The sequence below is a fragment of the Novosphingobium aerophilum genome (assembly GCF_014230305.1).
GTDB lineage: Bacteria > Pseudomonadota > Alphaproteobacteria > Sphingomonadales > Sphingomonadaceae > Novosphingobium > Novosphingobium aerophilum.
In genome coordinates this window covers 1-56,212 of sequence record NZ_JACLAU010000012.1, presented here as the reverse complement: position 1 = coordinate 56,212, position 56,212 = coordinate 1, and the positions used below count along the sequence as shown (strand labels likewise).

The following is a 56,212-nucleotide window of genomic DNA, read 5'->3' as shown; positions in this document are numbered from 1 at the left end:
GTACCGCCGCGGGCTGGTGGCCGTGGTGGCCGGGGCCATGCCGGGTGCGGCGCGGCTCGCCAGCCTGGCGGCCCAGGGCGCCGCGGCCGGCTATGTCCGGCTGATCCGGTCCCCGTCCGACGCCGCGGGTGGCACCGTGACTGCGGGGGAGAGCGCTCCTGATATCGTGCCCGGCGGCTTCGCTCTGCTGGGGGATGGGCGGACCGGGGCCGTGCTGGTCGGACCCGGGCTCGGCCGCGATGATCAGGCCCGGCAACGGCTGGTGGCCGCGCTGAGCCACAGTCATCCCGCCGTGATCGATGCCGATGCCCTGATGCTGCTGCAGCCGCAGGATCTGGTCGGCTATCCCGCCCCGTTGCTGCTGACCCCGCACGAAGGCGAACTGGTCGCGCTGGAACGGGCCTGGGCCCAGCCAGGCCAGGGCACCCGGCTGGACCGCGCCCGGGCGCTGGCGCAGGCGACCGGTACCGTGGTGATCGCCAAGGGCCCGGATACGGTGATCGCCGCGCCCGATGGCCGGACCGCTTTCGCCCCGCGCGCCTCGTCGTGGCTGTCGGTGGCGGGGACGGGCGACGTGCTGGCGGGAATCGCCGCCGCGCGGCTGGCCAGCCATCGCGATCCCTTCGCGGCCGCCGGAGAGGCCGTCTGGCTGCATGGCGAGGCTGCGCGGCTTGCCGGCCCGGCCTTTTCCGCCAGCCAGCTTGCCGCCACGGTGCGAAGCGCCTACGCGGCCTGCCTGTGAGCGCACCCGACACCAGCCAGCCCGAAGAGATCCTGCGCATCGCCGCCAAGGGCGATGGCGTGACCGCGTCCGGGCGCTATGCCTGGGGCGCCGCGCCGGGGGATCTGCTGCTGCCCGATGGCACGCTGCAGCCGGGGCCGCATCATGTCGCGCCGGTCTGCCGCCATTTCGGCCGATGCGGCGGGTGCCAGCTCCAGCAGCTCGACGAGGAGAGCCTGGCCGCCTTCGTCGAGGCGCGGGTGGCCAATGCCTCGGCCAGCCAGGAGCTGGGGGCGGAACGGATCACCCCGCCGCACCTCTCGCCCCCGGGATCGCGTCGCCGCGCCGCGCTGCGGGCCGAAAGCTCGTCCGGCCGGGTGGTCATCGGCTATCGCGAGGCGGGCTCGCACCGGCTGGTGGAGCTGGCCGAATGTCCGGTGCTGGTGCCCGAATTCGTGGCCCTGCTGCCCGATCTGCGCAAGCTGCTGATCCGCATCGGCCAGTCGGCCGCCGCCGGCGCCAAGGGCCGCAAGGGCCGGGCGCCCGGCAAGGGCAGCGCTCCGGGCAAGATGGCTGCCGACGTCGAACTGACCCTGACCGAGCAGGGGATCGACCTGGGGATCAAGGGCCTGACCACCGAGGGCCTGGCGATCACCGAGGTCATGCTCGACTTCGCCCGGCTGCATGGCCTGGCGCGGCTGACGCTGGACCAGGGCTATGGCCCGGACATGATCTGGGAGCCCGAGCCGGTCACGGTCAATCTGTCGGGGGTCAGCGTGCCCCTGCCGCCGGGCAGTTTCCTGCAGGCGACGCGGGACGGGGAGGATGCCCTGGTCGGCGCGGCGCGCGAATGGCTGGGCGGTCTGCCCGCGATCGCCGACCTGTTCGCCGGGCTGGGCACCTTCGCCTTCGCCCTGGCGGGGGAGGGGAGCAAGGTGCTCGCGGCCGAGGCGGCACGCGACGCGCATCTGGCTTGCAAGACCGCCGCAGCGGTCCAACAACGCCCGGTCCACGCGCTGCACCGCGATCTGTTCCGCAATCCGTTGCTGGCGGACGAGCTCAACCGCTTCGCCGGGGTCGTGCTCGACCCTCCGCGCGCCGGTGCCCGTGACCAGGTCGAGCGGCTGGCCGACAGCACGGTGGGGCGGATCGTCTATATCAGTTGCAACCCGTCAAGCTGGGCCCGCGATGCCGCCCTGCTGATCGCGGGGGGATACCGCCTGGCCGAGGTGCGGCCGGTGGGGCAGTTCCGCTGGTCGACCCATGTCGAGCTGGCGAGCCTGTTCCTGCGCGACTGACCGGTCAGGCGACTGCCCGCGCGGCCAGGATCACCAGCGCCGAGAGCACCCCGTTGGACAAGGTGTAAAGCACCCAGCGGACCACCACCCGGTTGTAGATCATCTGCACCAGCGAATGGGCCAGGCGCAGCGCGACATAGGCCCAGGCGAGGGCCACCGCGCCGCCTTCGCCACCATGCCCGCTGACCGCCAGGACCAGGGCAATGGCATAGAATACGGTGGGCGATTCGTGCAGGTGGGCGAAGTTGTGCGCCTTCCACTGCACCCGTTCGGGCAGGATCGTGTCCAGATCGCGGCCGGTCCCGCCGACCGTGACCGTGCTGTCGATCCCCGAGCGTTGCATCGCCGGAATGCGCACGGCGTACATCCACAGCCAGACCACCATGGTCCAGGCGGCCAGGGCGACCACGGGTTGCAGGATCGCGGTTGCGGTCATGTCGGCGGTCCTTTCAGAGCGTGGCGATCAGCGCGCGGACGGCCAGGGCCATCAGCACCACGCTGGATGCCAGGAAGATCATGAAGCGCACCGGCACCCGGTTGACCAGCGACTGGTAGAGCGAATGGACGATGCGCAGTCCGGTATAGGCCCAGGCGAGCCGCACGTCGGTGGGGCCGGCCCCGGCCAGGGCCAGGATCACCACCACGGCATAGAACAGCGTCGGCTGCTCCATCAGGTGCGCGTAATTGTGGCTTTTCCACATGACCTGCGGCGGCAGCACCTTTTCCAGATCCTGCCCGCGCCCGCCGGGCCGCGCCTTGCCGAGATCGATCCCGGCATTGGCGAAGGCGGCGAAGCGCGATCGCGCCATCCACATCATCATCACCAGCGACCACGCCACCAGCACGGCGGCGGGCGCGAGCATGGCCTTGTTCATCGGCGCGTCTCCCCTGTCCGGCGCGCAGGACTGGCGCAGATCGGGCCGCTTGGCAACCGACTGGCTCGATCGGCCATCCGGGCCTGCCTATGCGGGAAGGGGCCAAGGTGGGCCTTGGTCTTGCAACATCCTTGCCCTAGAGGCGTTCGCCAGCAGCGGCGCCCGATGGCGCGCCCGAACGGTATCGATGGGAGTGCACATGGCGAAAGTTCTGGTGATCGGCGCGGGCGGGGTGAGCTCGGTCTGTGTCCACAAGATGGCGATGAATCCGGGCATTTTCAGTGACATTCACCTGGCCAGCCGGACCCTGGCGAAGTGCGATGCGATCGCCGTCTCGGTGAAGGAGCGCACCGGCGTCGATATCGCGACCTATCAGGTCGATGCCGAGGACGTGCCGGCGCTGACCGCGCTGATCCGTCAGATCGGGCCGAAGCTGGTGGTCAACCTGGCGCTGCCGTACCAGGATCTGCCGATCATGGACGCCTGCCTGGAGGCCGGGGTCGATTACCTCGACACTGCCAATTACGAGCCCAAGGACGAGGCCAAGTTCGAATACAAGTGGCAGTGGGCCTATCAGGACAAGTTCCGCGAGAAGGGCCTGATGGCGCTGCTCGGCTCGGGCTTCGATCCGGGGGTGACCAGCGTCTTCGCGATGTGGCTGAAGAAGCACAAGCTGAAGACCATCCGCCTGCTCGACATCCTGGATTGCAATGGCGGCGATCACGGCCAGGCCTTCGCCACCAACTTCAACCCGGAAATCAACATCCGCGAAGTCACCGCCCCGGCGCGCCACTGGGCGGGCGGCGAATGGGTCGAGACCCCGGCGATGAGCATCCGCCAGTCCTTCGAGTTCGAGGGCGTCGGCCCCAAGAACATGTACCTGATGTACCACGAGGAGCTGGAAAGCCTGGCGAAGTTCCTGCCCGAGCTGGAGCGCGGGCGCTTCTGGATGACCTTCGGCGATGCCTATATCACGCACCTGACCGTGCTGCAGAACGTGGGCATGACCCGGATCGATCCGGTGATGTACAACGGGCAGGAGATCATCCCGCTGCAGTTCCTCGCCGCCGTCCTGCCCAAGCCCGAAACGCTGGGCCCGACCACCAAGGGCAAGACCAACATCGGCGACATCGCCACCGGTGAGGCGCTCGACGGATCGGGCGAGAAGACCTTCTACATCTACAACATCTGCGATCACGAGGACGCCTTCCACGAGACCGGCAACCAGGCGATCAGCTATACCACCGGCGTCCCGGCGATGATCGGCGCGGCGATGATGCTGACCGGCGCCTGGCGCGGCGAGGGCGTGTTCAACATGGAGCAGATGGACCCCGATCCGTTCATGGCCATGCTCAACACGCAGGGCCTGCCGTGGCAGGTGAAGGAACTGGCGGGGCCGGTCGAGTTTTGAGGGAGAGCCGATCCTCCCTGTTCTCGTCCGCAGGACGCAAACGGCGAGGTGGCAGCCGCTGCAAGCGGTTGACGGAGGGGCCAAATCCGGCGTTGCCAGGGCCCCTCCACCCCCGCGGCTGACGCGGCGGCGGTCCCCCTCCGCATGTGTGCTGCGCCCACATGGGGAGGATCTGAATCGCAACGACGTTGCGAGGATGACATGGACCCCGATCCTGGCGGGGACGGCGCCGAAGTTCGGGGGGAACGGGCGGCTTGCGCGTGGCCTTCGACAGGCTCAGGCTGAGCGGATGTTGTTGTCCATTGGAAGCAGACATCCATTCAGGTCGTATCACCATCATCCGCTCAGGCTGAGCTTGTCGAAGCCGATGCGAACACTTGGGATCTTGGAAAGACATGGAAACCAGAGCCGGCGATCCGGGCGCCTTCGCCCGCTTTGACCTTCACCGCGTCGACAGCCCGGCCTTCGTGGTCGATGCCGCGAAGCTGCGGGCCAACCTGGCGGTCCTCGCCGATATCCGCGACCGTGCCGAGATCAAGGTGCTGGCCGCGCTCAAGGCCTTTTCGATGTGGCGGGTCGCGCCGATCGTGGGGGAATACCTTGATGGCGTCTGCACCTCGGGCCTGTGGGAGGCGCGGCTGGCCGAGGCGCATTACCGGGGCGAAATCGCCACGTATTGCGCCGCTTACAAGGCCGAGGACCTGCCCGAGATCTGCCGCATTTCGGACCATGTGATCTTCAATTCGCCCGATCAGATCGCCCGGTTCCGCCCGCTGCTGGACGCGCAGGACGGCACCTTCGACATCGGCCTGCGGATCAACCCGCTCCATGCCGAGGGCGAGGTGCCGCGCTATGATCCCTGCGCGCCGCACAGCCGGCTGGGCTTCCCGGTCGACCAGTTGCGGCCCGAGCATCTGGACGGCGTCACCGGTCTGCATTTCCACACCCTGTGCGAACAGGACTTCGCCCCGCTGCAGCGGACCTGGGAGGCCCTGAAGCCGCGCATCGAACCCTTCCTGGGCCAGCTCAAGTGGCTCAATTTCGGGGGTGGGCACCACGTCACCCGGGCGGATTACCAGCGCGAGGACCTGATCGCCTTCCTGCGCCAGGTGAAGATCGAGACCGGCTGTGAGCTTTACCTCGAGCCGGGCGAGGCGGTGGCGCTCGACGCCGGCATCCTGATCGGCACGGTGCTCGACACGCAATGGAACGGCATGCCCGTGGCGATCGTGGACATTTCGGCCACGTGCCACATGCCCGACGTGATCGAGGCCCCCTATCGCCCCGCCATGCTGGGCGAACGCGATGCCGAGGCGAGCGGGGCAGACCCGGTGCGGCTGGGCGGCCCATCCTGCCTGGCCGGCGACGTGATCGGCGACTATGTCCTGCCGTTTCCCCCCGAACCGGGGACGCGCTTCGCCTTCCTGGACCAGGCGCACTACTCGATGGTCAAGACCACCACGTTCAACGGGGTGCCGCTGCCCTCGATCTGGCTGTGGGACAGCCAGACCGATGCGCTGGAATGCGTCAAGCGGTTCGACTGGGAAAGCTTCCGCGACCGGTTGAGCTGAGCCGGTTGGCCCGGCCAGTCGGTTTCGCCGCAGTCGATTCGCGGATTCGCTGACCAAGCCCGGTCCGACCCCGCCGGAACGCGCCTGAATCCCGTCGCCTGAATGTCATATTTCCGCGCAAATCCAACGATTATCCTGCACTTTCAGGCCATGTTTCAGATTTGTGAAAACGTGGTCCCATTTTCACTTGCAGTTCACCGGCACCCCCCTATATCCGGCCGCTCGCTGCCCCATGGGGACTTCCAAACCGCAAGGCAGCTTTGTGTTGTTAACTGGCCGCAAGGCCTATTGGGGGTCCCTTGAGTTGCACAGCTATCCCGACGCATCGGCTGTAGTCCGCGCCCTCGCGCCTGACGAACCCGTTATCGTGAACCGTCCGCAGGCCGCGGCGCGTGCTGCCCGCTTCTTCGTCGAAGCGTTTCCGGGCAAGTCGCTCTATGCGGTCAAGGCCAATCCCTCGCCCGACCTGCTGAAGGTCCTGTGGGACAGCGGGGTGACGCATTACGACGTCGCCTCGATCGCCGAGGTGCGGCTGGTGCGCGCCACTCTGCCCGAGGCGACGCTGTGCTTCATGCACCCGGTCAAGACGGCCAGTGCCATTGCCGAGGCCTACAAGGTTCACGGTGTGCGCACCTTCAGCCTCGACACCCAGGAAGAGCTCGACAAGATCGTCGCGGCGACCGCCGATGACGCCGGCGAGGCCGCGACCGATCTGGCGCTGTGCGTGCGGCTGCGCGTCTCGTCGGAGTATTCCGAGCTGAGCCTGGCGTCCAAGTTCGGGATCGACCTGGCCGATGCCGGGCCGCTGCTGCAGGCGACCCGCCAGGTGGCGGACAGCCTGGGGATCTGCTTCCACGTCGGCAGCCAGGCGATGACCCCCTTCGCCTACGTCCAGGCGCTTGAGCGGGTGCGCGCCGCGATCGTCGATGCGGCCGTGACCATCGACATCGTCGATGTCGGGGGCGGCTTCCCGTCGATCTACCCGGGCATGGAGCCGCCGCCGCTGGAGGATTACTTCGGCGCGATCCACCGCGCCGCCGAATCGCTGCCGGTGTCCTATTCGTCGGAGCTGTGGTGCGAACCCGGCCGGGCTCTGTGCGCCGAATACAATTCGGTGGTGGTCAAGGTGGAGAAGCGCCGCGGCGACGAGCTCTACATCAATGACGGCGCCTATGGCACGCTGTTCGATGCGGCCCACATCGGCTGGCGCTTCCCGGTGAAGTGCCTGAACGCCGATCGCGCCGGGGGCGAGGCCGAGTTCGCCTTCTATGGCCCGACCTGTGACGATGGCGACTTCATGAAGGGCCCCTTCCTGCTGCCGGCCGACATCGCTGCGGGCGATTACATCGAGATCGGCATGCTGGGCGCCTATGGCGCGGCGATGAAGACCCGTTTCAACGGCTTCGGCGAGGGCGAGATCGTGCTGGCCGGCGACGAGCCGATGGCCAGCCAGTACCGCGGCGACCGGCGCGATCCGCGCATGTCGGACAACGTGGTGTCGCTGCGCTGACCTGATCGTTCTGTGGGATTGAAAGGGCTCGTCCGCAGGGGCGGGCCCTTTTCATTTGTGCCATGTTTGCTGTCCAAATCCGCTTCGTCATGCTGAACTCGTTTCAGCATCCATCTCTGCTGTCGCGCGGAGCATGATGATGTCGCGGGCGAGGTTCCCCGCGGCTTGGACGGACCTGCAAAGGGGGCGTCATGGATGCTGAAACACGTTCAGCATGACGGCCCAGGTTTGTGGCGGGCGAGGGCCGAACCCCCTAACGATCCGCGAACATGAAGGGGGCCACGCTGCGGCGCTGGTCGTCGGCCAGCAGGTCGCGCCCGCGGGGCGGGACGGCGCGGGCCTCGCAATCGGCGCGTTGGCACAGGCCGCAGTTCACGCCGATCGGGGTGGCGGTCACGGCGGCGGGGTCGATTCCACGGGCATAGGCCAGCTTGTCGGCCTGGTCGGCGGCGCAGACCAGCGCGACCGAGCGGACCACCGCCGCGGCGCCGAAATGGCGCGGCTCGCCGCCCACGGTGCGCGCCAGGGTGAAGAAACGCCGCCCGTCGGGCAGCTCGAGCCACTGGGTGACCAGTTGGCCGGGGGTGCGGAAGGTGTCATGGACCCGCCACAGCGGGCAGGAGCCTCCGTGCGGGGCATAGGGAAAGCCCGCCCCATCCAGCAGCTTGGACACGTTTCCGGCCGCGTCGAGCCGGACCATGAAGAACGGGATGCCCTCGTGCCCGGGCCGGGCCAGGGTGGTCAGCCGGTGGGCGACCTGTTCGAAGCTGGCCCCGAACACCCCGCCCAGCGCCGCCACGTCGTAGCCCCGGCTTTCCGCCGCGCGCAGAAACCGGTCATAGGGCATGACCAGCGCGGCGGCGGCATAGGCCGCGAGGTTGCGGCGGGCGAGGGCAACCGCGGACTTGTCGGGCAGGTCGGCCGCGCGCGCCAGTTGGACGATTTCGTCGCGCATGGTGGTCCAGGCGATGTGCAGCGCGAGCTGGAACTTGCGGGCCGAGGTGTCGAGCGAATCGTCGATCAGCACCTGATCGTTGTGGCGGTCGTAGCGGCGCACCGATTCCACCATCACCTCGGGCGGCATGAAGCGGACCCGCACGCCCTTGCGCTTGCGCAGCCATTCGGCGGCCGCGCCATGCTCGGCGATTTCCACCGCGAGCTCCTCGGCGCGGCTGTCCAGGGTGGGGAAGTGGTTGCGATTGTTTGAGAAAAACTCCTGCACGGCGCGCACCGGATCGGGGGTGCCACCCTCCGCCGCCGCCGCACCCAGGCGCCGGTCGGCCAGGATCTGCTGTTCGCGCGCATAGGCCCCGTGCAGTCGCAGGATCGCCTCGGCCACGCCCGGGAACGAGGTGGCGAGATCGGCGATCTCGAGCGCGGGCAGGTCGATCCCCTCCAGCAGGGGATCGCGCATCACCTCGGCGATCCGCTTGGCATAGTTGTCGGCATCCTCGGTGGCGAGCTCGGCCATGTCGAGCTGGTAAGTCCGCGCGAGCCGGATCAGCAGCTCGGCGGTGACAGGCCGCTGGTTGCGCTCGAGCAGGGCGATGTAGCTGGGCGAGATGTCCAGGTCCGTCGCCATGGCCTGCTGGGTCAGGCCCAGTTCGCGGCGCAGGCGGCGCAGGCGGGGGCCAAGGTAGAGGGGGCGGGACTGGCTCATGAGGGTCTTGTGCGCCGCTTGTGGTTAACGCCTGCACAACACATAGCTGTAAAGTTGTACGGATCAATACAACTTTACAAAGAAGAGCTGTAAAGTTTCACAAACGCACGGAAATCGGGCTGTTCGGAGGGGGGAGCGGGGCCTAGCTGGGGCCTGTCGCCACCAGACCCCCCTGCAAGGACAACGAATCGTGACCTACTCCCAGACCATCGCCGAGGCGCGCAGCGCGATCACTCCCAACGCTCCCACCTGGAGCGGGATCGAGGCCGAGAACGTCGCCCGCATGCGGCTGCAGAACCGGTTCCGCACGGGGCTCGACATCGCGCGCTACACCGCGAAGATCATGCGCCAGGACATGGCCGCCTACGATGCCGATCCGGCACAGTACACGCAGTCGCTGGGCTGCTGGCACGGGTTCATCGGGCAGCAGAAGCTCATCTCGATCAAGAAGCACTTCGGCTCGACCAAGGGGCGCTACCTGTACCTGTCGGGCTGGATGGTTGCCGCGCTGCGCAGCGAATTCGGCCCGCTGCCCGACCAGTCGATGCACGAGAAGACCTCGGTCCCGGCACTGATCGAAGAGCTGTACACCTTCCTGCGCCAGGCCGACGCGCGGGAGCTGGGCGGCCTGTTCCGCGAGCTCGACAAGGCCCGTGAGGCCGGGGATGCGGTCAACCAGCATCGCCTGCTGGGCAAGATCGACGCGTTCCAGACCCACGTCGTGCCGATCATCGCCGATATCGACGCCGGCTTCGGCAATGCCGAGGCGACCTATCTGCTCGCCAAGAAGTTCATCGAGGCCGGGGCCTGCTGCATCCAGATCGAGAACCAGGTCTCGGACGAGAAGCAGTGCGGCCACCAGGACGGCAAGGTTACCGTCCCGCACGAGGACTTCATCGCCAAGATTCGCGCCGTCCGCTATGCCTTCATGGAGCTGGGCGTGGACGATGGCGTGATCGTCGCCCGCACCGACTCGCTCGGCGCCGGCCTGACCAAGCAGATCGCCTATGTCCGCGAAGCGGGTGACATCGGCGACCAGTACAACAGCTTCCTCGACTGCGAGGAGGTCGATCTGACCGCGATCGGCCATGGCGATGTGATCATCAGCCGCGACGGCAAGCTGCTGCGGCCCAAGCGGCTGCCCAGCAACCTCTACCAGTTCCGCCCCGGAACCGGCGAGGACCGCTGCGTGCTGGACTGCATCCACGCCTTGCAGAACGGCGCGGACCTGCTCTGGATCGAGACCGAGAAGCCGCACATCGGCCAGATCGGCGGCATGGTGAAGCGCATCCGCGAGGTGATCCCGGGGGCCAAGCTGGTCTACAACAACTCGCCCAGCTTCAACTGGACGCTGAACTTCCGCCAGCAGGTGTTCGACGCCTGGGCCGAGGCGGGCCGGGATGTCTCCGCCTATGACCGGGCGCGGCTGATGAGCGTCGACTATGACGCCACCGAGCTGGCGGCCGAGGCCGACGAGCGGATCCGCACCTTCCAGCGTGACGCCGCGCGTGAGGCGGGGATCTTCCACCACCTCATCACCCTGCCGACCTATCACACCGCGGCGCTCAGCACCGACAACCTGGCGCGTGAGTACTTCGGCGAACAGGGCATGCTGGGCTACGTCAAGAACGTCCAGCGTGAGGAAATCCGCCAGGGCATCGCCTGCGTGAAGCACCAGAACATGGCCGGATCGGACATCGGCGATGATCACAAGGAATACTTCGCCGGCGAAGCGGCCCTCAAGGCCGGTGGCGCCCACAACACGATGAACCAGTTCGCGGCCTGATGCCGGCCGCCTGACCATGAGCAAACCCTCCCCCGCTGATCGGGGGAGGGACCTGAAGAGGAGAAGGACCATGAGTGAACCGACCCGGGCCCGTGCGGTCCTGTCCACCGAGGATTTCAAGCTGATCCGCGAGGCCGTGCTGTTCTATCTGCGCGCGCACGAGGACGTGCCGGAATCGATCAAGTTCTCGAACCTGTACCACCGTCTCGGCAGCGCCGCCGGGCGCTGATCCCGCCACAGTTCCTGGGGAGGAACGGCCGGCCCGTCGCGCAACCGCGCGGCGGGCCGGTTGCCGTGGGGGGGACGTGCCGACACCCGCCCGATCAAGCCGTGAAAAAAAGGACGCGGGGCACGAAGGGTTTTTCCGGCAGCGGCGTCTGGGGAACAGTGCACTGGTGCAGTGCGCGTGACCGATCAGGAGGCGACGATGAAGGCAATCAGGATGTCCGCACTGGGTTTGGGTCTGGCCGCCGCGGTGGTGCTGGCTCCGGCGATGGCCGCAGCGGCCGAGGGCACGGCGGAAGGCCGGGGCTGGGCGACCGGCAGCGGCGAAGGCAGCGGGCGCGGCGTGGCCGTCGGTCGCGGTACGGTGAGCGGGACCGGGACGGTGTTCTATCGCGGGGCGGACGGTTCGATCCAGCGCCAGCGCGGCACCGGCACGGTGTCCGGTCGCGGCGTGGCCGTGGGCCGGGGCACGTTCAGCGGCCGGGGCGGCGTGGCCGGGCGTGGCGGCGTGAGCGGCACGGGCCGCGCGCGCGGGCTCTGACCAAGGCTTGCATGATCGCCGGGGGATGGGAATGATGCCGCCCCAGCCTCCGGTGATTGGCCCTGTCCGTGTGATCCCTGCTTGATCCGATCGATCGCCCCCGCATTCGCCCTGCGCCCGACCGGCCTTGCCGGGACGGACGAGGGCGCCTTGCTGGCGCGGATCGCCCGGCGCGATGCCGCGGCCTTCCGGCTGGTGGTCGAACGGTACGGCGCGATCCCCCACCGGATCGCGGCGCGGATGCTGGGCAGTCCGGCCGATGCCGAGGACATCGCGCAGGAAGCCCTGTTGCGGCTCTGGCGCCTGGGCGATCAGGCGGGCACGGTCCGCTCGGTGCCGGGCTGGTTGCAGGCGGTCGCCACCAACCTCTGCCTGGACCGGTTGCGCCAGCGCAGCCGCCGGAGCGAGACGGATGACCTGGCGGAGGATCTGGCGGATGGGACCCCGGGCGCGGACGTGCTGGTCATGCAGGGCCAGGCGGCCCATTCCGCCCGGCAGGCGATCGCGCGGCTGCCGGACCGGCAGCGGGCCGCGATCGTGCTGACCTATTACGAGGAACTGTCCAACGCGGCGGCGGCCGACATGCTGGGCATGACCATCAAGGCATTCGAATCGCTGCTGTTCCGAGCCCGCTCCGCCCTGCGGCAGGAACTGTCGGGCATGCGGCAGGACGAACCGGAAGGGAGCGATCATGGCCATGGCTGATCCGCGCGAAGGCTTCACGGCCGAGGAACGCGCGCTGCTGGACAGCTTTGCCGTGCCCGCGCCCTCGGCGGAGTGGATGGATCGGGTCATGGCGGGGGTGAGCGGCGAAGCCGTGCCCCCTCTGCCACCGCGGCGCGCACCGGGTCGCGCGCCGCGGTGGCGGCAGGGCCTTTATGGGGCAGTGATCCTTTCGGGCACGGTCATGGTCACGGCTGCCGCAGCGGAGCGGGGCGTGTTCGGGCCCGCCGCGCAGCAGCAGGTTCAGGCCGTGGTGGCCGCAGCGCTGGCGCCGGTGGCCGGTGATCGCCCGTCCATCGCCCGACCGGCCCGCGCGCGCCCCGTGGCCGCCCCACCGGCCGCGCCGGAACCCGTCGCGGTTCCCTCCGCCGCACCCGGGCCGGAGCGGATCGCCCCGGTGATCGCGCGACTGCAGGCCAACCCGCAGACGGCGGCCAAGGTCAACCGCTACCTTGAACGGCGTGCCCGCCGGCAGGAGGCGCGCGGCGAGGCGCCCACGCCCCCGGACCTGGCCGAACTGGCCCGCCAGTACCGCCGCCTGCCCGAAGCCCGCAAACAGCGCCTGCGCCAGCAATTCCGGACCCTGCCGGCGGAGGATCAGGCGGAAATCCGCGCGATCCTCCGCGAATACCGCGCGGCCCGGCGCCAGCGAGGGTCGCAGGCCGGAAACCCGGCGACGGGGCCCGATGCGATCCCGATCATCGACCCGCCAACTGCGACAATCTATGACTGACCCGCGCTCATGGCGCGGCTTTCTGAGCCGTCCAACTCCACCCGTCGCCCCGCTCGGTCTATGATCACCCCATAGCGCCGCTCCGCCTCCAGCGAGCGATAGGCCAGGCCGCCGGTCTCGGGGCTCTCCCACTCCGGAATGGTCATCGGCTCCCCCGATGGCGACAGCCAGGCGCCCTCGCGCGGGAAGGCGGTGAAGCAGGGCACCCGCGCCGCGCGCCATGCCGCCAGCGCCGCCACATGGTCTTCCAGCGCGGTGTCACGATGGGTCCAGTCGAGCCAGGTCAGGGGGTTGTCCTGGCAATAGGCGTTGTTGTTGCCCTGCTGGCTGCGCCCGAATTCGTCCCCCGCCGTCAGCATGATCGTCCCGGTCGCGGCGAACAGCGTGCCGAGCATCGCGCGCAAGTCCGCGGCGCGGGCGGCCTGCACCGCCGGATCGCGGCTCGGCCCCTCTACGCCATGGTTCCAGCACACTTCGCCGCCGTGGCCGTCCCGGTTGTTCTCGCCGTTGGCCCAGTTGTGGCGGCCGGAGTAGGCCACCGTATCGGCCAGGGTGAAGCCATCGTGCGCGGCCAGGAAGTTGACGCTGCGACAGCCGTGTTCCGGATCGGCAGGCCCGAACAGGTCGGACGATCCGGCCAGGCGCGTGGCGAGCTGGCCCACCGTCACCGTGGCATCGCCGCGCCAGAAGCGGCGCACATCGTCGCGGAACCGGTCGTTCCATTCCAGCCAGTGCGGGGGGAACCCGCCCAACTGGTAGCCACCCGGGCCGATGTCCCAGGGTTCGGCGATCAGCACCCGATCGGCCAGCACCGGATCGGCGCCGATTTCGGCGAAGATCGGGGCCTGTCGGCTGAACCCCGGCCCGCGCGCCAGCACCGGGGCCAGATCGAAGCGGAACCCGTCGATGCCGCAGTGGCGGACGAAGTGGCGCAGGCTGTCCAGCACCAGCCCGCGGTTGTGGGCCTGGCCAAAGTCGATCGTGTTGCCGCAGCCCGTGTCGTTGACCAGGTCTCCGGCAGCGTCGTGGGCATAGGTCCCGCGCTGGTCCAGCCCGCGGAAGCTGAGCGTCGGGCCGAGCCGGTCGCTTTCGCCGGTGTGGTTGAACACCAGATCGAGCAGCACCCCGATCCCTTCGGCATGAAGCGCGGCGACCGTGTCGCGCAGTTCGGCCACGCCGCCGGGGCACAGGCCGGGATCGAGCGCCATCGGCACCACCGGGTTGTAGCCCCAGGCATTGGTCAGTCCCAGCGGCGGCAGGTGGCGCTCGTCGATCCAGGCGACGATTGGCATCAGCTCGACCGCGCTGACCCGCAGCTTGCGCAGATGGGCCAGGATCGCCGGATGGGCGAGCGCCGCCACCGTGCCGCGCAGGCTGGCCGGCACGTCCGGGTGGAGCATGGTCAGCGCGCGAACGTTGACCTCGTAGACCAGTCCCCCACGGGTGAACATCGGCGGGCGGGGCGACAGCTCGGGCAGGGCAGGCGGCACCACGGCCCGGGGCACCAGATCGGCGGTGTCCACTCCATACTGGCCCAGCCGTGGATCGTAGCGGAACCGGCGGTCGAGCGTGACCGCACGCGGATCGACCAGCAGCTTGGCCGGATTGAACCACAGGCCGGCATCGGGCGCATAGGTTCCCGCCGCGCGCAGGCCATAGCGCGTGCCGGGACCGGCCGCGGCATGGTCCAGCACCCAATCCGCCCCATCGCGGGCCATGGGCAGCGGCGTCTCCCGATCACCCTCGAACAGGCAGAGCCAGACCTGGCCCGCCTCGGGGGCGCGGACCCGGAACCGGGTCATGCCACCAACTGGCGATAAAGCGCGGCATAGGCCGCGCCGCTGCGCGCCCACGAAAAGTCCTGGGCCATGCCGGCGCGCTGCAGCGCCTGCCAGTCTTCGGGGCAACGCCACAGCGCCAGGGTGCGGTCGAGCGCGGCCTTGAGCGCGGCAGGATGGACCCCGTCGAACTGGACGCCGGTCGCCGCGCCGATCGCCAGGGCCGCGACATTGGCGTCGATCACCGTATCGGCCAGCCCGCCGGTCCGCGCGACCACGGGCACGCAGCCGTAACGCAGGCCATAAAGCTGGGTGAGCCCGCAGGGTTCGAACCGGCTGGGCACCAGGATCGCGTCGCCGCCCGCCTGCATGCGGTGGGACAGCGCTTCGTCATAGCCGATGCGCACCCCGATCCGGCCGGGATGGCGCGCGGCGGCGGCGTGAAAGCCCGCCTCCAGCGCGGCATCCCCGCTGCCGAGCAGGGCCAGCCGTCCGCCCAGCCAGACCAGGTGGTCCAGCGCTTCCAGCAGGACATCCATGCCCTTTTGCCAGGTCAGCCGGCTCACAACGATGAACAGCGGGCCGTCCCCCGCCTCCAGCCCGAATTCGGCTGCCAGCGCGGCGCGGTTGGCGGACCGGTCCGGCAGGGTTGCGGCGGTGTAGCGGGCAGCGATGGCGGGATCGGTTTCCGGGTTCCATTCCGCCCCGTCGATCCCGTTGACGATCCCGTGGACCGCCTGACCGCGGGCGCGGATCAGTCCATCCAGCCCCATGCCGAATTCGGGCTGGCGGATCTCGCGGGCATAGGTCGGGCTGACCGTGGTGATCGCCTGGGCGCTTTCCAGCCCGGCCTTAAGCAGCCCCACCCCGCCGTGATATTCGACCCCGTCCATCGCCCAGGCCTGGCGCGGGAGGCCCAGTTGGGGGAACACCTCGGCCGGGAAATAGCCCTGGAAGGCCATGTTGTGGATCGTCATGACCGCGGGAACCGGCTTGCTGCCGGCCACCGGGGCAAAGCGCAGATAGGCCGGAGCCAGCCCGGCCTGCCAGTCGTGCGCGTGGAGCAGGTCGAAGCGCAGGCCCTTGGCCGCGCCGCCCGCGACATCGGCGGCCGCGCGGGCGAAAGCGGCGAACCGGCGCCAGTTGTCGGGCCAGTCGTGCCCGGCATCGTCGCCATAGGGGCGGCCGGGCCGGTCGAACAGGTGCGGGGCGTCCAGCACCAGCATCGCGTCCCTGGCCAGCAGCCGCGCCGGGCCGCCGAACAGGTCGGCCCACTTGTGCGCGGTGCGCGGCCGCTTGCCCAGCCGGGCCAGCACGTCGCGGTAACCCGGGATCAGCGTGGTGGCCGCCACCCCGTGCGGGGCGAGGGCGGCGGGCAGCGCTCCCGCCACATCGGCAAGACCACCGGTCTTGACCCATGGCACCGCTTCGGAGGCGACGGAGAGGACGCGGATGGGGGGGGATGTCATGATGCGAGAAGCCCCATAGAACAGCTAAATCCAATGGTTCGTCGCCCCTGCGCAGGCAGGGGCCTAACCCAATCAGTCCGAACGCGATAGGTCGGCGGAGATGGGCGATGTTGGATTGGGCCCCTGCCTGCGCAGGGGCGACGTGCCGATTGCATGGAGAGCACGTTCCGCCAGATCGTTGGAGCCAATCGCCTCCTGCTCGGACCAGACAGCTGACATCGCCCTTACGCTGTCAGCCGCTGGATCATCGCCTTGTTGATCAGGCAGACCCCGCTTTCGGTCCGGCGGAAGCGCTGGGCGTCGAGCACCGGGTCCTCGCCCACCACCAGGCCTTCGGGGATGCGCACTCCGGTGTCCAGGATCACCTTGGACAGGCGGGCGCCGCGGCCGATGTTGCAATAGGGCAGGATCACCGCCTCGTCGACGCTGGACCAGGACCCCATCTTGACCCCGGTGAACAGCAGCGAGCGCTTGGCCAGCGCGCCCGAGACGATGCAGTCCTGGCTGATCAGCGACGAGATCGCATGGCCCCGCCGGCCGTCCTCGTCGTGGACGAACTTGGCCGGGGCGGCGACGATCTGGTCGGTCCAGATCGGCCAGTCGCGATCGTACATGTTGAGCTTGGGGACCGTGTCGGTCAGATCGAGGTTGGCCTCGAAATAGGCGTCAAGCGTGCCGACATCGCGCCAGTATTCGCCGATCTGCTCGGCGGCGCGGATGCACGAATCGGTGAAGCGGTGCGCCACGGCCTTTCCGTGCTTGACGATGTAGGGGATGATGTCCCCGCCGAAATCGCGCGAGGATTCCGGATCCTCTGCATCGCGGCGCAACTGTTCGAACAGGAACTTCGTTTCGAACACATAGATGCCCATCGAAGCCAGCGAGTGCTCGGGATCGCCGGGGATGGTCGGCGGATCGGCGGGCTTCTCGACGAAGGCGGTGATCACGTCGTGCTGGTCGACCGCCATCACGCCGAAGCCGGTGGCATCCTTCTTGGGGACGATCAGGCACCCGATCGTCACGTCCGCGCCCGAGTCGACGTGCTGCTGCAGCATCAGCTCGTAGTCCATCTTGTAGATGTGGTCGCCGGCCAGGATGACCATGTATTTGGGCGCGTAGCTTTCGATGATGTCGATGTTCTGGAACACCGCATCGGCCGTGCCTTCGTACCAGTGCAGCTCGGAAATGCGCTGGCTGGCGGGCAGGATATCGAAGCTTTCGTTGCGTTCCGGGCGCATGAAGTTCCAGGCGCGCTGCATGTGGCGGATCAGCGAATGCGCCTTGTACTGCGTGGCCACGCCGATGCGGCGGATGCCCGAATTGATCGCGTTGGACAGGGCAAAGTCGATGATCCGGCTGACCCCGCCGAAATAGACCGCCGGCTTGGCGCGGTTGTCCGTCAGCTCCTTCAGCCGGCTGCCCCGGCCTCCGGCGAGCACATAGGCCATGGCATCGCGCGCCAGCGGCCGTCCTGTCACATCCCGCATCCCGATTCTCCCGTTATGAGCCGGTCCATTCGAACATCAGTGTCGCCAGTGGCGGCAGTGTGACGGTTGCGCCGCCGTTCGCCGCCGTGATTCCGCCCAGGTTGCCCACGCCGCTGCCGCCATAGATCGCGGCGTCGGTGTTCAGCACCTCGCGCCAGCGCCCGTCGTGCGGCAGGGGCAGGTGGTAGCCTTCGCGCACCGCGGGCGTCATGTTGCTGATCACCGCCACCGGCGCCGCGCCCGGCGCCTGCCGCAGCCAGGCGAAGACCGACCGGGCGGCATCGTCCACCACCAGCCAGGCAAAGCCTTCGCCCTCGCAATCGCGGGCGTGAAGGGCGGGCAAGTCGCGGTAGACCCGGTTCAGATCGCGCACCAGGTGGCGCACCCCTTCGTGCGCCGGGGCCTTGCGAAGGTCCCAGTCGAGCGCGCGGGCCTCGCTCCATTCGCGTCGCTGGGCGAATTCCTGGCCCATGAACAGCAGCTTTTTGCCGGGATAGCCCCACATCAGCCCGTAATAGGCGCGCAAGTTGGCGAACTGCTGCCAATCGTCCCCGCTCATCTTGCCCAGCAGCGATCCCTTGCCGTGGACCACCTCGTCATGGCTCAGCGGCAGGACGAAGTTCTCGCTGAAGGCATAGACCAGCCCGAAGGTGATCTCGTCATGGTGATGGCACCGGTGGATCGGATCGCGCGCCATGTACTTCAGCGTGTCGTGCATGAAGCCCATGTTCCACTTGAACCCGAACCCCAGCCCGCCCTCGTGGACCGGCTGCGAGACCCCGGGCCAGGAGGTCGATTCCTCGGCGATGGTCATCACCCCCGGGGTGCTGGCGTAAAGCGCCTTGTTCATGGCGCGCAGGAATTCGACCGCTTCCCAGTTCTCGCGCCCGCCGTCCGGGTTCGGGATCCATTCGCCCGCGGCGCGCGAATAGTCGCGGTAGAGCATCGAGGCGACGGCATCCACGCGCAGTCCGTCGACATGATAGCGTTCGGCCCAGAACAGCGCGTTGTTGACCAGGTAGCTCGCCACCTCGCGGCGGCCGAAGTTGTAGATCGCGGTGTTCCAGTCCGGGTGGAAGCCCAGCCGCGGGTCCTCGTGCTCGTACAGGGCGGTGCCATCGAAGCGCGCAAGGCCGTGCGCGTCGGTGGGGAAGTGGGCCGGCACCCAGTCCAGCAGCACGCCCACCCCGGCGCGGTGCGCGCCGTCGACGAACCGGGCAAAGCCTTCCGGATCGCCGTGGCGGGCGGTTGGGGCATAAAGCCCGGTGGTCTGGTAGCCCCAACTGGGATCGTAGGGATGCTCGCTGACCGGCAGGAATTCGATATGGGTGAAGCCCAGGTCGACCACGTAAGGGATCAGCTCTTCGGCCAGCCGGTCCCAGGTCAGGAACCAGTCCCCGGCGTCACGGTCCCACGATCCGGCATGCACCTCGTAGATCGAGATGGGCTGGCGGCGGGGGTCGACGCTGGCCCAGTGGGCGCGGTGCGCCTCGTCGCCCCATTTGGGCTTGCCGGGATTGATCGTCAGCGATGCGGTCTTGGGCCGGATCTCGGCGGCGAAGGCGAAGGGATCGGCCTTCAGCGGCTGCACCGTCCCGTCGGGCCCGACGATCCGGTACTTGTAGGCGCGCCATTCGCCCAGATCGGGCACGAACAGTTCCCACACCCCGGTATCGGCCCGGTGGCGCATCGGGTGGCGGCGATGGTCCCAGTCGTTGAAATCGCCGACCACCGAAACCAGCCGGGCATTGGGCGCCCAGACCGCGAAATGGACGCCGCGCGCGCCTTCATGGGTGATCAGGTGCGCGCCCAGCTTGTCGAACAGGCGCAGGTGCGATCCCTCGGCGATCAGGTAATCGTCCATCGGGCCCAGCACCGGGCCGAAGGAATAGGGATCGGTCACCCACCAGGCATGGTCGCCCGCGGCGCAGCGGTACTTCAGCGGCTGCCGCGGGCCGGTGATGAAGCCTTCGAACAGGCCGCCGTCGTGCGTGCGGGTGAGCACGCCCAGCGCGTCCCCCGCCAGGTTGTGCGCCTCGGCCGTTTCGGCGCCGGGCAGGATCGCGCGGGCAAAGGTGCCCTTCGGGCCCTCGTGCGCGCCCAGCAGCGAGAAGGGATCGGCATGGCTGCCATCGAGAAGCGCGGCGATGGCGGCCTTGCCGGGCTTCACTTCACGCCCCAGATGTCCCGGGCATATTCCCCGATCGTGCGGTCGGACGAGAACCAGCCGACATTGGCGATGTTGCGGATCGCGCTGGCCCGCCAGGCCGGCTGATCGTTCCAGTAGGCATCGACCCGGCGCTGGGCCGCGGCATAGGCATCGAAATCGGCGGCGATCATGAACCAGTCATGGTCATGGATCCCGCCGATCAGATCGCGGTAGCGGTCCGGATCGTCCGGCGAGAACACGCCCGAGGCAATCGCCGACAGCGCCTGCTGCAACTCGCGCGAGGCGGCGATGATCTCGCCCGGCCGATAACCCTCGGCGCGGCGCTGCTCGACCTCGTCGGCGGTCAGCCCGAAAATGAAGATGTTGTCGTCCCCCACCCGGTCCTTGATCTCGACATTGGCGCCGTCGAGCGTACCGATGGTCAGGGCCCCGTTCAGCGCGAACTTCATGTTGCCCGTGCCCGATGCCTCCATCCCGGCGGTGGAGATCTGTTCGGACAGGTCGGCCGCGGGGATGATCCTCTCGGCCAGGCTGACGTTGTAATTGGGCACGAAGACCACCTTCAGCAGCCCGCCGACCGAGGGATCGGAGTTGACCCGCCGGGCGATGTCGTTGGCCAGTTTGATGATCAGCTTGGCGTTATGATAGCTGGGCGCGGCCTTGCCCCCGAAGATCTTGACGCGCGGCACCCAGTCCCGCTCCGGATGGCTGCGGATCTGGTCATAGAGCGCCACGGTCTCGACCAGGTTGAGCAACTGGCGCTTGTATTCGTGGATGCGCTTGATCTGCACGTCGAACAGGGCATCGGGATCGAGCCGGACCCCCATGAGGTCCTTGAGATGGCGGGCGAGGGCGACCTTGTTGGAGCGCTTCACCTCGGCCACGCGTTCGCCCAGCACGGCATCGCCGGCGAGGGCCTTGAGCGCGGAGAGCTGTTCGGCATCGTCGAGGAACGCATCGCCGATGGCGTCGCGGATCACCCCGGTCAGGCCCGGATTGCATTGCTGAAGCCACCGCCGCGGGGTGACCCCGTTGGTCTTGTTGTTGATCTTGCTGGGATAAAGCGCGTGAAGATCGGCGAAGACCGTGGTCTTCATCAGATCGGTGTGCAGCGCGGCCACCCCGTTGACCGAATGGGCGCCGACGAAGGCCAGGTTGGCCATCCGCACCCGCCGCTCGCCGCCCTCGTCGATCAGGCTGATCGCGGCGATGGCGCGATCGTCCATCCCGGCCTTGCGCGCTTCGCGCAGCACGCGGCTGTTGATCGCATAGACGATCTGCATGTGCCGCGGCAGCAGGCGCTCGAACAGGGGCAGCGGCCAGGATTCCAGCGCTTCGGGGAGCAGGGTGTGGTTGGTGTAGGCGATGGCCCGCCGGGTCACGTCCCAGGCTTCGTCGAACTCCAGCCCGTGGACGTCGACCAGCAGCCGCACCAGTTCGGCCACGGCGACCGAGGGGTGCGTGTCGTTGAGCTGGATCGCGGCCTGGTCGGGCAGGGTGCGCACATCGCCGTGGAACTGGACGTGGCGGCGCATGATGTCCTGGATCGACGCGGCGGAGAAGAAGTATTCCTGCCGCAGCCGCAGCTCCTGCCCGGCCGGGCTGGAATCGGCGGGGTAGAGCACCCGCACCAGCGCATCGGCGCGGACCTCGTCGGCCAGCGCGCCGAAGTGATCGCCGGCGTTGAACGCGTCGAGCTTGATCGGCTCGAGCGCGGTCGCGGTCCACAGCCGCAGCGTGTTGACCCGCGCGCCCCGCCAGCCGACCACCGGGGTATCGACCGCGCTGGCCTCGATCTGTTCGGCGGGCTTCCATTCCACGCCTTCGCCGGTCTCGACCACCTCGCCGCCGAAGCCGACCCGGTAAGCGCTTTCCCGGCGGTCGAATTCCCAGGGATTGCCGTGGGCCAGCCAGGTCTCCGGCCGCTCCACCTGCCAGCCGTCGACGATGCGCTGGCGGAACATGCCGTTCACATAGCGGATGCCATAGCCGTAGGCCGGGATGTCCAGCGTCGCCAGGCTCTCCATGAAGCAGGCGGCCAGCCGGCCCAGCCCGCCGTTGCCCAGCGCCGCATCGGGTTCCAGGTCTTCCAGCACCGACAGGTCCAGCCCATGCTCGCGCAGGGCCTTTTCCATGTCCCGGGTCAGGCCCATGTTGGCCAGGGCATCGCGCAGCAGCCGCCCGATCAGGAATTCCAGGCTGAGGTAATAGACCCGCTTGCCCTTGGTCTCGTAAGTCCGGCGGGTCGTGGCGATCCAGCGATCGATGATCTTGTCGCGCAGGGCCAGGACGGTCGCGTTGAACCAGTCGTGCGGCTTGGCGGCCAGTTCGTCCTTGCCGACCCGGTGGCGCAGGACGTCAAGGATCAGCGCATCCAGGTGGGCGACGGACGAATTGGGATCAAGGGTCACGACGGGCTCCGTTGCATCGGCAACCCGCACGGCGGGTGGCATGGGTCGGGGTCCTCTCCTGCTGCGACCCGGTTCACGTTGTCCTCCCTGGGGAGACGCCGGCATCGTTCTTGTCTCGCCAGACGAGCCTAGGCGAGCATCGCCCGGTTCGACAAGTTTTCTGATGAAGCGGTGCATACCAATTCAGCTTGGTGCAGCGCAGCAAGCTGGCATGGTCGATCCCGGTTCAACAGAAAGACAGTCATGACCGATCCCGAATGGGGCCCTGCGGAGTGGTGGCGGGGGGCCGCGATCTACCAGGTCTATCCCCGCAGCTTCCGCGATACCAATGGCGACGGGATCGGCGATCTGGCGGGCATTGTCGCCGGGCTGGACCACATTGCCGCGCTGGGCGTCGACGCCTTGTGGATCTCGCCCTTCTTCACTTCGCCGATGCGCGATTTCGGTTACGACGTGGCGGACTATTGCGCGGTCGATCCGATGTTCGGGACCCTGGCCGATTTCGACGCGGTGATCGCCAAGGCCCATGGGCTGGGGTTGAAGGTGATCATCGATCAGGTCTTCGCCCACACGTCCGACCAGCATGCCTGGTTCGCGGCCAGCCGCGGCGCGCGTGAGGGGGACAAGGCCGACTGGTACGTCTGGGCCGATCCGCGGCCCGACGGCTCTCCCCCGAACAACTGGCAATCGGTGTTCGGCGGTCCCGCCTGGACCTGGGACGCGCGGCGCGGCCAGTACTACATGCACACGTTCCTGCGCGAGCAGCCCCAGCTCAACGTGGCCAACCCGGTCGTGCAGGACGCGCTGCTGGCGGCGGCGCGGTTCTGGCTGGAGCGCGGGGTCGACGGGTTCCGGCTGGACGCGCTGAACCACGCGATGCACGATCCGCTGCTGCGCGACAATCCGCCGGCACCGGACGATGGCCGGGTGCGCAGCCGCCCGTTCGATTTCCAGATCAAGCGCTATTCGCAATCGCAGCCGGGCATGATCCCCTTCGTCGAGCGCATCCGCGCGCTCTGCGACGAGTTCGGCGCGATCCACCTGGTGGCCGAAATCGGCGGGGACGATCCGCTGCCTGAAATGAAGGCCTACACCGCCGGCCCGGCCCGGCTGTCGAGCGCTTATGGCTTCGATTTCCTCTATGCGCCCGAGCTGACCCCGGCGATGATCGTGCGGGCCATGGGGCACTGGCAGGGGCTGCCCGGCGCCGATGGCCTGGCCGAGGGCTGGCCAAGCTGGGCCTTCGAGAACCACGATGCGCCGCGCGCGGTCTCGCGCTGGTGCGCTCCCGAGCACCGCGACGCCTTCGCGCGGATGAAGATCGCGCTGCTGGCGGCCCTGCGCGGCAACATCATCGTCTACCAGGGCGAGGAACTGGGGCTGGAGCAGGACGAGATCGCGTTCGACCAGTTGCAGGACCCCGAAGCGATTGCCAACTGGCCGCTGACCCTTTCGCGCGATGGCGCCCGCACGCCCCTGCCATGGCGCGACGAGCCCGGCGGCGGCTTCACCACCGGAACGCCCTGGTTGCCGCTGGGCAAGGCCAACCGGGGGCGGGCCGTGGCCGCGCAGGAGGCCGACGAGGGTTCGCTGTTGCACCACACCCGGCGGGTGCTGGCGTTGCGGCAGGCCAGCCGGGCGCTGCGTATGGGGACGTTCCGGCTGTTGGCGGCCGACGCCGCGCTGCTGTATTTCGAGCGGCATTGCGACGGGGAGCGTGTGGTCTGTCGGTTCAACCTGTCGGACGCGCCGGTGGCCAGCGAGGTTTCGGCCGGCAAGGTCCTGCTGGCGAGCGGGGCCAGTTCCGCCGAGCTGGCGTCCTATGGTTTCGAGTGGCGGCGCGTCTGAGCCTTCGGGCGACAATCCTGCTCATCACGCCACCCCGCTGAGGCGCAGCCCGAGCGGGGTGGTGGGGCTTTCGGCGAGCCTTGAGGTCGATCGACCGTGGCACGGCCGCTATCCCGCGGAGCCCGCTCACCCCAGCGCCGCGATCTGCCCCGCCACGGCCACCAGCCGGCGCGCCTGCTCAAGATGCAGCAGCTCGGCCATCTTGCCGTCGACCTGGATCGCGCCCTTGCCGGCGTTCTCGGGCAGGGCGAAGGCGGCGATGATCGCCTCGGCGCGGGCCAGTTCGGCGGGGGAGGGGGAGAACACCGCGTTGCAGGGTTCGATCTGGGCGGGATGGATCACCGTCTTGCCATCGAACCCCAGCATCAGGCCCTGGGCCGCCTCGGCGCTGAAGCGGTCGAGGTCGTGGAATTCGTTGCAGACGCCGTCGAGCAGGGCCAGCCCATGGGCGCGTCCGGCACAGACCGCCTGGGTCAGGATCGCCACGAAGGCCGCGCGGTCCGGCGTCAACTGCGCGCGCATCTCCTTGGCCAGATCATTGGTGCCCATCATCCACAGCGAGAGCCGGGTCGAAGCGGCCAGCGCCGCGATCGGGAACAGGTTGCCCACTGCGGTGCAGGTCTCGATCATCGCCCAAAGCTGCAGGCCCGGCGGTGCGGCGGCCAGGGCAGCCTCGCAAGCCAGGATATCGGCCGGGGTGGAAATCTTGGGGACCACCACCGCATCGGCGCCGCTGGTGGCGATGGCGGCCAGGTCCTCGGCGCCCCACGGCGTGTCGAGCCCATTGGCCCGGATCGCCACCTCGCGCGGGCCGAACCCGCTCTCGCGCACCGCCGCCACGGCGGCGGACCGGGCCTCGGCCTTCCATTCGGGCGCAACCGCGTCCTCAAGGTCCAGCATCACCACGTCGGCGGGCAAGGTCCGCGCCTTGGCCAGGGCCTTGGCATTCGAGGCGGGCAGGTAGAGCGCGCTGCGGCGGGGACGGTCGGGAGCGATCATGGCAGGTCCGAAAAAGCGGGGGATCAGGGCAGGAGGCCCGGCCCCTTGGAGCTGGCCCGGGGCACCAGGCGAACCGGCACGCGCCGTTCGTCGCTGGGCGTGCCGGCGATCTGCTTGAGCAGCTTGTCGACCAGCATGGTCCCGGCCGACTGGAAGTCCGGCTCGACCGAGGTCAGCGGCGGGATGGCATAGGCGCCCGAACGGATGCCGTCGAAGCCGACCACGCCGACCTGCCCGGGCACCGCGATGCCCCGTTCGTGCAGCTCCAGCAGGACGCCCAGCGCGATCTGGTCGCACACGACGAAGATCGCGTCGAACGGCTCGCCGCTGGCGATCAGATCGGACACCGCCTTGCGGCCCTGCTCCTCACGCGGCAGGCTTTCGTCGATCTCCACCGCGCGGGTCGGCAGGCCCTCCTCGCGCATGCGGGCGACATGGCCGTCGTAGCGCTCCTTGAACTGGCGCTGGGGCGAATGGTCGGAGGTGATGCAGGCGATCCGGCGATAGCCGTTGGCGATCAGGTGACCGGTGGCCAGCCGCGCGCCTTCCTGGTTGTCGGCACGGATCCAGTCGAGCCCTTCGTCGAACGGCGATCCCCAATAGACGATGTGCGCCCCGTTCTCGCCGATCTCGCGGAAATAGTTCCAGGCGGTGCGGTTGGCGGTGGTGCCGATCACGATCAGGCCATCGGCCTTGCGCTGTTCCTCGTAGCGGCCCGACAGGGTCTCGGCCGCGTCCTGGAATGAGACCAGCGTCTCGTGCCCCCGGCTCGAGGCGGCCGCGCAGATCGCGCCCAGCAGGGAGAAGTAGAACGGATTGACGTCCTTATGATCCTCGCCCTCGCGGCTGATCACCACCACGGCCAGCGTGCCGGTGCGGCCGGTGCGCAGGCGCGCGGCGTTCTCGTCGATGTGATAGTTCAGCTCGGCGGCGGCGGCGAGCACGCGCGTCCGGGTCGGCTCGCTGACCACGGGATCGCCGGCCAGGGCACGCGATACGGTGGACTGGCTGACCCCGGCCAGCGCGGCGACGTCGAACGATGTAACCCTGTGCTGTCGCATGGCTGCTGCTGAAAAACCCCTTGGCGGTCTGACTAGAGCAGGTGCGGCCCGAGTGCCAGCAGCATCTTGCCATCGATGGCATCCCCGCGGGCCCGGCGTTCGGCGATGAATGCGGGCAGGGTGTCGATCGGGACGAGGTGCACGGTGATGTCCTCTCCGGGCACGCCGCCACCCTGGCCGACCCGGACCAGATCGTGGGCCCTGAGGAGGGTGTAGCTTTCGCTGACCATGCCGGGGGAGGACCAGAACTCGCCGATCACCTCCATCCGCCCGGCGCGATAGCCGGTCTCCTCCTCCAGCTCGCGCGCGGCCGCCGTCGTGGCGTCCTCGCCCTCGCTCCCGTCGTCATCGCCGATCAGGCCGGCGGGCAGTTCGATGCAGGGGCGACCCAGCGGCACGCGGAACTGCTCGACCAGGACCAGTTCCCGCGATGGCGTCAGGGCCAGGATCACCGCGGCGCGGATGCCGCGGGCGCGGCCGACATACTCCCACTGACCCCTGACCTTGGCGGTGATGTAACGGCCTTCCCAGACAATCTGCTCCTGCGGGTCATCGGTCATGGTTGGGGCTTCACACCTCGATCAGTCGGTCCGGCAACTCGTTACGATCATCCTCGGACCGTGGGAAGTGTTCGGCGAGGACCAGGCCGACCTGGCCGATTGCCGCTATCAGCCCATCGGCCATGCGCCCGGCCTTGATCTCCACCAGCATCGCGGCAAGGGCTGCCCCCCAGATATCGGCGGGCACCTTTCCGGCGATGGTCTCGTCGGCGACGATCTCGGCCCGGTGTTCGGCCATGCTCAGATAGATCAGAACTCCGGTTCGCCCGGTGGTGCGGCGCTCGGCGCCGATGCGGAACGCGGCGAGGGCGCGGGCATGGACCCGGCGGTGGCGGATCGGGGCCGGGGTCAGGGCCAGCCGCAAGGGACGCCACAGCAGCAGCAGCCAGGCCCCGGTGAACCCCAGCGCCGCGACCAGCGCGGCCACCCCGAACAGCTTGCCGGCGGGCCACTCCTGCGCCCAGGCCCCGGTCAGCCGATCGTACGCCCCCAGGGCGAAGTCCGGGAACAGGGCCAGGGCGATCAGCCCGGCCAGCCCCAGGAACGCCGCCCAGGCGATCGCGACGTCGTCATAGTCGTCGGACGATGCGGCGAGGATGGTCACGATCTCGCCCGAGGTGCTGGCCTCGGCCGCGGTCACGGCGGCTGCGACCCGCGCGCGCTCCCCATCGGTCATCGAAACGGTCGCGGCCATGTCACCAACTCCCCGATGCGCCGCCGCCGCCGAAGCTGCCGCCGCCGCCCGAAAATCCACCGCCGCCACCGAAGCCGCCGCCGCCGCCCCAGTCGTCGTCCCGACCGCCCCAGCCGCCTCCGCCGCGGCTGCCGCGGGACAGGCCGTCGAGCACGTTGAACAGGATCAGCGGTCCCAGGCCGCTGCCGCTGTCATAGCGGCGGCCGCGAAAGGCGCCGCGCAGGGCAGGCAGGACGAAGAACACGATGATCACCAGGACGAACAGGACATGGCCGGGATCGACCCCCGAGTCCCGTCGGCGCTGGGTCACCTGCCGGTCGGCCGTCTGGGCCTGCTGGGCGGCCTCCTGCGGCGAGAGGCTGAGCTGCTGGATCAAGGCATCGACGCCGGCCTCGATCCCGCCCGGCATATCGCCGGCCTTGAAGCGGGGCACGATCTGCTGTTGGATGATCAGTGTGGACAGGCCGTCGGTGATGGTCCCTTCGAGCCCGTAGCCGACCTCGATCCGCACCTTCCGTTCCTTGGGTGCGACGATCAGGATGATCCCGGTGTTCTTGTCCTTCTGGCCGATGCCCCAGGTGCGGCCGAGCTGATAGCCGTAGTCGGCGATGTCATAGCCCTGCAGATCGCCCAGGGTGGCCACCACCAGTTGGCGCCCGGTCTGCTGTTCCAGCGCGGCCAGCTTCTGGTCCAGGCGAGCCGCCTCGTCGGCGGGGATGATCCCCGCCGCATCGACCACCCGCCCGGTCAGGGGCGGGAAGGTCGGCTCGGCCCGTGCCGCCGGAACGCCCAGCAGCAGCGCCGCGAGCAGGCACAACAGGGCGAGCCAGGCCCCGGGCCTGGCCGAACCGTGGGCTCGGCGCCCGCTCACGCCGGGCATCGCCCGCGCCCCTTCGTCAGAGCTTGCCTTCAAGGCTGGGCGCCGCCTCGGCCCCCGGCGTCACCGCCTGGTAGGGGACCATCGGCTTGGCGCCATAGATCACCTTGGCGCCGATCACCGCCGGGAAGGTGCGGATCGTGGTGTTGTACTGCTGGACTGCGCCGTTGTAGTCGCGGATCGCCACGCGGATGCGGTTCTCCTGGCCTTCGAGCTGGCTCTGCAGCATCTGGTAATTGGTGATGCTCTTCAACTCGGGATAGGCCTCGGTGTTCGCCAGCAGCCGTCCGAACCCGCCGAGGCTGGACGAGAGCTGGTTCTGCGCGTCCTGGAAGGCCTTCATCTTGGCCGGATCCTTCAGGTCATCGGCCGAGATCTGGATCGAGCTGGCCTTGGCCCGCGCCTCGGTGACGCCCACCAGGATGCCCTTTTCCTGCTCGGCCGCGCCCTTGGCCACGGCGGCGAGGTTGGGAATCAGGTTGGCCCGCTCCTGGAACGCGGCCTGCACGTCTGCCCACTTGGCCTTGGCGGCCTCCTCCTGCGTGGGGATGGTGTTCACCCCGCACCCGGCAAGGCTGAGCGCGGCGGCGGTGGCGAAGGCATAACGGTAGGTGGCGCGACGGGACACGGCGAACATCGGTCAGAACCTCCTCAGGCCGCTCCGCCCGATCGGTGGGCGGATCGCGGTGTGGCACATAGATAATACGCCAAGCGTCACCTACAAGCGCAGACGAATGTAGGGGAATGTAAAGACCTTGGAAGCGGAATTGCGATCGGTGCCGCACCGGCTAAGAACAACCCCGAGACAACAAGGGAGCAAGGCAGCATGCTTGGGGAGTTCAAGGCATTCATCGCGCGCGGCAACGTGCTGGATCTGGCGGTCGGCGTGATCATCGGCGCGGCCTTCGGCAAGATCGTCAGTTCGTTGACCGATGACGTCCTGATGCCGGTGATCGGCTGGATCACGGGGGGAATCGATTTCTCCAACCGCTTCATCGTGCTGGGTGCCGTACCCGCCGACTACACCGGATCGCTGGGGGACTATGCGGCGCTGAAGAAGGCCGGGGTGGCCATGCTCGGCTATGGCTCGTTCATCACCGCGATCATCAACTTCGTGATCATGGCCTTCGTCATCTTCCTGATCGTGCGCCAGGCCAACAAGGTGCTGGTCAAGCCGGCCGAGCCCGCCGCGCCCGCCGGGCCGAGCGAGGTCGAACTGCTGGCCGAAATCCGCGACGCCCTGAAGAAGGGCTGATCCGGCCCCTGTACGGGGCAGGCTGGAGCCGCAGGAGGGCGGGGCGCAAGTCCCGCCCTTTTCTTTTGCCTCGTCCCTCCCTATATCCGCTTTCGCCGGGTTCGCCCGGCTATGATGATAAACTGCGGCGTGGAATAGGCGCAGCGGACCCGGGGGCGGTACCCGGCGGCTCCACCATCAGCCTCGCTTTCCGCGGGGTCGTTGACGGGGCCGAACTAGGATCGACGTGTGTTCAAAGGCGCTGTTTTCATCCGGGCTGAGTAACCCGTTAAAGGCTCAAAACCCATAAGTGCCAACGACAACGAAGCACTTGCTCTCGCTGCGTAATTCTAGGGGCTAACGCCCTGAAGTTACAAGGTTAGAACGCGGTCGGACCGACCGGGCAACAGAACGGATTCCAGCGGCTTGGGGGGTGCCGGGCAACAGAAACCCCCTACTTTCCCCCGTCCTCCGGAACAGACTTGCGAGCGTCCCGCTCGGCCTGTTCGTAACGCAGGCAGTCCAGGATCTTGGCCCCGGCCATGAACACCGCTCCGGTGGTGGCCAGGAACAGCAGCTTGCCGCCGGTGCCCGGATACTGTTCAAGGTAGTGGGCTCCGCGCGCCGTGCCACCCAGCGCCAGGGCATAGATGATCATGAACGCTTCGATCCGCGTCTTGATCACGAACAATCGGCCAATCTTGCCCAGCATGCGCACTCGGTCCCACCCTGTCTGGCCGCTGTAGACCAGATCATCGTGAACAGAGCAACGTTCGTGCCAGTGGCGGAACCGCAGGGCCTACGATGGTTACCGCCGAATGAATTGTAAACCTTACCGACAAGGCAAGGATTGCCGCAGCGTCGCGAGGCGCCCGGCGGGCGGGTCAGAAGGTGATCTGGACCCGCAACGTGGTCTGCACCGCCGTATGGGTGGGCATCGCCTCACCGGTCTGCCGGATGATCTGGAGATCGGGCTGCAGGGTCAGATGCGGCAGGATCTCATCGGAATAGGTCAGCTCGACCGCGGACTCGGTGTGCCAGGCCGGCTCTCCGGCCGCCGCCTGGGCGGCCCGGAACTCGCCGGAGGTTCCGGCATGGTGCAGGCCCACGGAAAAGGCGCTGGCATCGCGGCCGACAATGGCCGGGGTGACGAGCAGGCCGGTCTGGAGGGCGCGGGCGAAGGGCTGAGTCAGGCCGCGGGCCAGGCCGCCGCGCAGGAAGCCCGTCACCGCGCGCTTGCCACCTTCCGCCAGCTTCGCCTCGGCCATGGCATAGACGCCGGCCGGCTTCTCGCGCAGCGGCGATCCGTCCGGCGCCAGCGAGATCAGCGCGTCGCGGGCCTGGGTGAAGGTCCAGCCGCCCAGGCTGACCCGCAGGCGCTGTCCGGTACCCACCTCCCCGGCGACCAGCAGCCCGTCGGCAAAGCTCAGGTCGACCCCGCCGGGATCGCCGAAGGTCTGGACCCGGGCGTTGGACACCACCACCTGGGCATAGCCCCCGGACTGGTTGAACGCGGTGCGCAGGCGGGCGGCGAGGGCCGAGCTGGGGAAGGTGGAGGGGCCGGCCGGACCGCTCGAGGCGAATTCCGAGCTGATCCCGAAGGTGGGCGAAAGCAGCACCGCGGCGGATTCGGTGGTGTTGAACTCGCTGTTCACGTCATAGAGCCCGACGCGCAGGGTGGCCGGGCCGAAGGCCTGTTCGCCCCACGCCTCGTACAGCCGGACCGCGGCCCGCCCCACTTCGATGTTGTTCACCCCCTGCAGCGTCCCGCCCGCATCGTTGGGGCGCAGCCCCCGGTTGTTCAGCACGGTGACGTGCAGCACGCTGCCGCGCAGCCCGGCCAGCTTGTCGAGGTCGGCGTCCAGCGAGAGCTCGAGATTGTCGAGGTAGCGCAGCTTGGCGTCGCTGCCGCCGGAAGCCGTGGCGCTGGTATCGGCCGTGTAGGTGACCGCAAGATCAAGCCCCTCCCGGGCCTCGACCGGATCGGCCAGGCCGAACGACAGGCCAGCCAGCAGCACCGGGGTGAGGGCCGGGGTGAGCGCGCGCGGCGAGACGCGGAGATCCTGATTCTGGGCCATGTCAGAACGCGCTCCAGTCATCGTCCTTGAGCGCCAGATTGCCGGCGACCGGAGGACGGGCCGGTGCGGCCGCAGGGATCGGGGCGGCGGAGGGGGCTGGGATCGCGGTCTGGGGGCGAGTGGCCGGACGCGATGCGGTGCGCACCGTGCCGGGGGCCTTGCCGCTTTCGAACTCGTCGACCAGCGCCGTCAGTTGCTGCGCCTCGCGCGACAGGCTGTGGGCCACCGCCGTGGTCTGTTCGACCATCGCCGCGTTCTGCTGGGTCACCCGATCCATCTCGGACACGGCCGCATTGACCTGCTTGAGCTTGCCCGACTGGCGCTCGGCCGCGGTGGCGATGTCGTTGATCAGCCCGGTCACCTCGTCGACCCGGCCGACGATCTTGCCCAGCTTCTCGCCCGTGGCGGCGACCAGGCTGACCCCGGTGCTGACCTGGCGGGCGCTGGTATCGATCAGGTCCTTGATGTTGCGGGCCGCATCGCCCGAACGCTGGGCCAGGGCGCGCACCTCGTTGGCGACCACGGCGAAGCCCTTGCCGGCCTCGCCCGCACGGGCTGCCTCGACCCCGGCGTTCAGGGCCAGCAGATTGGTCTGGAAGGCGATTTCGTCGATCACCACGGTGATGCTGGCGATCTTCTGCGCCGATTGCTCGATCGCGGCCATGGCCTGGACCGCCTCGCTGACCACCTCGCCCCCTTCGGAGGCCTCGCGTTGGGTCACCTGGACCATCTCGCGCACGGCCTGGGCGCCCTGGGCCGTTTCGCTGACGCTGGAGGTGACCTCGCTCATCGCCGCGGCGGTCTCCTCGAGGCTGGCGGCCTGCTGCTCGTTGCGGCGGGACAGGTCGTCGGCCGCCACGCGGATCTCGCCGATGGCCGTGGCGACCGTGTCGGCGCCGGTACGGACCGATCCCAGCGCGTCGGCCAGGGCCAGGGTGGCGCTGTTGTAGTTCAGCCGCAATTGCTCGTAGGCCGGTGGGAAGGGGTCCGGAATCTGGTGGTCGAGCTTCTTCTCGGCGAGCATCTGGAGTCCGGTGCTGAGCGCCGAGACCACCTTCTGCTGGTGATGGTCGGCTTCCTGCTTGGCCAGGGCGGTGTCGCGGAACACCGTTGCGGCCGACGCCATCCGCTGCACCTCGTCGCCGTCGTCGCGCCCGTCGAGCTGCACCGCATAGTCGCCCTGCGCCATGCGCAGCAGGCCCGCAGCCAGGGTCTCGACCGGCTGGATGATCTTGCGAAAGACGAACAGGCCCGACCAGCCGAGCGCGATCACCCCGCTGAGGATGGTGAGTATGGTCGTGCCGAGCGAGATCATCACGATGCTGTTCGCGGCCGCGCTGGTTTCGGCGATCTCCTGCTCGATCGACTTGGTGAGGTTGGCCTGAACCTCCTCGAACACGTCGAACGCGGCGTTGAATGCCTCATAGTCCGCCCGGTAATCATCGGGATGGGCGGCCACCCGGTCCGCCAGCGCCTTGGCCTTGGCGACTTAATCGTCCTTGAGCGGCGGTGACTTGGCCACCTGGGCGGCCAGCTTGTCCGAGTAGGTCTGGCTGGTCACCACGGCGAAGGCGCCGTTCAGGATGTCGATGTCCTCGGCCAGGGAGTCGCGTGCGGCCTTGGCCGCTTCCGCGTCGTTCTGCTTGGCCGCGTCGATGATCTGATAGACATCGCCCTGGATGCCGTCATGCTTCATGTCGGCCAGCATCTGGCTGGTCGCGACCTTGGTCAGGACCTGCTGCGTCTGGCTGTTGCGATAAAGCGTGTACTGCAGGAACGACGCCGTCGCGACCTGCACCACGCTGATCACGGACAGGACGATCAGACACAGGATCAGGCGTTTCTTGATCGAGGCATCGGCACGGAACGTCATGATCGGGCACCCCCGCCCGGACTGATGGCGGTGCGCTGGGAACGGGCGCGCACCGGCAGTCGGGGCCATTAGACTCCGGGAAACCTTAAAGGTGCGGCCCTGAATTCGGGGTAAGCCTGACGTTAGGGAAACTACGCCCTGAGGCATGATCCAAAGTCAGTGGCGTGCCTGATGCCCTCGTCCGGCCGGCAACAAAATGAAATATTGGACAAAAATCATCCAAATCAGGCTGCGGCCGGAGTATTGGGAAGCGATCGGATCGTAACACATGCCAGGGCGGCGACCGCTGCGCCGAGCAGCATGTTGGTCAGGTAATGGGTGCCTTCGACCGGAGTCGACAGCAGCATGGCGATGTTGACCGGCACGATCACGCGCCGCAGCGCCGGGAACGGCCAGGCCGTCACCATGAAGATCACCGCGCTGGCCGTATGGAAGCTGGGCGCGCAGACGATTCCCTGCACGGCGCCCAGATCGATCGCCTGAATGGCATGGGCGCGCCGGGCCGGGATGATCGCGCTCTGGTACAGCCCGCTGGTGGGCATGTAGTGGATCGGTCCGTGCCACAGGAACGCCAGCGCACCGCGCGCCGGGAACAGCGGGAACAGCGCCAGGGTCATGACCGATGCGGCCCAGAAGCTCAAAAGAAAACGGTGCGCCCGGTCCCGTTCGCCGTGCCACGCCAGCCAGCCGAGCAGGGCCCACGGCGTCACATAGATCGATCCGTAGGCCAGCGCGCCCAGATGCTGGAGCAGGGGATGGCCGCAGACGATCCGGTAAAGCGCCACCCAGTCGAAATGGAGGGCGGTGTCCGAGCGCGCCAGGGCCGCGTCGGAAAAGCCCGAGGTATCGGCCGCGGTCTCGTAGCTGGCGATCGCGCCGAGGATACCGATCAGCAGCATGGCCCCGGCGTGGGACGAGAAATCCCGCAGGCGGGTCTGCCAGGGGGTGCGAGCATTCGTCATGGCGATGCGGATGCCCAGGCACAGCGCCATGATCAGCGACAGCGCCAGAAACGACCGGTTCGACACGTCCGGAAACAGACGGTTGTGCAGCATCAGCGGGACGATCGCGATCCCGCTCGCCATCAGGGCAAGGACCAGCCAGGGCGTGCCGCCAGCGGTCCGGCCGGCGCTTACGGCGCCCACGAACAGGTTGGGCCCGGGTGCGGGGCAGGCCGGCGGAGAGCTGGAGGTCATGGCATGGTCAAAATCGGCGGCGCCATTCGCAGGGCGGACCGATTTGGCAAGTGCGACCATGGGCTGACCGATCGCTCCGGCTCAGGATCGATCAAACCCGCGCCGGGCGGGCAATCAGTAGCAGACCCCGGCCACGGCGCGCGTGAGCCCCGCGGGTCCGCCTTCCTGGGCGACATGGACTTCGCTCGCCGATCCGCTGATGGTCCAGCGCGCGACATTGCCACGGCGCCCGATCGTGACCACCTTCAGGCTGCCGTCCGTGGCGCGGAACATCTGCGCGCCCTGCGGCAGGTGCTGGACGATGCACCGGGCGGTGGCGGCGGGATCAGCAGCGGCGGGCGTCGACGCGGCCATCGCGGCCGTGGTGGTCGCGGAAAGGGTCAGCAGACCGGCAAGAAGCAGCTTGGCGTGGTACATGGCTTGTTCCCGGCCGAGCGTCCGATTGCGGACGACCGGCGAAAGTGTTCCTGTCGCGCCGGTCGCGTCGAAACGTCCGGCAGTGTCAGGATCCTGACTTACCAAACCTGTCCGGACCTTCGCACCAGCATTAACTCTGAGTCATACAGGCATTTGCGGGGGTGTCCCGCTTCGGCACAGGGCCATGGCCAATTATGAATGCGGCGGGAACTCGGCCAGGATATCGCGCACCATGGCCCGCAGCGCGAAACGCGCGCGCAGCCGGACGGCGAGCAGGGCCGTCCCGCTGACCTTGCGCTGGACGAACAGGGTGTCGATCGGCGGGATATGCCAGGCGCTGCGATCGGCCATGATCGTGCGGGCATGGCCGCGCAACCGCTCGACGAACGAGCGGTCGGCGAAATCGAACGGATCGGGCCGGCCGAGATGCCCCATCATCACCTCGATCATGCCGTCGAGGGCCGGTCCGTGGCGGGTCAGGATCTCCGGCGCAACGAACCCGGCGTCGAGCAGGGCCTGCTTCAGCGCCACGCGGTCCTCGGCCAGACCGGCCTCGAGCAGGCGGCGATAGGCCAGCGAGGTTTCGGCCGGGACGGGCCGTGCCGCCCCGAAATCTAGCAGCACGATGCGGCCGGTCTCGGGCTGCCAGCGATAGTTGGCGAAGTTCGGATCGGTCTGCATCAGGCCGAAACCCATCACCTCGCGCAGGACCAGGCCGACCAGGGCGGAGGCGGTGCTGTTGCGGGTCTCCTCGTCGGCATCGGCCAGGCGGTCGATCGACTGCCCCGGCACGAAATCCATCACCAGCACCGCCGCGCCGGACAGGTCGTCAACCGGGGCGGGCACCACGAACCGGGGATCGTCGGCCAGCAGTGCGGCGTAGCGCCGCATCTGCGTGGCCTCGCGGACATAGTCCGCCTCCTCGTGCAACTGGCGCTTGGCCTCGGCCAGCAGCGGGGCGATGTCCAGGGTCGGCGGGAGCAGGCCCGACAGGCGCAGCAGCGTGGCCACGTTGTCCACGTCGGCATCGATGCTGGCGGCCACACCCGGGTACTGCACCTTGACCGCGACCACGCGCCCATCGGGCAGGGTGGCCTTGTGAACCTGGCCGATCGAGGCTGCGGCGATCGGGATTGGATCGAACCGCGCGAAGCGGCTGCGCCAGGTCGGGCCCCAGTGGCCGGTCAGCACGCGGTTGAGCTGCGCCGGGGGCATGAAGTCGGCCGCCTCGCGCAGTCGGGCCAGGATCGCGGTCAGTTCGGCCGGGAGAATGTCGCCGGCGTCGAGCGAGATCATCTGCCCCAGCTTCATCGCCGCCCCGCGCAAGCGGGCGAGCTGTTCCGCCGTGCGCATGGCATTGCCCGGGGTGAGCAGCAGGTCGGGCAGGCTGGGACGATCGCCACTGGCCAGGCGCCGGGCGCCCTCCGCCACCATCCCGCCGACGATCCCGCCGGCCAGTTGACCGAAGCCCGCCAGGCGCGACAGGCGGCTGCTGGGCACCTTGCGATAGCGCGGATCGGTCATCGCAGCAGATCCTGCAGCAGCGGGCGGATCTTGAGGAACGCCCGATAGGTGCGTTCGAGCAGCCACAGCACGGCGGGCTGCCGCGCGGCGAGGCCCAGCGGCCGCAGCGCGGGGATGGCGCGCCACATCGCGGCGAAGGCGGCCGCGCCCGACAGGAGCACGCCGTTCTCGCGCGCATGGAACCGCTCCAGCATCAATTGCCGGTCGGTGGGACAAGCGGCGTCCGGCGGGGTCAGGTCGATGAAGCCGATCCGTTCGGCCCGATCCAGCCGCCGCATCAGGGCGATCTCGCGCAGGCAAAGCGGGCAGGTGCCGTCGTACCACACCGTCACGGCGGGCTGCGGCGGGGCCGGGACATCCTGCATCGGGAAAGGGCGAAGTGGACCGGCCATGCCCGTCCCCTCGGCCGCGCCACCCGGTTTGACGACCTGCCAATAGGGGAAGGGAACCGAGGCCAGGGAGGCGTCACAGCCCCCTCGGCCCGCCGGCTGGAATGGCCCAAAGGCGATCTTGCCGGAACGGGCGCAGACCGGCACGGCCCGGGCCATGCTGTTCACCTCGCTTCCTCGCCCTGTCGTCGCGCTAGGTCTCGCCGGGATCCTCCCCCAGGCGGCCTGCCTGTTCATCGCCCTGACCGCCCCGGCCGAACGCTGGTTCGTCCTCGCCGCCGGCTGTTGCTATGCTGCGGTCATCCTCTCGTTCCTGGGCGGCATGTGGTGGATGGCCGGCCTGCTCACCGGCCGCACCAGCGCCGACTTCTACGCGATAGCCGTCATGCCCAGCCTGATCGGCTGGGCCGCGCTGCTGCCGTGGTGCTTCGGCTGGCGCTGGCCGGGACCTGCGCTGGTGGTGCTGGCCGCCTGCCTGCTGGCGAGCCCGCTGGTCGACCGGTGGATGGCCGCCAGGCTCGACCTGCCACCAAGCTGGCTGCGCCTGCGCGTGGCGATGGCGAGCGGGCTGGGACTGACGACGCTGGGACTGGGGCTGACCTAAAGCCTCACAGGCTTGCGGCGACCACCGGAAGTGGTGCCCGGGGGCGGAATCGAACCACCGACACCATGATTTTCAGTCATGTGCTCTACCAACTGAGCTACCCGGGCATCGCCTGGCCATCGGCCCTGCAGGACCGCCCCAGGTTGGTAAAGGGGCCGTCCGGCGATTGGAAGCGCGCCTATGGCGAAGCCGGTCGGGCTTGGCAACCCCCTTTTGCCGGAAACCGCCGCGCGGGTCAGGATGGCTGGTCGTCGTCCTGCAATGCCGGCGGGCCGGGCAGGGCGTAGCCGTCATCCAGCCAGCGCACCAGGTCGCGGTCGCGGCAGCGGGTGGAGCAGAACGGGGTGTGATCGGCACTGCGGGGCTTGCCGCAGATCGGGCACTTGCGGGTGGGAGCCATCATGCGGCGATCACCTGCGCGAAGCCGCCGTTCAGGGCAAGCTGCGAATCGGTCTGCCACACGATGGTCCGTCCGGTGCGCCGGGCGAGCTCGGTTTCCCAAGCGGGGAGCACCGCCGCACGGACCTTGGGGTGGGCGACCAGCAGCAGGGGGCCGGGATCGGCCACCCGTTCGGCCCGCCGCAGCAGCAGCCGGGCGCCGGCCCCGGCCGGGTCGCGCATCAGCCGCGCGACGAGCGAGGGCCGGGTCACCCGCGCGACGATCTGGACGAAGCCGAAGCCGTTCATCGCCGTGCGTTCGTGCGGCCAGTCGCCCAGCGCCTGGCCCAAGGCCGCGTCCGCGGCCAGGCGATCGGCGCGCTCCGGCAGGGTCGGGAAATCGATCCCGATCGATCCGGACAGATCGAACCGGGCGATCGCGCTGGCCACCGCCGGGATCGCGGCGCGGACCAGTGCCGGGGTCGGGAGCGTGCCGTCCACGTCGATCACCGTCATGCCGGGCGTGGGGGAAACGGTCAGCGCGCCGCCGGGGAACGCCAGGGTTCCGTCCCAGGCTTCGGCGAACAGCTCGTCCCAGTCGGCGCCCGGGAAGCCAAGGACCTTGCGGACGGGAACGGCGCCTTCGGCCAGGGCCTCGGCCAGGGTGGGTGCCGCGCGTGGGGCGGCCGTGGTGGGGCGCGCCTGGGCCAGCTTGTGGCGGCCCTGTTCGGCCAGGCCGGGGCGGGTGACGACCAAACGCAGCGGCGCGCCCTCGGACGCTTCGCGGGGCAGTTTGTCGACCAGCGCCAGCTCGCCCGAGCCGAAGCGGGCCGTGCCGCGCCGCGCGCCCGCGGTGCGCGAGACCAGCACGGCGTCCTCGATCTGGCCGGCGGTCAGCGAACCGGGCCAGTGCAGGCGGGCGGCCCGGACCTCGCCGTCGGCGATCAGGATCGCGCGTTGCTCGGCGATCCCGTCCTCGACCAGCCACACGGGGCCAACCGGGTCAGCCAACCGCGAACCCGGCGGCGCGCAGCAGGGCGCGCGTTTCAAACAGGGGCAGGCCGACCACGCCGGAATGGCTGCCCGATATCCAGGCGATCAGGCCTTCGGCGCTGCCCTGGATGGCATAGCCGCCGGCCTTGCCGTGCCATTCGCCGCCCGCCAGGTACGCGTCGATCTCGTCCCGGCTCAACGGTTTGAAGCGGACCACGGTCTCGCTGAGGCGTTCGCGCAGGGTGCCGTCGGGCGCCAGCAGGGCAATGGCCGAGAGCACACGGTGCCGCCGGCCCGACATCAGCGTCAGGCAGGTGCGGGCCGTGTTGATGTCTTCGGCCTTGGGCAGGATGCGGCGGCCCACCGCGACCACCGTGTCGCCGGCCAGGACATGGGCCTGGGGATCGGCGGCGGCCTGCGCCTTCTCGCGCGCCATGCGCCGGGCATAGTCGCGGGGCGCCTCGGCCTTGAGCGGGGTTTCGTCGATGTCGGCAGCGGCGATGCGGTCCGGTGTCAGGCCCAGGCGGCCGATCAGCTCACGGCGTCGCGGCGAAGCCGAGGCCAGCACCAGCGAGAGGGCAGGCGAAAGGGGGCCGGATCCCGATCCGCCCGGGGCGGCCTCAGCCATGACCGTCAGTAGGAGCCGGGACCGCCGCGGCCGGGCATGAAGCGGTAAGTGATGCGACCCTTGGTCAGATCGTAGGGGGTCAGTTCGACCAGCACCTCGTCTCCGACGAGCACGCGGATGCGGTTCTTGCGCATCTTGCCCGCGGTGTGGCCCAGGATCTCGTGATCGTTCTCAAGCCGCACTCGGAACATCGCGTTGGGGAGGAGTTCCACCACCTGCCCACGCATTTCAAGGAGTTCTTCTTTCGCCATCCGGTCGTCTGATCCGTTCAAATCTCAGCTGATTGCCGCGCCCCATACGCGGCGGGGCGGGAAAAGGCCAGTGCGGAAATCCTCTCCCGCCGCAAAGGCCTTCGCGGTGTCGCACCGCCGTCCTGCGACCGGGTGATTTCCGGACAGGTATCGGGGAGGCGACAATTTGTTACGCGGCAACGGCTTGTTCCTGATGGGCGGCCACGGCAATCAGCGCGGCGTCGGGGAGGGGCAAGACCCGAATGAAGGATTGTCACTTGCGCCGGACCCTGACCCATTGCCTGACCACCGGCCTTGTGGCCGCAGCCCTGGCCCCGGCCGGTAGCGCCTTCGCCGCCGAGCCGGCGGCGGTGGATCGTGCGGCAGATGCCCCGGCTGGTGACATTACCGGTGGCGGGGCGGAAGCCGAGGCGCTGACGGCCTCCGATCCGGTGGGCGCCGATCCGCGCGAAACGCCGCGCGGGGGCGAGATCGTGGTGGTCGCCACGCGGATCAAGGGCCAGGTCGAAGCGCCGCAGCCGCCGCTGGTGACACTCAACGAAGAGGACATCGCGGCTTACGGCGCCGCCTCGATCACCGATCTGCTCGCGGCCCTGGCCCCGCAGACCGGTTCGGGTCGGGGGCGGGGTGGAGGCCGGCCGGTGGTCCTGCTCAACGGCCAGCGCATTTCCGGCTTCCGCGAGATGCGCAACATTCCGCCCGAGGCGATCCGCCGGCTCGAGATCCTGCCCGAGGAGGTCGCGCTGCGGTTCGGCTATCCGCCCGACCAGCGGGTCATCAACTTCATCCTGAAGGACAAGTTCAGCGCCCGGACGGTCGAAACGGAGTATGGCCAGCCGGACCGGGGCGGGAGCTCGACCACCGAGGTCGAGGGCTCGCTGTTCCGCACCATGGGCCCCAGCCGGCTCAACCTGACCCTGTCCGCCACCGACACCACGCCGCTGTTCGAAAGCGAGCGCGGGGTGCAACAGGCCGCAGGCAGTCTGCCCGGCAGTGCCGGCGCGCGTACCCTGATCGCCGACAGCCGGGACCTGACCGCGAATGCGACCTGGACAACCGGGCTCGGCGAGCAGGGGCTGGCCGGATCGCTGACGCTCAACGGGGCGTTCACCCGCAACGATACGACCTCGTTCTTCGGCCTCAACGGGCTGACGCTCGATCCGCTCGCCCGGCGCGGGCGGACCGAGACGACCGAGGGGGGGATCACCTTTGCCAAGCCGCTGGGGACCTGGCAGCTGACCGCGACGGTGGATGCGTCGCATGCCGCTGGCCTGACCCTGATCGACCGCACCAATGTCGCGCGGCAAACCGACAGCGCGCGCAGTCTGACCGACAGCGTGACCAGCCTGGTCACCGCGGTGGGGCGGCCGCTGTCGCTGCCGGCGGGGGACGTGACGGCCACGATCAAGGGCGGGTTCGCCTGGTCCGGCATCGTCAGCAGCGATACCCGGACACTGCTGGCCGAGACCCGCCTGCGCCGCGGCAACCTGTCGACCGGGATCAACCTGGGCGTGCCATTGACCAGTCGGCGCAATGCCGTGCTGCCCGGGGTGGGCGACCTGACGCTCAATCTCAGCGCCGATCTCGATCGCCTGTCGGATTTCGGCACGCTGACCGACTGGAGCGCCGGGCTGACCTGGGGCGTGACCGAACGGCTGGGGCTGCAGGCGAGCTATATCGTCAATCAGGCAGCGCCGGGACTGACCGATCTGGGCGCGCCGCTGGTGGTGACGCCGAATGTGGCGATCTATGACATCTCCCGGCAGGAGACGGCTCTGGTCACCGTGACCACCGGGGGCAACCGCCAGCTGCAGCGTGAAACCCAACGCGACATCAAGCTGGGGCTCAACTGGCAATTGCCGGGTCTGAACGGGTCCAACCTGGTCGTCGAATATTTCCGCAACCGTTCGGACAATGTCACCGCCGGTTTCCCTGTGTTCACCCCCGCGATTGAGGCAGCTTTCCCCGGGCGGGTGACACGCGATGCCGGTGGACGGCTGATCGCGCTCAACCGCCTGCCGGTGACCCTGGCCGAGCAGAGCAGTTCGCGCCTGCGTTATGGCCTGAATCTGAGTGGTGGCATCGGCAAGCCGGCGCCGGGCGCGGGCGGCGGGCGGCCCGGTGGCGGCATGATGGGTGGTGGCCCTCCGCCGGGCGGAGGCTCTGGACCGCCACCCGGTGCCGGGGGCGGCGGCCCGCGCGGCGGCGGTTTCGGGGGCGGACCGCCGGGCCGGTTCGGCAACGGGCAAGGCCGCTGGAACCTGTCGCTTTATCACACCGTCCAGTTCGAGAACCAGGTCATCGTGGGAGCCGGCGGCCCGGTGCTGGATCTGCTGAGCGGCGATGCGCTGAGCGGGGGCGGCGTCGCCCGCCACAGCCTCGAGGCCGAGGGCGGGGCCTTCTACCGCGGCTTCGGTCTGCGCTTCACCGGCACCTGGACCGCGCCGACACGGGTCCGCAGCACCGGCCTGCCCGCCTCCTCCGACCTGCGCTTCGGTGCCCTGGCCAAGTTCAATCTGCGTGCCTTCATCGACCTGGGGCAGCAGAAGGGCCTGGTGAAGGCCGCGCCCTTCCTCAAGAACGCGCGCTTTGCGTTGATGGTCGACAACGTGCTCGACCAGCGCCAGCGGGTGACGGACGGCACCGGCGTGGTGCCGATCGGCTACCAGCCGGATCTGATCGACCCGGTGGGTCGCTTCATCGGGGTGGAACTGCGCAAGCAGTTCTGAGGGCCGACAGCCGCGCCGGGAGGCTCGTCAGGTGCGGATGACGATGGCGCTCATTCCTGCGACCGGGGCGCCACGAATACCCGGATTTCTCGGATTGATCTAGCCACGCAGGATCGCGATCGCGGCGACGATCGGGGTCCAACTCAAGGCGGCCAGGGTCAGGACCAGTCCCAGCCTGGCCCTTGCGCTGAGCCCGTCCTGACCTTCGGCAACCCGGTCGTCCGCAGACGGGAGCGTTTGCGGAAGGCTGGTCTCTGGCGATGGCACGGCAGCCGGCGAAGGCGCGAGCGGACGAGAGATCTCTCCGCGCAGCGCTGGTGAACGCAGGAGCGATGCGCTGACGGCAGCCTTGGGCAGCGGCGTCGCGAACTGGCAGCCATACTGGGGGGCATTGTTCCAAACGATCAGGGCTTCGCATGTCTCGGCGCCAGCGAGATCCATCTCGAGAACGTCGCCCAGGATGAATTCGGTCTCGCTGTGCATCAGGAAACCGCGTTCGGACAGGTTCAGGATGTCGACGGTGTCTGCGGTTCCATCCGTTGCCGAGACTGCCAGCGCGGAAAGCTGCAGCGTTCGCCGCTGGCTACGGCGCGGACGGACCGTTTCCGCATTGCCGAAGCGAGGGTTCAACGCTGGCATGCTTCAACTCCATATCACCCGCGTTCAAGGTATCGCTCCGGGGTAAACAAAAGGTTGCCGGACCATTTGCCGCCGAGGGCCGCTTGGAGCTGCGGCAGGGCGTTCAGTAGCGCTCGATTGTCGGGTAAAGCCCTTGGCGTGGCGTGAACAAGCCTCCAGAGGGCCGAGAGCGCCTTGGGGGTGAGGTCGTGCCGTCCGGCATGGCCTCGCACGAATCACCCAGGGCCCGCCGTGCCATTTTGCGCATGGCCGAGAGCCATTGGGGAACCCGGGCGGCGGCTTAAGTGTTTCGGCGCCGGGGTGTCACTGACTGTTAATGTGGTGCCGTTAGGCTGACGGCGATCGACGACATCTTCCCGTCATGCGGGGCCAAGGGTCACGAATACGACCGATCTCCGTGCGAAAATGGGCACACGGCAAACGAGGGGCGTTTCAATGGCTTCAGAACGGTCAGAAAGCATCACGCCCGGCGGTGTGCCAATCTGGGCCACAATCTCGCAAACGCAAAAAGCCCCAAAAATTGGATTGCAGATCAGAGGCTTCGTGCCATGTTTCGGCTGAAAGCATGAGGGCTGAAGACTCCGGGTCTGCAGAGGGAATTGTAAGTTAAGTTGAAGACAATTGATCAATGGGGCCAATAAGATGTTAATGTCCGAGGGTGGTTGGATTCGGCCTCGGTTTGCGTTTAGCGAGAGTGCAGCCTTTCTTCGCAGCTGCAACATGTGCTAAATCTGGTCCCGCCCTGGAGTTGGTGGCTGGCGCTCTGGTCTGAGGTGGTTTCCGATGAATCGTTTTTCAGGGATGGCGCCATTCCGGGCGGAACTAGAGGCTGACCTACCGCTTATCCCGGTCGCCCGCGCTCCTCGGCGAGTCCGGCTGGCGTTCGGTCAGGTGCTGCTCGACCAGGCGGCCCTGGCTCTGGGTTTCGGCAGCGCGCACCTGCTGGTCGCGCGCCCGGGCCCTGCGCAGGTGTTCGTCTTCCAGGTCAGCCTGATGATGATACTGTACGTGATGTCCGCCTTCATCCTGCGGGCCTTTTCCACGGACGGGCTGATGATGCGGAGCCGCTCGCTGCCCCGCGCCCTGGGGGCCCTGGTGCTTGCGGCAACGCTGTTCACCTTTTTCCATTTTCTGCTGCTCGTCCCGGTGCGCATGTCACGGCTCGAGTTTCTCTGCGGCGCTGCCATCTGGGCCGGCTTGCTGATGGCCTCGCGCTTCGTATTCGTGAAGCACGCCATCCGCGCATTGGGGGGCTCGCTTTATACCACGATCGTCCTGCTCGATCGATCGGGCGGAAACACCTTCGCGTCGTCGTTCGTGGGCCCTGGCACGACGGTGGTCGACATCTGCGGGATGTTTGATCCGGCCACGGCCGGACCAGGCGAGTACGATGCTCTGGCCCGGCTCATCGGCCAGGCTGATCGGGTGGTGGTCAGCTGCCATCTGGACCGCAGGTCAGACTGGGCCCACGCCATGCGCGGCATGAATGTCCACGCCGAGGTGATCGCCCCGGAACTGCGCGAAGTCGGCGCGCTTGGTATTGCCCGTCACGCGGACAACACCACCCTGCTGCTGGCTCGTGGCCCGCTGGGCTTGCGGGCGCGGTTTTGCAAGCGGGGGTTTGACATCGCCTTCGCCCTTGGCACGCTGCTGCTGCTGCTGCCTCTGCTTGTGATCATCGCGATTGCGATCAAGATCGACAGCCCGGGGCCTGTGTTCTTCCGGCAACCGCGTATCGGGCGGCAGAACCGGGTGTTCCAAGTCTACAAGTTCCGCAGCATGAATGTGAACGTGCTGGATGCCGGCGGCCGGAATTCGACGCGCCGTTGCGATCCGCGTGTGACGCGGGTCGGGCAGTTCATCCGTGCCACCAGCATCGATGAGCTGCCCCAGCTGCTGAATGTCCTGCTGGGAGACATGAGCGTTGTCGGCCCACGGCCGCATGCGGTTTACTCCACGGCCCAGGAGCAGCTGTTCTGGGAAATCGACAGCCGCTACTGGCATCGCCATGCCTGCAAGCCCGGCATCACCGGCCTTGCCCAGGTCAAGGGCCTGCGCGGCGCGACCGAGTACACCAGCGACCTTACCAACCGGGTTTCGGCCGACCTCGAATACATGTACAACTGGTCCTTCCTCGGGGATCTTCTGATCATTTTCCGCACTCTGTCGGTGATCGTCCACCCCAAGGCCTACTGACCGGCGATGCGTCGCGGCCCCCGGGGCGCGGGATCATCCGATCCCTCGGGTGTGCTCAATTGCCCCCTCCCATAACCGGCCGCTTTCTTCTACGCTCTGCACATGTCCCGCCGTCCTGTTGGTTCCGCTCCCTCGCCGCAGGGCGCCGAGCGCTTCCACGAGGAGCGCGCCGCCTACACGGTGCGTGGCACCGAGCAGCCGGATCTGGAGCGCGGGATCGCTGCGATTCGCGAAACCGTGGCGACCCTGCCGACCCGGCCCGGCGTCTACCGCATGCAGGATGCCCGCGGCGAAGTGCTCTATGTCGGCAAGGCGCGGGTGCTGCGCAACCGCGTGGCGAATTACACCCAGGTCGATCGCCTGCCGCTGCGCCTCCAGCGCATGGTCAGCCAGACCCGGGGCATGACGATTGTCACCACCAACAGCGAGGCCGAGGCGCTGTTGCTGGAGGCCCAACTGATCAAGCGCTTCCGGCCGCCCTACAACGTCCTGCTGCGCGACGACAAATCGTTCCCCTTCATCCTGCTGCGGGCCGATCACGATTTCCCGCGGATCAGCAAGCATCGCGGCGCACGCAAGGCGGTGGGGAACTATTATGGTCCCTTCGCCAGCGCCGGATCGGTCAACACCACCATCAACGCCCTGCAGAAGCTGTTCCTGCTGCGATCCTGCACCGACAGCTTCTTCAGCCGGCGTGACCGGCCGTGCCTGCTGTACCAGATCAAGCGCTGCTCCGCCCCTTGCGTCGGACGGATCGACGCGGCCGGCTATGCCGAGCTGGTGGCCGAGGCCAAGGACTTCCTCGGCGGCAAGTCCTCGCTGGTCCAGCGCAAGATCGAGGCGCAGATGCAGGAGGCGGCGGAGGCGCTCGATTTCGAGCGCGCGGCCATGCTGCGCGACCGGCTGCGCGCCGCCACCTTCATCCAGGGCAGCCAGGCGATCAACGCCGAAGGGCTCGACAGCGCCGATATCTTCGCCCTGGCGGCCAAGGGCGGGCAGATCGCGATCCAGGCCTTCTTCATCCGCGGCGGCCAGAACTGGGGGCACCGGGCCTTCTTCCCGACCCACACCGACGGGCTGGGCGAGGACGAGGTGCTCGCCGCCTTCCTCGCCCAGTTCTACGAGGAGGTGCCGCCGCCGCGCACCCTGCTGCTTGACCGCGAATTGCCCGAGGCCGAGCTGCTGGCCGAGGCGCTGCGTCCGTCGGCCGGCGGCAAGGTGGAGATCGCGGTGCCCCAGCGCGGCGATCGCCGGCGGCTGGTCGAGCAGGCCTCGCGCAACGCGGCCGAGGCGCTCGACCGGCGGCTGGCGGAAAGCGGCACCAAGGCGAAGATCCTGCGCGAAGTGGCTGAGTTCCTCGAGCTGCCCGAGGTGCCGCAGCGGATCGAGGTCTATGACAACAGCCATATCCAGGGGACCAATGCCCTGGGTGCGATGGTGGTCGCCGGGCCCGAGGGGTTCCTCAAGAACCAGTACCGCAAGTTCAACATCAGGCGTGTCGAGACCCTGCCCGGCGACGATTTCGGGATGATGCGCGAGGTCATGGCGCGGCGGTTCGGGCGGGCGGTGAGCGAGGATCCCGAGCGGGAAGGGGGGACCTGGCCCGACCTGGTGCTGATCGACGGCGGCAAGGGGCAGATGAGCGCCGTGCGGGCCGTGATCGAGGAGCTGGGGATCGAGGACCTGGCCCTGATCGCCATCGCCAAGGGTCCGCACCATGGGCGCGAGGGGCGCGAGGTGTTCCACTTCCCCGACGGCCGGGAAAAGACCCTGCCCGTCAACTCGCCGGTCCTGTTCTATCTCCAGCGGCTGCGTGACGAGGTGCACCGCTATGCCATCGGCGCGCACCGCGAGAAGCGCAGCCGGGCGATCTCGGCCAGCCCGCTCGACGAAATTCCCGGCATCGGCCCGGCCCGCAAGCGGGCCCTGCTCCTCCACTTCGGCACGGCCGGCAAGGTCCGCGCGGCCTCGCTCGAGGACCTGCAGCGCGCACCGGGCGTCAGCGCGGCGATCGCGCAGACGGTCTATGACTTCTACCACCCGGGCGGCTGATCGCCCGGGCCGTCACTTCGTCGCAACCCGGGAACCCTCAGCCCGCGCGGGCGGTTCCGGCGGGGCTTGCAGCGAAGGACACCATCATGGGCAAAGCAACGTTCGAAACCCCCGACGAGCAGGACATCGAAGTCGACAGCGACGAGGTGGTCCGCCTCGCGCCCGGCCGCGAGGAGGGGACAACCATCATCGAACTGGATACCGACGGGGAGCTCGTGGTGATCGGCACCGCGCTTGAGGTGGCTGCCGAGCTGGGCCTCAACCCGCTCGAGTACATCGATGCCGAAGACGATGACGAGTCGATCGAGGACCTGGTCGACGACGATGACTAGCGCCCCCGCTGAAGCGGAACAGTCGGCGCGCGCCTGGCGTGCGGGGCTGAGGCCCCAGCGGCGCAGGACGCCGTTGAAGGCGCGGGCATCGGCTTCGGCGAAGGACCAGTGCGATCGCTAGGTCATCGATAGCGAGACCGAGGGCTTCGGCCAGTTGCGCACGAAATGTGGTGCCATCACCGGCACGATCAGCATGTCGCCGGGTGCGAGGGCAAATGCGATCCTGCCTTCTTCCGGCGCGAGACGGGACTTACGGGGTGAAACTAACCGCGTTTGACGCCGAACATCAGTCGATGGCCATCCCAGAAGCGCCACAGCCGAACGAGGGTTAGCCCGCGGATTGCGGCCAGTCTATCCTTGGTTGTGGTCAGGCGGGGGCAGGTCAGCACCTTGGGGGTGTGAGCCAGGATCGACAGCGGCAGTGCCCAGGTCCGGGCGAGCCAGCGCAGCCGGTTGGCCAGGTTCGGCTGCCGCAGTCCGAATGTCTCAACCTGGATGCGCAGCCACTTGGCGCGCAACTGGGGCCAGGTCGTGCGGGCCGGATGGCCGATCGCGGCGTCGGCCACGTAGCCCAGGCGGTAACCCTTGGCCCGTGCGCGGTGGGACCAGTCGAGATCCTCCGACAGGCCAACGCCAAAGCCGCCGACATCGTCGAACACGCGCCTGAAGGTGAACAGGTTACCCGAGCCGGTGAAGCCCTTCTTGTGGATGTAACTTTCGTTGTCGAAGGCGAAGACCACCTCGAATGCCTCGGCTGCCGAGAGAGGTCCGTCGTGATCGATCAGGACCCGCACCGGGCCTCCGCAGAAATCGAACGACGCAAGCCCGGCCAATCCGCTGGCCAGCCACTGCGGCTCGGCAACGCAGTCCGAATCGATGAAGGCCAGGCGTTCGCAGGATGAGGCCAGGACGCCGCGGTTGCGTGCCGGGCCGGCGCCACGCTCGGGCGCCAGCACCACGCGCGCCCGGCCGCCCACGACGGCCTCGACGGCGGCCAGACCCTGCGGGGAATTGTTGTCGGCAACGATGATCTCGAATTCGGACCGCGGCACGGTCTGCCGATCGAGCGCCGCGAGGCAGCGTTCGAGACCCTGCAAATCATTGTAGTGTGGTACAATTACCGAGGTCGATATCATCGCGGCGCTCTTGCTACAAATTCCGATGTGCAGATCACCTGCACGGCGTGTCGGCTAGCTCTTGGGAGGCTTTCCCGGGCCCGGACGGGGGAGTGAAAAGGCCAGGCCGGCGGTGGCGGGATCCGACACCCGGGCCCGTATTGCGCGTGGCGGGCCGAGGCCGAAAGTTCCCGCGATGATCGCCCATGCCTCGGCAGGTGCCCCGCGGAGCAGGAGTTGCAACGCCTTCATCAGGCCAAGCCCCCATGTCAGCGGCATCCGGTCCGGCATGAAGCGGCGGACGAACCATTGGCGGTTGCGGTAGTTGAAGTAGTTGGCGAAGGGCGATGCGCGGCGGGAGATTGAGCCAGATCCGATCGCGGTTCCGCCGCGGTGATAGACCACCACCTCGGGGGCAACCCGTAGCGGCAGCGGGCCCCGCCGACGTGCCCAGTCGACCTCCTCGTAATAAAGGAAATACTCTTCCGCCATAAGCCCGACCTCTTCGAGCATGCGCCGTGAGGCGATCATGCTCGCGCCGCTGATGAAATCGAGCACGTCCGCGGTGGGCATGGCTGTTTCGCCGGGCCGGGCCCCGGCATTGAGCGAGTGGCACCGGCCGGTCAGCCGGCTGACCCGCCCGCCATCGCTCTGGATGCTTTCGGGCTGTTCGTAATGGATGGTTCGGCCGCCCATCAGCGCGAAGTCCGGATCAGTACCGGCCGTCAGGATCGCCCTTGGGGTTTCGGGCGGGACCACGCAGTCCGGATTCAGCACCCAGAACAGGTCGATCGCCGGATCACGGCGCAGCTCATTGAGTCCGAGGTTTACACCACCGGCGAAGCCGCGGTTCACAGGCGAGCGGATCACCGTGAGCCGAGCCGATGCTGCGGGGAGCTCGCCCGGCGCGATCTCGACCAGGGGGACAGGCTTGGTCGGCGCGGCGTAGCGGGCGAGCGGGGATTCGGCCGGTTGCGGGTAGTCCTGCGTTCCGTTCGCCCAGGCGCGGATCAGTGCCACTGTCTGGTCCGATGACTGGTTGTCGACCACCACGATGCGGCTGACGCTGTCCCCGGCGGCGGCTAGGCTATCGAGGCATTCCAGGATGACGTCGCTCGAATTGTAGCTGACGATCACCACGCCGAGGCCGGGGCTGGGGTTGGGGCTAGCGGTCATGGCGATGTCAGGCACGCCGCCCGATGGCCGCGGTGAAGATCCGTTGCAATGCCGCCACGTAGCCATCGAGCAAAGCTGCGACCCGGGCGTTGCCGGCCGCGATTTCGGCCGCCATGGCCGGACGCTGGTCGATCCGGTCGAGCAGGAAGCGGATAGCGTCGGGCTGCGATATGCCGGTGTGCGGCAGGGTATGTGTATAGCCCAGCAGTTCCCCGAACAGCCCGATGAACTTGCGGCTGTAGGCGACCGGCAAGACAGGCACGCCGCTTGAGAACGCGGCGATGCAGGCGTGCATCCGTGCCGCGATCAGCAGGTCGAGGCCGGAAATGTATGATTTTGCCTCCGACGGGCCGGCGAAGTCTGCCAACCGGATCGCTCCGGGATAGTTCCGGGCGAGTTCGTCTGCGATCACCCCATCGGAATCGTGCGGCAGACTGCGGTCGACCACGTGGGTGATCAGGTGGACCTGGATGTCGGGCCGGGCGACCAGCGCGTCAAGCAGCGCGCGCATCACCGTGGCGTAGTCGTAAGGGAGGCGATACGCGTTGCCGCCAGAAAGGCTCTGGTGCCACAAAAGACCGGAAACATTGACGCCGACATGGATCTTGCCATCAGTGGCGCGAGGGCGGGGGGTGTAGGGCAGCCGGAAGGCAACGTCAGCCGCGAGCAGGGCTTTCGCCTGCGGGGCGATGGCCTTGATCGCAGCGAGCGACATCGGATCGCGCGCCACGGTCAGCTCGGCATCGTTCATCACCCCGGCGGCGAGCCGGATGTACGGCTGCGAATGGAACGGCCCGATTGTCTGTGGAGAGAGGACGGTCGGGATGCGGCGCTGCAGTGCCAGTCGCTTCGTGAGCCACATCCAGAAGAAGCGCTTGCCCCCGTAGATTTCGGCATAGCTGTCGCCAGCCGAGATATCGAGCATGCAGTCAAGTTCGCCCAGAGCCTTCCAGTAAGCGGTTGAGGTCAGGACCGTGGCGCGGTTGATGCGGACGATGCGGTGCCCGTCAGGGGTCGTCGCGGCATCGCCGGCCCGACCTGGCGCGAACAGGATGAACCGGGGATTTAGGCCGAGATCCCGAGCCGCCGCCGTCGCAATCGCCATGTTGCTGACCGTGAGGGCGTTGACCCCCTGATTACCCGAATCAAGGGTGTGCCAAAGGAGCCCGATGGTTATGTCTTGATAGGCGCGCCCGGCATTCTCGACTGGCATGAATAGAGAGGCTTTCCTGTTTCGCCTGCCTACGGCCATGTGGACCGGAGTTCAGCAAGGTCATTGAACATCTATGTCTTTGTGCGTCAAACGGATAGCTTGGTCTCACAAGCGGTTTTGCGGACATCCGTGCCGTCCTCAAGGTCATTCCCGCCGCGTGGCTGGCTAAATTGGTCTTGCTATACTCGATTTCGAGCAAAAGGTTTCGGTCCGCCCGCTGCTTCTTCCGTTTTTGGCCTCGCTGCCCATAGCATCGGCATCTTTCCGAAATGATTACAATGGCGGTCTCCGCCGGAACAGGCGATCTCACCGCGCCTTGCGCGCGATCTTGGACAGCCCCTTGGTCAACTGGAACAGGCCGTGCAGCCGGGCCTTCGGGTCACCCCAGACGCGGGTCACCACCAGCTTGTTGTCCGGACGCAGCTTGACCGTGCCTTCCAGCCGCTGGGCATAGGCGATCAGCCCCATCGGATCGGGGAAGCTGTCGTTGTGGAAGGTCACCAGCGTGCCCTTCGCGCCGACGTCGATCTTGGCGATGTTGGCATCGATCGCCTGGCGCTTGATCTCGATCAGGCGGATGAGGTTCGCGGTGGGGCCGGGCAGGGGGCCGAAGCGGTCGATCATCTCGGCCGACAGGCTTTCGATCTCCTGCTGGTCCTCGGCATCGTTGAGGCGGCGGTAGAGGGCCATCCGCACGGCAAGATCGGGCACATAGTCCTCGGGGATCATGATCGGGGCATCGACCGTGATCTGCGGGCTCAGCGTGTTGCGCTCGCGCGCCAGGCCCATCTCGCCCGCCTTGGCCGCCAGGATCGCGTCCTCAAGCATCGACTGGTAGAGTTCGAAGCCGACTTCGCGGATGTGGCCGGACTGCTCGTCGCCCAGCAGGTTGCCCGCGCCGCGGATGTCCAAGTCGTGGCTGGCGAGCTGGAAGCCCGCGCCCAGGCTGTCGAGATCGCCCAGCACCTTCAGCCGCTTTTCCGCGACCTCGCTCAATTGGGTGTCCGCCGGGGTGGTGAGATAGGCATAGGCGCGCAGCTTCGACCGGCCGACCCGGCCGCGGAGCTGGTAAAGCTGAGCCAGGCCGAAGCGGTCGGCGCGGTGGATGATGATCGTGTTGGCGCTGGGGATATCGAGCCCGCTCTCGACGATCGTGGTGCTCAGCAGCACCTCGTACTTCTTTTCGTAGAAGGCGCTCATCCGCTCTTCCACCTCGGTCGGGCTCATCTGCCCGTGCGCAGTGACGAAGCGGATCTCGGGCACGGTCTTGTGGAGCCATTCCTCCACCTCGGCCATGTCGGCGATGCGCGGGACGACGATGAAGCTCTGCCCGCCGCGGTGATGCTCGCGCAGCAGCGCCTCGCGCATCACCATGTCGTCCCATTCCATCACATAGGTGCGCACCGCCAGACGATCGACCGGAGCGGTCTGGATGGTCGACAGCTCGCGCAGGCCGCTCATCGCCATCTGCAGCGTGCGGGGGATTGGCGTGGCGGTGAGGGTGAGGACGTGGACATCGGCGCGCAGTTGCTTCAGCCGTTCCTTGTGGGTCACACCAAAGCGCTGTTCTTCGTCAACGATAACAAGACCAAGGCGCTTGAACTTCACGCTCTTTGACAGGATGGCGTGAGTCCCGATGACCACGTCCACCTTACCCTCGGCAAGCCCCTCGCGCGTGGCCTTGGCCTCCTTGTCGGTGACCAGGCGGGACAAGCGGCCCACCTCCAGCGGGAAGCCGGCGAAGCGTTCCCTGAAATTGGTGTAGTGCTGGCGGGCGAGCAGCGTGGTCGGGGCGATCACCACCACCTGGTGCCCGGCCATGGCTGCGACGAAGGCGGCGCGCAGCGCCACTTCGGTCTTGCCGAAGCCCACGTCGCCGCAGACCAGCCGGTCCATCGGCTTGCCCGAGCCGAGATCGTCCAGCACGTCCTCGATCGCGCGGTCCTGGTCCTCGGTCTCCTCCCAGGGGAAGCGATCGACGAAGGGGCCATAGGAATGCTCGTCGGGGAGCAGGGCCGGGGCCTGCCGCAAGGCGCGTTCGGCGGCAACCTTGAGCAGCTCGTGCGCGATTTCGCGGATGCGCTCCTTCAGCCGGGCGCGGCGCTTCTGCCAGGCTTCCCCGCCCAGCCGGTCGAGCGCGACCAGGTCGCTGTCGCTGCCATAGCGCGACAGCACTTCCAGGTTCTCGACCGGGATGTAGAGCTTGTCCCCCCCGGCATAGACCAGCATCACGCAATCGTGCGGGCTCTGGCCGACCGGGACCGACTGCAACCCCTCGTACCGGCCGATCCCGTGCTCCATGTGGACCACCAGATCGCCCGGGGTGAGGGCGGACAGCTCGGCCAGGAAGGCGTCGGCGCTTTTCTTGCGCTTCTTGCGGCGGACCAGCCGGTCGCCCAGGATGTCCTGCTCGGTGACGACGTCGAGCTCGTCGTTGGCGAAGCCGGTTTCCAGCGGCAGGACCAGCGCGACCGGGGCCCCCTTGGCGGCCAGGCCCAGCGCCTCCTGCCAGGTTTCTGCGATCACCGGGGCCGGGCGCGCAGCCTCGCCAAGGATGGAGGCCAGGCGGGCGCGGCTGCCCGGGGTATAGGCCGCGATGATCGCCTTGCGGCCCTGTTTCGCCTGGCCGGTCAGATAGGTCGCGGCGGCTTCGTAGACGTTGTCGCCCCGCGCCCGCTCCGGCGCGAAGTCGCGGCCCGAACGGAACGCGAAGTCCATCGCGCCGGCACTGTCGGGCTGGGCGAACAGGTCGGTGCGGTGGATCGGCCAACCGGCCAGTTGCCGGTCCAGCTCCTCGCGCCCCAGATAGAGCGCGGAGCTGGGCAGCGGGCGGTAGGAGCCGGCGGCCTTGCCGGTGGTCTCCGACCGGCTGGTGAAGTAATCGGCGATGTCGCCCAGCCGCTCATCGGCGGCGCCCAGCGCGGCGCTGTCGATCAGGACCAGGTCGTGCTGGCCCAGATGATCGAACAGCGTGGCCATCCGGTCCTCGAACAGCGGCAGCCAGTGTTCCATCCCGGCCAGCCGCCGCCCGTCGCTCACCGCCTGATACAGCGGATCGGACGTGGCATTGGCGCCGAAGGACTCGCGATAACGGGTGCGGAAGCGCTTGACGCTGTCCTCGTCGAGCAGGGCCTCGCTCGCCGGGAGCAGCAGGTGCTCGGCCACCTCGCCGGTCGAACGCTGGGTGTTGGGATCGAACAGCCGCAGCGTTTCCAGCTCGTCGCCGAAGAAATCGAGCCGCAGGCCCCCCTCCAGCCCGGACGGGAAGATATCGAACAGCGATCCGCGGACCGCATACTCGCCGGCATCGGCCACGGTATCGGTGCGCGAATAGCCTTGCCGCTGGAGCAGCGCGATCAGGCTTTCGCGGCCAATCTCCATCCCGGGCTTGAGCAGGCGCACCGATTCCCGGATGCGGAACGGGGTCAGCACGCGCTGCAGCATGGCGTTGATCGTCGTGACCAGCAGCTGCGGCCCCCCGGCAGGTTGCTGCAGCCGGTGCAGCGCCGCCAGCCGCCGCGCGCTGATCGACAGGGCCGGGCTGGCGCGGTCATAGGGCAGGCAATCCCACGCCGGGAACTCTATCACCTCAAGGTCGGGGGCAAAGAAGGCGGCGGCCTCGCCCAGTCCGCGCATGGCCCCTTCGTCTGCCGCCACGAACACCGCGCGCCCGCCGCTGGCCGACCCATGGGCCGCGCGGGCCAGGTCAGCCAGCACCAGCGGCTGAGCCCCGCGCGCCACCGAAGCGAGGGTCAGCGGGGTCCTGGCGGACAGGATTCGGGAGAGGTCGGGCATCGCAGCGGGCCCTAGCGGGTTGTTGGGTTGGGTCAACTTTCCCGGAAGGGTGGAGTTTCAGGAGCCGGGCTGAAGATCATCCCTCCGTCAGTCGCCTGCGGCGTCTGCCCGCTCCCCGTTTGCGCCCGCGCGAATGCGGGAAGCATCCTGACCAGATCCCTCTCATTCTGCGAAGCCACCTGGAGATGGCATGCGCGTCAGCGACTGACGGAGGGGGTCTGCTTGACCGCGTAATGTCGACGCAGCCTTGCCTCTGCATCCGCTCGATCAGTGGCCCGGCGAATGGAGGCAAACACCAAAAGGTCGAAAGCCACGGGATTGATGGTATCCCTCCGGTTCATTCGGGCAAAATCGTGCGGCGTCTGAAGTGTCACCGGCTTTGCCGCCATCGGCATCGATTGAGCCAGTCCAAACTCTTCCATTTCATTGAATTTGAAGGCCACAGTTGAGCAGGTGTTTTGGCTGAGTTGGGTAAGGAAAATCACTTGTAAAGCATGCCGGACTCGTGTCTGCTTTCCTGATTGCCGGAATACGGGGTCAAAACCATGGCCATCGAGTATGGAACAGTGGCGCCACCACGCACTGGTAACGTCTTTCTGGATGGTCTGCTTGGCCCGGCTGTCTACAATCTTAGCCAGTTTCCAACGGGCATTACCTATGTCCTGCAGGGCCGCGCGGGCTCCAGCGGAGTGGACGGCTTAGGGGGATCCGAATGGGCGAAGAATGGCGCAGCCGCAGCGTTTGTGGCCGCCGCAGAAGCCTGGAAAGCGGTTTGCAACATTCCGCTCAAACCCTACCCGTTTTACTACAATGGATCGGGTACCACCGGCGCAAACTGGATCGAGAAGTATGACTATATCGGCTCAGAGTCGGTTTCGAAACTCACGCTGAGCGTGCCAGTCGGCGGATCATGAGCATGGCAGCGGCGGCGTAGAGGAATGCTGCTGCGGATTTGAGGGTTGCCTCGACATCCTTGGCCAGGCGACGATTTC

Annotated in this window: 50 protein-coding genes, 1 tRNA gene, 1 other RNA gene and 2 pseudogenes (1 of these 54 cut by a window edge); 19 read left to right on the top strand and 35 right to left on the bottom strand. The window is 68.1% G+C overall.

Going from position 1 to position 56,212, the window contains the following annotated elements; translation table 11 throughout:
• Together H7F49_RS09735 and H7F49_RS09730 are read left to right on the top strand one after the other, a co-directional pair.
• Positions 1-742 carry the 3' portion of an NAD(P)H-hydrate epimerase gene (locus tag H7F49_RS09735; protein WP_328806651.1) on the top strand. It extends 677 nt beyond the left edge of the window, so the window shows 742 of its 1,419 coding nt (coding positions 678-1,419); its start codon lies beyond the left edge, outside the window; the stop codon is at positions 740-742.
• Positions 739-2,019: a class I SAM-dependent RNA methyltransferase gene (locus H7F49_RS09730; RefSeq protein WP_185683402.1), complete on the top strand. Its 1,281-nt coding sequence runs from the start codon at positions 739-741 to the stop codon at positions 2,017-2,019. Before H7F49_RS09735 ends, H7F49_RS09730 begins: the two co-directional genes overlap by 4 nt.
• A gap of 4 nt (positions 2,020-2,023) precedes the next feature.
• Here the strand turns inward: H7F49_RS09730 and H7F49_RS09725 are convergent, their stop codons facing one another.
• Together H7F49_RS09725 and H7F49_RS09720 are read right to left on the bottom strand one after the other, a co-directional pair.
• A complete protein-coding gene (locus tag H7F49_RS09725; protein WP_185683401.1) occupies positions 2,024-2,455 on the bottom strand; it encodes an MAPEG family protein in 432 nt (143 codons plus the stop codon).
• Between the two features lie 13 nt (positions 2,456-2,468).
• Positions 2,469-2,894, bottom strand: a complete 426-nt coding sequence (locus H7F49_RS09720; RefSeq protein WP_185683400.1) for an MAPEG family protein — start codon at positions 2,892-2,894, stop codon at positions 2,469-2,471.
• A 199-nt stretch (positions 2,895-3,093) separates the two neighbouring features.
• Here H7F49_RS09720 and H7F49_RS09715 point away from each other — a divergent pair, with 199 nt between their 5' ends.
• From H7F49_RS09715 to H7F49_RS09705, 3 genes are all read left to right on the top strand, one after another.
• The gene (locus tag H7F49_RS09715) at positions 3,094-4,305 is read left to right on the top strand and encodes a saccharopine dehydrogenase family protein (protein ID WP_185683399.1); all 1,212 of its coding nucleotides are present in this window, start codon (positions 3,094-3,096) and stop codon (positions 4,303-4,305) included.
• 395 nt (positions 4,306-4,700) lie between these two features.
• Positions 4,701-5,876, top strand: coding sequence for a carboxynorspermidine decarboxylase (locus H7F49_RS09710; protein ID WP_185683398.1), 1,176 nt, complete (start codon positions 4,701-4,703; stop codon positions 5,874-5,876).
• A 304-nt stretch (positions 5,877-6,180) separates the two neighbouring features.
• The gene (locus tag H7F49_RS09705) at positions 6,181-7,386 is read left to right on the top strand and encodes a type III PLP-dependent enzyme domain-containing protein (protein ID WP_185683397.1); all 1,206 of its coding nucleotides are present in this window, start codon (positions 6,181-6,183) and stop codon (positions 7,384-7,386) included.
• Between the two features lie 253 nt (positions 7,387-7,639).
• Here the strand turns inward: H7F49_RS09705 and H7F49_RS09700 are convergent, their stop codons facing one another.
• Positions 7,640-9,046: a helix-turn-helix domain-containing protein gene (locus tag H7F49_RS09700; protein WP_185683396.1), complete on the bottom strand. Its 1,407-nt coding sequence runs from the start codon at positions 9,044-9,046 to the stop codon at positions 7,640-7,642.
• A gap of 190 nt (positions 9,047-9,236) precedes the next feature.
• Between H7F49_RS09700 and H7F49_RS09695 the strand changes: the two genes are divergently transcribed.
• From H7F49_RS09695 to H7F49_RS09675, 5 genes are all read left to right on the top strand, one after another.
• On the top strand, positions 9,237-10,832 hold the full coding sequence (locus H7F49_RS09695) for an isocitrate lyase (protein ID WP_185683395.1): 1,596 nt from the start codon (positions 9,237-9,239) through the stop codon (positions 10,830-10,832).
• Between the two features lie 70 nt (positions 10,833-10,902).
• Positions 10,903-11,061: a hypothetical protein gene (locus H7F49_RS09690; protein ID WP_185683394.1), complete on the top strand. Its 159-nt coding sequence runs from the start codon at positions 10,903-10,905 to the stop codon at positions 11,059-11,061.
• A 198-nt stretch (positions 11,062-11,259) separates the two neighbouring features.
• Positions 11,260-11,598, top strand: coding sequence for a hypothetical protein (locus tag H7F49_RS09685; protein WP_185683393.1), 339 nt, complete (start codon positions 11,260-11,262; stop codon positions 11,596-11,598).
• A gap of 81 nt (positions 11,599-11,679) precedes the next feature.
• Positions 11,680-12,303 carry an RNA polymerase sigma factor gene (locus H7F49_RS09680; RefSeq protein ID WP_185683392.1) on the top strand — a complete coding sequence of 208 codons (624 nt, stop codon included), beginning with the start codon at positions 11,680-11,682 and terminating at the stop codon, positions 12,301-12,303.
• Positions 12,290-13,054, top strand: a complete 765-nt coding sequence (locus H7F49_RS09675) for a hypothetical protein (RefSeq protein WP_185683391.1) — start codon at positions 12,290-12,292, stop codon at positions 13,052-13,054. Before H7F49_RS09680 ends, H7F49_RS09675 begins: the two co-directional genes overlap by 14 nt.
• On the opposite strand, the gene glgX is transcribed toward H7F49_RS09675, so the two are convergent.
• The 5 genes from glgX to H7F49_RS09650 form a co-directional block, all read right to left on the bottom strand.
• Positions 13,045-14,856, bottom strand: coding sequence for a glycogen debranching protein GlgX (gene glgX / locus H7F49_RS09670; RefSeq protein ID WP_185683390.1), 1,812 nt, complete (start codon positions 14,854-14,856; stop codon positions 13,045-13,047). The genes H7F49_RS09675 and glgX overlap by 10 nt on opposite strands.
• Complete coding sequence (gene glgA, locus H7F49_RS09665; protein ID WP_185683389.1) at positions 14,853-16,301, bottom strand: glycogen synthase GlgA; 1,449 nt, start codon at positions 16,299-16,301, stop codon at positions 14,853-14,855. Before glgA ends, glgX begins: the two co-directional genes overlap by 4 nt.
• A gap of 224 nt (positions 16,302-16,525) precedes the next feature.
• Positions 16,526-17,788 (bottom strand): glucose-1-phosphate adenylyltransferase, encoded by a 1,263-nt coding sequence (gene glgC, locus H7F49_RS09660; protein WP_185683388.1) that lies wholly within the window; start codon positions 17,786-17,788, stop codon positions 16,526-16,528.
• Positions 17,789-17,801: 13 nt separating this feature from the next.
• Positions 17,802-19,958 (bottom strand): 1,4-alpha-glucan branching protein GlgB, encoded by a 2,157-nt coding sequence (gene glgB, locus H7F49_RS09655; protein WP_185683387.1) that lies wholly within the window; start codon positions 19,956-19,958, stop codon positions 17,802-17,804.
• Positions 19,955-22,411 carry a glycogen/starch/alpha-glucan phosphorylase gene (locus tag H7F49_RS09650; protein WP_185683386.1) on the bottom strand — a complete coding sequence of 819 codons (2,457 nt, stop codon included), beginning with the start codon at positions 22,409-22,411 and terminating at the stop codon, positions 19,955-19,957. The genes glgB and H7F49_RS09650 overlap by 4 nt, the downstream gene beginning before the upstream one ends.
• 201 nt (positions 22,412-22,612) lie before the next feature.
• Here H7F49_RS09650 and H7F49_RS09645 point away from each other — a divergent pair, with 201 nt between their 5' ends.
• Entirely contained in the window at positions 22,613-24,217 is a 1,605-nt protein-coding gene (locus H7F49_RS09645) for an alpha-amylase family glycosyl hydrolase (protein WP_185683385.1), read from the top strand.
• Between the two features lie 126 nt (positions 24,218-24,343).
• Here the strand turns inward: H7F49_RS09645 and H7F49_RS09640 are convergent, their stop codons facing one another.
• From H7F49_RS09640 to H7F49_RS09615, 6 genes are read right to left on the bottom strand one after another with little or no spacing between them, the layout of a single operon-like run.
• Entirely contained in the window at positions 24,344-25,216 is an 873-nt protein-coding gene (locus H7F49_RS09640; protein WP_185683384.1) for an HpcH/HpaI aldolase/citrate lyase family protein, read from the bottom strand.
• A gap of 23 nt (positions 25,217-25,239) precedes the next feature.
• Positions 25,240-26,277, bottom strand: a complete 1,038-nt coding sequence (locus H7F49_RS09635) for a LacI family DNA-binding transcriptional regulator (RefSeq protein ID WP_185683383.1) — start codon at positions 26,275-26,277, stop codon at positions 25,240-25,242.
• 32 nt (positions 26,278-26,309) lie between these two features.
• A complete protein-coding gene (locus H7F49_RS09630) occupies positions 26,310-26,837 on the bottom strand; it encodes an NUDIX hydrolase (protein ID WP_185683382.1) in 528 nt (175 codons plus the stop codon).
• A 10-nt stretch (positions 26,838-26,847) separates the two neighbouring features.
• Positions 26,848-27,531: a TPM domain-containing protein gene (locus H7F49_RS09625; protein ID WP_185683381.1), complete on the bottom strand. Its 684-nt coding sequence runs from the start codon at positions 27,529-27,531 to the stop codon at positions 26,848-26,850.
• Position 27,532: 1 nt separating this feature from the next.
• Positions 27,533-28,402 carry a TPM domain-containing protein gene (locus H7F49_RS09620; protein WP_407940300.1) on the bottom strand — a complete coding sequence of 290 codons (870 nt, stop codon included), beginning with the start codon at positions 28,400-28,402 and terminating at the stop codon, positions 27,533-27,535.
• Between the two features lie 25 nt (positions 28,403-28,427).
• The gene (locus H7F49_RS09615; RefSeq protein WP_185683379.1) at positions 28,428-29,045 is read right to left on the bottom strand and encodes a LemA family protein; all 618 of its coding nucleotides are present in this window, start codon (positions 29,043-29,045) and stop codon (positions 28,428-28,430) included.
• A gap of 189 nt (positions 29,046-29,234) precedes the next feature.
• On the opposite strand from H7F49_RS09615, the gene mscL reads away from it, so the two are divergent.
• Positions 29,235-29,663, top strand: coding sequence for a large conductance mechanosensitive channel protein MscL (gene mscL / locus H7F49_RS09610; RefSeq protein ID WP_185683378.1), 429 nt, complete (start codon positions 29,235-29,237; stop codon positions 29,661-29,663).
• A 54-nt stretch (positions 29,664-29,717) separates the two neighbouring features.
• Positions 29,718-30,063: a transfer-messenger RNA gene (gene ssrA / locus H7F49_RS09605) on the top strand.
• 33 nt (positions 30,064-30,096) lie between these two features.
• Here ssrA and H7F49_RS09600 read toward each other — a convergent pair.
• The 8 genes from H7F49_RS09600 to H7F49_RS09565 all read right to left on the bottom strand — a co-directional run bounded on the left by H7F49_RS09600 (position 30,097) and on the right by H7F49_RS09565 (position 37,122).
• Entirely contained in the window at positions 30,097-30,354 is a 258-nt protein-coding gene (locus tag H7F49_RS09600) for a hypothetical protein (RefSeq protein ID WP_185683377.1), read from the bottom strand.
• A 172-nt stretch (positions 30,355-30,526) separates the two neighbouring features.
• Complete coding sequence (locus tag H7F49_RS09595; protein ID WP_185683376.1) at positions 30,527-31,720, bottom strand: carbohydrate porin; 1,194 nt, start codon at positions 31,718-31,720, stop codon at positions 30,527-30,529.
• Between the two features lies 1 nt (position 31,721).
• Positions 31,722-33,179: a methyl-accepting chemotaxis protein gene (locus H7F49_RS19880; RefSeq protein WP_214647745.1), complete on the bottom strand. Its 1,458-nt coding sequence runs from the start codon at positions 33,177-33,179 to the stop codon at positions 31,722-31,724.
• Between the two features lie 30 nt (positions 33,180-33,209).
• The gene (locus H7F49_RS09585) at positions 33,210-33,593 is read right to left on the bottom strand and encodes a hypothetical protein (protein WP_185683375.1); all 384 of its coding nucleotides are present in this window, start codon (positions 33,591-33,593) and stop codon (positions 33,210-33,212) included.
• 224 nt (positions 33,594-33,817) lie between these two features.
• Positions 33,818-34,849 carry a phosphatase PAP2 family protein gene (locus H7F49_RS09580; protein ID WP_185683374.1) on the bottom strand — a complete coding sequence of 344 codons (1,032 nt, stop codon included), beginning with the start codon at positions 34,847-34,849 and terminating at the stop codon, positions 33,818-33,820.
• 54 nt (positions 34,850-34,903) lie between these two features.
• A complete protein-coding gene (locus H7F49_RS09575; RefSeq protein WP_185683373.1) occupies positions 34,904-35,206 on the bottom strand; it encodes a hypothetical protein in 303 nt (100 codons plus the stop codon).
• A gap of 192 nt (positions 35,207-35,398) precedes the next feature.
• Positions 35,399-36,730 (bottom strand): ABC1 kinase family protein, encoded by a 1,332-nt coding sequence (locus H7F49_RS09570; protein ID WP_185683372.1) that lies wholly within the window; start codon positions 36,728-36,730, stop codon positions 35,399-35,401.
• Positions 36,727-37,122, bottom strand: a complete 396-nt coding sequence (locus H7F49_RS09565) for a thiol-disulfide oxidoreductase DCC family protein (protein WP_328806648.1) — start codon at positions 37,120-37,122, stop codon at positions 36,727-36,729. Before H7F49_RS09565 ends, H7F49_RS09570 begins: the two co-directional genes overlap by 4 nt.
• Before the next feature lie 154 nt (positions 37,123-37,276).
• Between H7F49_RS09565 and H7F49_RS09560 the strand changes: the two genes are divergently transcribed.
• Positions 37,277-37,723, top strand: a complete 447-nt coding sequence (locus H7F49_RS09560; RefSeq protein ID WP_185683371.1) for a DUF3429 domain-containing protein — start codon at positions 37,277-37,279, stop codon at positions 37,721-37,723.
• A gap of 31 nt (positions 37,724-37,754) precedes the next feature.
• Here the strand turns inward: H7F49_RS09560 and H7F49_RS09555 are convergent.
• The 5 genes from H7F49_RS09555 to infA form a co-directional block, all read right to left on the bottom strand.
• A tRNA-Phe gene (locus H7F49_RS09555) sits at positions 37,755-37,830 on the bottom strand.
• Positions 37,831-37,958: 128 nt separating this feature from the next.
• Complete coding sequence (gene yacG, locus H7F49_RS09550) at positions 37,959-38,126, bottom strand: DNA gyrase inhibitor YacG (protein WP_185683370.1); 168 nt, start codon at positions 38,124-38,126, stop codon at positions 37,959-37,961.
• Positions 38,123-39,112, bottom strand: coding sequence for a ribonuclease (locus H7F49_RS09545; RefSeq protein WP_185683369.1), 990 nt, complete (start codon positions 39,110-39,112; stop codon positions 38,123-38,125). Before H7F49_RS09545 ends, yacG begins: the two co-directional genes overlap by 4 nt.
• Positions 39,105-39,722, bottom strand: coding sequence for a Maf family protein (locus H7F49_RS09540; RefSeq protein ID WP_185683368.1), 618 nt, complete (start codon positions 39,720-39,722; stop codon positions 39,105-39,107). The genes H7F49_RS09545 and H7F49_RS09540 overlap by 8 nt, the downstream gene beginning before the upstream one ends.
• A 5-nt stretch (positions 39,723-39,727) precedes the next feature.
• Positions 39,728-39,973: a translation initiation factor IF-1 gene (gene infA, locus H7F49_RS09535; RefSeq protein ID WP_168605162.1), complete on the bottom strand. Its 246-nt coding sequence runs from the start codon at positions 39,971-39,973 to the stop codon at positions 39,728-39,730.
• Positions 39,974-40,230: 257 nt separating this feature from the next.
• Here infA and H7F49_RS09530 point away from each other — a divergent pair, with 257 nt between their 5' ends.
• A complete protein-coding gene (locus H7F49_RS09530) occupies positions 40,231-42,702 on the top strand; it encodes a TonB-dependent receptor (protein WP_185683367.1) in 2,472 nt (823 codons plus the stop codon).
• Positions 42,703-42,801: 99 nt separating this feature from the next.
• Here the strand turns inward: H7F49_RS09530 and H7F49_RS09525 are convergent, their stop codons facing one another.
• On the bottom strand, positions 42,802-43,341 hold the full coding sequence (locus tag H7F49_RS09525; RefSeq protein WP_185683366.1) for a PilZ domain-containing protein: 540 nt from the start codon (positions 43,339-43,341) through the stop codon (positions 42,802-42,804).
• Positions 43,342-44,142: 801 nt separating this feature from the next.
• Here H7F49_RS09525 and H7F49_RS09520 point away from each other — a divergent pair.
• From H7F49_RS09520 to H7F49_RS09510, 3 genes are all read left to right on the top strand, one after another.
• The gene (locus H7F49_RS09520; RefSeq protein WP_185683365.1) at positions 44,143-45,537 is read left to right on the top strand and encodes an exopolysaccharide biosynthesis polyprenyl glycosylphosphotransferase; all 1,395 of its coding nucleotides are present in this window, start codon (positions 44,143-44,145) and stop codon (positions 45,535-45,537) included.
• 102 nt (positions 45,538-45,639) lie between these two features.
• Positions 45,640-47,589, top strand: a complete 1,950-nt coding sequence (gene uvrC / locus H7F49_RS09515; protein ID WP_185683364.1) for an excinuclease ABC subunit UvrC — start codon at positions 45,640-45,642, stop codon at positions 47,587-47,589.
• 86 nt (positions 47,590-47,675) lie between these two features.
• A complete protein-coding gene (locus H7F49_RS09510; RefSeq protein ID WP_185683363.1) occupies positions 47,676-47,921 on the top strand; it encodes a hypothetical protein in 246 nt (81 codons plus the stop codon).
• Positions 47,922-47,948: 27 nt separating this feature from the next.
• Here the strand turns inward: H7F49_RS09510 and H7F49_RS19530 are convergent.
• The 6 genes and pseudogenes from H7F49_RS19530 to H7F49_RS09485 all read right to left on the bottom strand — a co-directional run.
• A pseudogene (locus H7F49_RS19530) lies at positions 47,949-48,137 on the bottom strand (transcriptional regulator); the annotation flags it as partial.
• 47 nt (positions 48,138-48,184) lie between these two features.
• Complete coding sequence (locus H7F49_RS09505; protein ID WP_185683362.1) at positions 48,185-49,057, bottom strand: glycosyltransferase family 2 protein; 873 nt, start codon at positions 49,055-49,057, stop codon at positions 48,185-48,187.
• Between the two features lie 54 nt (positions 49,058-49,111).
• On the bottom strand, positions 49,112-50,227 hold the full coding sequence (locus H7F49_RS09500; protein ID WP_328806645.1) for a glycosyltransferase family 2 protein: 1,116 nt from the start codon (positions 50,225-50,227) through the stop codon (positions 49,112-49,114).
• Positions 50,220-51,464: a polysaccharide pyruvyl transferase family protein gene (locus tag H7F49_RS09495; protein ID WP_185683360.1), complete on the bottom strand. Its 1,245-nt coding sequence runs from the start codon at positions 51,462-51,464 to the stop codon at positions 50,220-50,222. Before H7F49_RS09495 ends, H7F49_RS09500 begins: the two co-directional genes overlap by 8 nt.
• Positions 51,465-51,731: 267 nt before the next feature.
• The gene (mfd, locus tag H7F49_RS09490) at positions 51,732-55,220 is read right to left on the bottom strand and encodes a transcription-repair coupling factor (protein ID WP_185683359.1); all 3,489 of its coding nucleotides are present in this window, start codon (positions 55,218-55,220) and stop codon (positions 51,732-51,734) included.
• A 197-nt stretch (positions 55,221-55,417) separates the two neighbouring features.
• Positions 55,418-55,705: a hypothetical protein gene (locus tag H7F49_RS09485; RefSeq protein WP_185683358.1), complete on the bottom strand. Its 288-nt coding sequence runs from the start codon at positions 55,703-55,705 to the stop codon at positions 55,418-55,420.
• Positions 55,706-55,765: 60 nt separating this feature from the next.
• On the opposite strand from H7F49_RS09485, the gene H7F49_RS09480 reads away from it, so the two are divergent.
• Positions 55,766-56,134 carry a hypothetical protein gene (locus H7F49_RS09480; protein WP_185683357.1) on the top strand — a complete coding sequence of 123 codons (369 nt, stop codon included), beginning with the start codon at positions 55,766-55,768 and terminating at the stop codon, positions 56,132-56,134.
• Here the strand turns inward: H7F49_RS09480 and H7F49_RS09475 are convergent.
• A pseudogene (locus H7F49_RS09475) lies at positions 56,103-56,212 on the bottom strand (IS5/IS1182 family transposase); the annotation flags it as partial. The gene H7F49_RS09480 and the pseudogene H7F49_RS09475 sit on opposite strands and share 32 nt — an antisense overlap.

Coding starts and splice junctions, on each gene's coding strand:
- H7F49_RS09725 (WP_185683401.1), bottom strand. CDS start 2,455: ATGACCGCAACCGCGATCCTGCAACCCGTGGTCGCCCTGGCCGCCTGG.
- H7F49_RS09720 (WP_185683400.1), bottom strand. CDS start 2,894: ATGAACAAGGCCATGCTCGCGCCCGCCGCCGTGCTGGTGGCGTGGTCG.
- H7F49_RS09715 (WP_185683399.1), top strand. CDS start 3,094: ATGGCGAAAGTTCTGGTGATCGGCGCGGGCGGGGTGAGCTCGGTCTGT.
- H7F49_RS09710 (WP_185683398.1), top strand. CDS start 4,701: ATGGAAACCAGAGCCGGCGATCCGGGCGCCTTCGCCCGCTTTGACCTT.
- H7F49_RS09700 (WP_185683396.1), bottom strand. CDS start 9,046: ATGAGCCAGTCCCGCCCCCTCTACCTTGGCCCCCGCCTGCGCCGCCTG.
- H7F49_RS09690 (WP_185683394.1), top strand. CDS start 10,903: ATGAGTGAACCGACCCGGGCCCGTGCGGTCCTGTCCACCGAGGATTTC.
- H7F49_RS09685 (WP_185683393.1), top strand. CDS start 11,260: ATGAAGGCAATCAGGATGTCCGCACTGGGTTTGGGTCTGGCCGCCGCG.
- H7F49_RS09675 (WP_185683391.1), top strand. CDS start 12,290: ATGGCCATGGCTGATCCGCGCGAAGGCTTCACGGCCGAGGAACGCGCG.
- glgX (WP_185683390.1), bottom strand. CDS start 14,856: ATGACCCGGTTCCGGGTCCGCGCCCCCGAGGCGGGCCAGGTCTGGCTC.
- glgA (WP_185683389.1), bottom strand. CDS start 16,301: ATGACATCCCCCCCCATCCGCGTCCTCTCCGTCGCCTCCGAAGCGGTG.
- glgC (WP_185683388.1), bottom strand. CDS start 17,788: ATGCGGGATGTGACAGGACGGCCGCTGGCGCGCGATGCCATGGCCTAT.
- H7F49_RS09650 (WP_185683386.1), bottom strand. CDS start 22,411: ATGCCACCCGCCGTGCGGGTTGCCGATGCAACGGAGCCCGTCGTGACC.
- H7F49_RS09645 (WP_185683385.1), top strand. CDS start 22,613: ATGACCGATCCCGAATGGGGCCCTGCGGAGTGGTGGCGGGGGGCCGCG.
- H7F49_RS09640 (WP_185683384.1), bottom strand. CDS start 25,216: ATGATCGCTCCCGACCGTCCCCGCCGCAGCGCGCTCTACCTGCCCGCC.
- H7F49_RS09635 (WP_185683383.1), bottom strand. CDS start 26,277: ATGCGACAGCACAGGGTTACATCGTTCGACGTCGCCGCGCTGGCCGGG.
- H7F49_RS09630 (WP_185683382.1), bottom strand. CDS start 26,837: ATGACCGATGACCCGCAGGAGCAGATTGTCTGGGAAGGCCGTTACATC.
- H7F49_RS09625 (WP_185683381.1), bottom strand. CDS start 27,531: ATGGCCGCGACCGTTTCGATGACCGATGGGGAGCGCGCGCGGGTCGCA.
- H7F49_RS09615 (WP_185683379.1), bottom strand. CDS start 29,045: ATGTTCGCCGTGTCCCGTCGCGCCACCTACCGTTATGCCTTCGCCACC.
- mscL (WP_185683378.1), top strand. CDS start 29,235: ATGCTTGGGGAGTTCAAGGCATTCATCGCGCGCGGCAACGTGCTGGAT.
- H7F49_RS09600 (WP_185683377.1), bottom strand. CDS start 30,354: ATGCTGGGCAAGATTGGCCGATTGTTCGTGATCAAGACGCGGATCGAA.
- H7F49_RS09595 (WP_185683376.1), bottom strand. CDS start 31,720: ATGGCCCAGAATCAGGATCTCCGCGTCTCGCCGCGCGCGCTCACCCCG.
- H7F49_RS09585 (WP_185683375.1), bottom strand. CDS start 33,593: ATGACGTTCCGTGCCGATGCCTCGATCAAGAAACGCCTGATCCTGTGT.
- H7F49_RS09580 (WP_185683374.1), bottom strand. CDS start 34,849: ATGGTCGCACTTGCCAAATCGGTCCGCCCTGCGAATGGCGCCGCCGAT.
- H7F49_RS09575 (WP_185683373.1), bottom strand. CDS start 35,206: ATGTACCACGCCAAGCTGCTTCTTGCCGGTCTGCTGACCCTTTCCGCG.
- H7F49_RS09570 (WP_185683372.1), bottom strand. CDS start 36,730: ATGACCGATCCGCGCTATCGCAAGGTGCCCAGCAGCCGCCTGTCGCGC.
- H7F49_RS09565 (WP_328806648.1), bottom strand. CDS start 37,122: ATGGCCGGTCCACTTCGCCCTTTCCCGATGCAGGATGTCCCGGCCCCG.
- H7F49_RS09560 (WP_185683371.1), top strand. CDS start 37,277: ATGCTGTTCACCTCGCTTCCTCGCCCTGTCGTCGCGCTAGGTCTCGCC.
- yacG (WP_185683370.1), bottom strand. CDS start 38,126: ATGATGGCTCCCACCCGCAAGTGCCCGATCTGCGGCAAGCCCCGCAGT.
- H7F49_RS09540 (WP_185683368.1), bottom strand. CDS start 39,722: ATGGCTGAGGCCGCCCCGGGCGGATCGGGATCCGGCCCCCTTTCGCCT.
- infA (WP_168605162.1), bottom strand. CDS start 39,973: ATGGCGAAAGAAGAACTCCTTGAAATGCGTGGGCAGGTGGTGGAACTC.
- H7F49_RS09525 (WP_185683366.1), bottom strand. CDS start 43,341: ATGCCAGCGTTGAACCCTCGCTTCGGCAATGCGGAAACGGTCCGTCCG.
- H7F49_RS09520 (WP_185683365.1), top strand. CDS start 44,143: ATGGCGCCATTCCGGGCGGAACTAGAGGCTGACCTACCGCTTATCCCG.
- uvrC (WP_185683364.1), top strand. CDS start 45,640: ATGTCCCGCCGTCCTGTTGGTTCCGCTCCCTCGCCGCAGGGCGCCGAG.
- H7F49_RS09510 (WP_185683363.1), top strand. CDS start 47,676: ATGGGCAAAGCAACGTTCGAAACCCCCGACGAGCAGGACATCGAAGTC.
- H7F49_RS09505 (WP_185683362.1), bottom strand. CDS start 49,057: ATGATATCGACCTCGGTAATTGTACCACACTACAATGATTTGCAGGGT.
- H7F49_RS09495 (WP_185683360.1), bottom strand. CDS start 51,464: ATGGCCGTAGGCAGGCGAAACAGGAAAGCCTCTCTATTCATGCCAGTC.
- mfd (WP_185683359.1), bottom strand. CDS start 55,220: ATGCCCGACCTCTCCCGAATCCTGTCCGCCAGGACCCCGCTGACCCTC.
- H7F49_RS09480 (WP_185683357.1), top strand. CDS start 55,766: ATGGCCATCGAGTATGGAACAGTGGCGCCACCACGCACTGGTAACGTC.